This window comes from Brevibacterium jeotgali, from assembly GCF_900169175.1.
GTDB classification, from domain to species: Bacteria; Actinomycetota; Actinomycetes; order Actinomycetales; family Brevibacteriaceae; genus Brevibacterium; species Brevibacterium jeotgali.
Genome location: NZ_FXZM01000002.1, coordinates 1 through 57413, shown reverse-complemented (window position 1 = coordinate 57413; position 57413 = coordinate 1). Strand labels below are relative to the sequence as shown.

Sequence of the window (57413 nt, the reverse complement as noted above, 5' to 3'; positions counted from 1 at the left end):
ACGGCGACATCATCAATGAAGCGCTCGTCCGTGTGGCGCGCTGGGGCGTGCAGCGCCGCGGTCGCCAGCTGCGCGGCCTCGCCCGCCGCTGAACACGGTTGCGCGCAGGCCGGGACCGGTCCCGGAGACGACACGAGGCCCGCACGAAGGCGGGCCTCGTCGCCTCACTGAAGAGGCGGATTCTCACATCGTCCGAGCCGATCGCTCAGTTCGCGGCGGGAAGATCCCCGCGGCGGTAGGCGAGCCTCTCGTCCAGGAGCACCTGGAGCTCTTCGAAGGAGCGGCGCTCGAGAAGCATGTCCCAGTGCGTGCGCACGGGCTTCACGTCCGATTCCTCCGTGGCACCCCCGTCGACGCGGAGACCCACGCCGTGGGTACCGGAGTCCCACTGTGCAGGGATGTCCGCCTCGACGGAGAAGGGCACGCTGAACCTGTGCCCGTCCTCACAGCGGTACTCGACGAGCTGGCGCGGCGCCGGCTCGACGCCCGCTTCCGATTCGAGGCTCCGGGATCCCAGCTGTGTCCCTCGCAGGCTGCGTTCGCTCATATGACTCTCACTTCTCCGCGTCTACTCTGCGTCGTCCGACTCGGTCGTCTGACTCGTCCACTGACAATTGTCTGCACCGAACACAACAGCCTACCCTCCCTGGACATTCCCGTGCCGACAGGGGGATCATGGTCGTATGACCAGCACGCGTGAGCCCATCGAACCCGACGACGTCTACGAATCCGGCGAATGGACCGCGGGCAGGCGGCTCCGCCACGCCGCCGACACGGTCGCCCGGGGCGCCGGCACGGCATCCCGCACTGCCGTGGACGCCACGCGCACGGCGAGGCACTACGCGGGGAGCGCCGCCCGGTATGCCCGCGAGGGCGCCACCCGCGCGGCGGCTCCCGGCGGCGCGGTCGACTGGACCGAAGAGCGCCTGACCCGCGTGCTCGACGATGTCTCCGGTCGTGTGCCGACCAGCGGTGAACGCACGGATCGCGCCTTCGACACCGCCCGATCGACCGTCGTCGTCGGTGCACGCCGCGCACGCAGGCTGCTGCGCGGCTGATGAGCCCCCGGCACTGATCGATCGGGCCCGTCGTGGATCGTCGCACCCTCGCAGGACTGCGCATCACCGCGCAGGGGCTCCCCACAGCCGCCGCCTGGACCTCGGTCCACGCGGCGGCGAGTGCGTTCGGCGCCCATCAGGGACAGGACCTCGCCGGCGTCGTCGCCTCGCTCGCGCTGCGGACCTCCGGCGCAGTCGATCCGGTCCTCGACGCCTTCTCCACCGGCCGCATCGTCCGCGGCTACCCCATGCGGGGGACGGTCTTCGCCGTCGCTGCGGAGGACCTCTCCTGGATGACCCAGCTGTGCGCTGACGGCCCGATCCGGGCAGCGGTGAAGCGCCGGCCCCAGCTGGGACTCGAGGATTGGCACGTCTCACGCGCGGCTGACGTCCTCCTCGGCCTCGCCCACGACCGCTCCGCACCGGGACGGGGGACCGGGGTGCCGCGCGCCGAACTCTTCGACGCATGGCGCATGGCGGGCATCGACCCGACGGGCGGGCGCGGCTACCATCTGCTCGTCCACCTCATCTCGACCGGTGTCGCCGCCTACGGGCCGTGGACGGGGGAGGACACAGCCGTCGTCGATGCCGCACGGTGGCTGCCTGCGGGGTCGACTCTGAGCGATCGGTTCGACGATGATCGGGTCGCCGCGACCGCGGAGCTGCTGAGTCGCTATCTCCAGTCGCACGGACCTGCGACCCTGCGGGACTTCGCATGGTGGACGAAGCTGCCGCTGCGCACGATCCGCTCTGCGCTGCCGCTCATCGAGGACACCGTGGAGTCCGGACCGATTCCGGGCACGGAGGAGACCGCGTACTGGAGACCCGGGCTCACAGAGGAGTATGCCGCGGGGGAGAAGGACGCGATGCGCGAGCTGCTGCTGCCGGGCTTCGACGAACTGGTGCTGGGCTACCCCGATCGGCTGACATTCATGGACGCCGCGGACCACGCAGCGCTCGTCCCCGGCAACAACGGCGTGTTCAAGAGGGCTGCGATCCGCCGCGGCCGGGTCGTCGGCACCTGGACGAGGAAGGGCGCGGCCGGGCGCAGAAGCCTGTCGCTGACCCCGCTCGCAGCCGTATCCGACGCCCAGCGCGCGCGCTTCGAGCGCCTCTTCGCGGCATTCCCCTACACTGCGCTCTGACGCAATCACTGAGGAGCTCCATCGTGACAGAAGCGACCGCGCGTGCGGATTCCCACCATCGCATCCGTGTGCACGGCGCACGTGAGAACAATCTCCGCGACGTGAGCCTCACCCTCCCCAAGCGACGGCTCACGGTCTTCACCGGAGTGTCGGGGTCGGGGAAGAGCTCGCTCGTGTTCGGAACGATCGCCGCGGAGTCGCAGAGACTCATCAACGAGACGTATCCGGCATTCGTCCAGGGCTTCATGCCCTCACCGGGTCGACCGGACGTCGATGTCCTCGAAGGGCTCACGACTGCGATCATCGTCGACCAGGAGCGACTGGGGTCGAACCCCCGGTCCACGGTCGGGACCGCGACCGATGCGAATGCGATGCTGCGGATCCTCTTCTCCCGCATCGCGCGACCGCACATCGGCGGAGCACAGGCGTACTCCTTCAACGTCGCGTCGATATCCGGCGCGGGCGCCGTGACCTTCGAGCAGCCGGACGGCACGACGAAGAGGGAGCGTCGCGACTTCGCGGTGGTCGGCGGCATGTGCCCCCACTGCGAGGGCACCGGCACGGTCCACGACGTCGATCTCGCAGAGCTGTTCGATGACTCCCTGTCCCTGCACGACGGTGCGATCACCGTGCCCGGCTACAAGGCCGGGGGCTGGATGGTGAAGTACTACGCGGAGTCCGGGCTGGTTCCCGCGGACCTGCCGATCCGCGAGTTCGACGCGCAGCAGATGAGCGACTTCCTTTGGAAAGAGCCCACGAAGATGAAGTTCCGGGGCATCAACTCGACGTACGAGGGCCTGGTCCCTCGAATCCGGAAGTCGATGCTCACGAAGGACCGGGAATCGATGCAGCCCCACATCAGGGAGTTCGTCGATCGTGCCTTCACGTATGTGTCCTGCCCCGAGTGCGACGGGACGAGGCTCAGCGCGGCGACCCGCTCCTCGCACATCGCCGGGCTGTCGATCGCGGATGCGTGCGCACTGGAGATCGCGGATCTCGCGGAGTGGGTCCGGGGACTCGAGGAGCCGGCCGTCGCTCCGCTGCTCTCGGGCCTCGCGGAGCTGCTCGACTCACTCGTGCGCCTGGGACTGGGATACCTCTCACTCGAGCGTCCGTCCGGCTCGCTGTCCGGCGGTGAGGCGCAGAGGATCAAGATGGTCCGTCAGCTGGGGTCGCCCCTCACCGATGTGACGTACGTCTTCGACGAGCCGACGACGGGACTCCACCCCCATGACATCTCCCGGATGAACGACCTCCTCCTGCAGCTGCGGGACAAGGGGAACACCGTGCTCGTCGTCGAGCACAAGCCGGAGACGATCACGATCGCCGACCACGTCGTCGACCTCGGCCCGGGCCCGGGCACCGACGGCGGTGAGATCGTGTACGAGGGGACAGTCGCGGGTCTCGCCGGTGCTGACACGCCCACCGGCAGGCACCTGCACGATCGGGTTCGGATCAAGGACGAGGTGCGGACGGCCTCGGGCACGTGGGAGATCCGTGGCGCCGACCTCCACAACCTCGTCGACGTCGACGTCGACGTGCCGGGCGGCGTGCTCACGGTCGTGACCGGGGTCGCCGGTTCGGGGAAGAGCTCGCTCATCCACGGTTCCCTCACAGGCCGCGACGGGGTGGTCGTCGTCGACCAGACGGCCATCCGGGGTTCGCGGCGCAGCAACCCGGCGACGTACACGGGGATGCTCGAACCCATCCGCAAGGCGTTCGCGAAGGCGAATGGGGTGAAGCCCGCGCTCTTCAGCCCCAATTCCGAGGGCGCGTGCCCGACCTGCAAGGGTGCCGGGGTCATCTACTCCGACATTCCGACGATGGCAGGAGTGGCTGTCACGTGCGAGGCGTGCCAGGGCCGCCGGTTCCAGGAGGAGGTGCTCGAGTACCGGCTGGGGGAGAAGTCCATCGCCGAGGTCCTCCTGCTGTCGGCCGCCGAGGCCCACGCATTCTTCTCCGAGGGCGAGGCGAAGGTGCCGGCAGCAGCCAGGATCCTTGGCCGGCTCGTCGACGTGGGCCTCGGGTACGTGACCATCGGACAGCCGCTCACGACCCTTTCCGGCGGAGAGCGCCAGCGGCTGAAGCTGGCCGTGCGGATGGCGGGCGACGGCGAGGTCTACGTGCTCGACGAGCCGACGACGGGCCTGCATCTCCAGGACGTCGAGGCGATGCTGGCCATGCTCGACTGCCTCGTGGACTCCGGGAAGACGGTCATCGTGATCGAGCATCACCAGGCGGTCATGGCCCACGCCGATTGGCTCATCGACATGGGTCCCGGAGCAGGTCACGAAGGTGGACGCGTCGTCTTCGAGGGCACGCCGGCAGCCCTCATCGCACACGCACGCGCGGGGGAGAGGACCCTCACCGGCGAGCACCTCGCGGCGTATGTGGCGGAGTGACGCGAGGCCTGGTGCACGTGTGCACGACCCAGCAGGCCATCACGGTCAGGTGGCACTGAGGCGACTCTGGGTGAATGCGCACCGCTGATCAGCGGTGCGGGCTGTCATGAGCGCCCGTGGGCTCGCTACCGTGTAACAGCCCGGTAACGAACCGGGCGCTGACATGCACGCCGTGCGCACGCACGACGTCGGACGACACCGAGGCGCGCATCGGCAGGGGAGCACCCCGGCCCTGCGCTCCGAAGGAGAACGACACCGTGAAGACCACCATGAGGAACAACCTTCGCAGGATCGCACTGCTCGGCGGCGCCGGAGCGGTCGCAGCCGTCGGCTTCGTGGGGGCGGCCGGCCCTGCACAGGCGGACTCGGGATCCGTCTGGGACCGCGTCGCGGAATGCGAGTCCGGCGGGGACTGGGACATCAACACCGGCAACGGCTACTACGGGGGACTGCAGTTCTCCCAGCAGACCTGGGAGGCGTTCGGCGGTGAGGGCATGCCGCACGAAGCGAGCAGGTCCGAGCAGATCGACATCGCCCAGGAGACTCTCAAGGAGCAGGGACCGGGCGCATGGCCGGTGTGCAGTGAGGAAGCAGGGCTCACGAAGGAGAACGGGCTGGCGGACGACGGCTCGGGATCCGACGACTCGGATGAAGGACGCTCCGATGACGACGGCGAGTCCGACGGCGACTCAGGCAAGCCGCAGCTCGGCGGCGCCTGAGCCGCAGGGCAACGAGTCACGCTCCGTGACCGCGGGAGATCTCCCGCGGTCACGTCCTGCGTAGAGCGCCGATAATCTACATTATGTTAAGTAGATTCCTGAGGGCACCCCACCGGTCGTCATACGAAGACCTCACACGAGCACCGCAGAACCGACGAGCAGCACGAACGGCAGTGTCACGAACGATGCCACCGTCTGGAACGCGATGAGTGCGGCCATGAGCGATGAGTCGCCGCCCAGCTGGCGCGCGAGCACGTAGGCCGTGCTCGCCGTGCCGATCGATTGGAAGATCAGTGCGACGAGAGCCACCGGGCCGCTCACACCCACCAGGACGAGCCCTCCCAGCGTGAGCGCCGGCAGGACGAGCAGCTTCGCCGACGACGCCACGACGACCCCCACCGCATGTGTCCGCAGCTCGATCCGCCGCAGCCCGGCGCCGACGCACAGCAGGCCCACCGGCAGCGCAGCGGCCGCGAGCGGATTCAAGACTCCGACGACCACCTCGGGCATCTCGAACGGCAGCGCTCCCGCCGCCGCGCCCAGCACACATGCGAGCACCAGCGGGTTCAGCACGACTTTGCCGGCGAGTGAGAGCAGCGAGCTCCTCTCGACGAGGAACACCTCGAAGCCCAGCGTCGCGATCACGTTCACCAGCGGCACCAGCACCGCGCCCACGATCCCCGCGAGTGCGGCGCCCTCCCCCGGCACCAGGCTGACCGCCAGCGATACTCCGACATACGTATTGAAGCGGACCGAGCCCTGCAGCACGGAGGTGAACGCAGCGGCGTTCGGTGCGACCACTCTGCTGAGTGCGAACAGGATTCCGGTGACGAGGAGCGTCGGAGCGACGACGGCCACCGCCACCCTCCCCACCGGAATGCCCGCGAGGTCGACCGTCGAGATGCTCGTGAACAGGAGCGTCGGGAGCAGGAGGAAATATGCGAGCCTCTCCGCCCCTGCCCAGAACTCAGGACTCGAGAACCCTCGCAGTCGGCGCAGTGCAGCACCCAGCGCGAGCAGTGCCGCGATCGGCACCAGCGCTGCCGCGATCGCTCCCACAGACATGCCGCTCCCCCGTTGTGACCTGCACGAGCAGACCTGCTCCGCCCGCGCCCCCTCCCCGTCATATCACGTCCCCGCGGCGTCATGGCGCGGCCGTTCGCGCGACTTCCGCGGATCACTGAAAGCGACTAGATTCGAGTGTGTCGGACTCGACGCAGCGAGCCTTCGAGCACGAGCCACGCCGAACGAAAGGACCACCCTCATGGCCGGATCCACTTTCAACCCGATTCGCGACATCGATCGCTTCTTCTCAGAGGTCACGAGGACGCCCAATGCCGTGGGCCTGCCGATGGACCTCTTCCGCGACGGCGAGATGTTCGTCGCCCGTATCGACATGCCCGGCGTCGACCCGTCCAGCATCGACGTGGACGTCGAGGACCGCACACTCACCGTTCGCGCCGAGCGGACCACCCCCGATCCGGAGCCGGAGGTCACGTGGCTCACCCGCGAGCGTCCGACGGGGACATTCGCCCGGCAGCTCACACTTGGGAATCGTGTCGCCGTCGACCAGATCTCAGCTGAGTACTCCGACGGCGTCCTCTCACTGACGATCCCAGTCGCAGACGACGCGAAGCCACGGAAGATCTCCGTCGCGCACGCAGACAGCGCGCGATCGGGCACAGTCATCTCCTCGGAGCAGCCGTCGGCCGACCGGTCGGCGCCCGGAGACCCCGCACAGGGGCTCTGAGCCACGAACTCGGAGCCACTCAGCCCTCATGAGCGTCGTTGCGTCAGATACGCGAGGCACAGATAGGGCAGCTCGAACATATCCGGCTCCCCCGCTGCGGTGAGGAGGCTGCCGGACTCGGCCGCGAGCCCGCGCCCCTCGTCTGAGAGGAACGAGCGGATGTTCGCCTCCACGCGCTCTCGGACCCTCGGCCCGTTGCGCAGCCAGTACGATCGCGTCGCCGCCAATTCGACCACATCGTCCGCACTCACACCTGTGGTGAACGTGAACTCGGCCGCGGTCGGATCCGCGAATCCTGCGAGTGCGGGCCTCCACGCCGGCCGGTAGACATCACCCGCATGCATGATGCGTGCGAGCCTGAGCACCCACTCCACTCGCACATCCAGCTGGTTCAGGACGATCGCCACCGCACCGGTCCGCGTGAGGACGCGACGGAACTCTGCAGCAGCGGGGATCGGGTCGATCCAGTGCCATGCCTGCGCGACCGTCACCAGATCGACGGACTCGTCGTCCAGAGGGAGCGCCTCCGCGGTCCCGCCGCGGGCGGGCTCCGGGTGGAGGGCGAGCAGGTCCTGATCCGGGTCGATGCCGACCACCGACCAGCCGCGATCACGCAGTCCAGCCCCGAAGATGCCCGTTCCTGCGCCCACGTCCGCACAGCGCACGGGGGCCATGACCTCTTCCGCGAGCCAGTCGTAGACGGCGTCCGGATACCTGGGCCGCACGCGGTCGTAGACGGCGGCCGCCTCTCCGAACCGTGTGCCCACCGCCTCGCGGGTCGCCTGCGCCACCGCAGGGCGCACAGCCCGCTGGCCCGTCCTCCCCCACGAACCGTCGTCGGGCGGGGACGGGGAGGTCGGCTGTCGGCTCATGCCCTCTCGACGAGTGCGAAGTCGCTGTCCAGCTCCGTGCTCAGTGCGCGCAGCTGGTCGACGAGCGCCTCCGCGAGTGGGACTCCGTGCTCCAACCGGTCGGCGCGGGTGAGGAAGTCGCGGTCCCCTGTCGCCTGCACCGGCTCGGCCGCCTCGAGCGGTTCCATCCCGCGAAGGGTGTCGCGCAGTTCGCGCACGTAGTCCCCTGCATCGGTTGGAGCGCCGAAGGCCGCCGGATCGATGGCGAGGAAGAAGTACCCGATGTCCTGGTAGCCGTCGACGTTGCCCGGCTGGCCCGCACCCGGCAGGGCTGCGGAGAGGATCTGCACCATCGTCGCAAGGGCGGAGCCCTTGTGCCCGCCGGTGAAGAATCCTCGGCCGCCCAGGGGCAGGAGCCCCACTCCCCCGTCCTTGCCGTACTCCAGGCGGGAATAGATCTCCTGCGCGTCATGGAGGGGCGCTCCCTCACCGTCGACCGCCCACTCCTCCGGGAGATCCTCGCCGCGCAGCCCGTAGAGCTTGACCTTGTTGAGGGGGACCGTCGTCGTCGACATGTCGACCAGGACGGGCTCCTCACCCGGCACGGGCGCGGCGAACGCGATCGGGTTCGTGCCCATCAGGGCACTCTTGGCCCGGTGCGGCACCTGCAGTGCGTTCGCAGTCGAGCACAGCGAGATCCCCATGAGCCCCGCGTCCGCAGCCATACGCGCGTAGTAGCCTGCTGCGCCGTAGTGATTCGTCTGTCCCACGACGCCGATGCCCACGCCGAACGAGCGCGCAGCCTCGATCGCCTTCGTCATCGCGAGGTGCGCGCCGGTGTGCCCGAAGCCCCTCTTCCCGTCGACGCGGACGACCGCCCCGAACGAGTGCGCGACCGCGGGCTCCGCCGTGGGGTCGATGTGTCCCTTCGCGATCTCGGAGGCGTAGTACGGAAGCATCGAGATCCCGTGGGAATCGACCCCCATGAGATCCGTGTCGTACATGACGTCCGTGCACACGGTGCGCGTGTGGTCATCAGCACCGAACCCGCGGAGGGTCGAATCGATCTGGGCACGAACGGAAGCGGGGTCGAATCGTCTCATGTGCGCGAGACTACACAATCGGAGAGGCCGGGACGCCGGCGCCTCTCCGTGCGGAGGGAGGCCTCACCCCGGCGCAGGACACCGGCGACTAGGATTGGGGTGTCCCGGCCCACCCGCACTCCCCCATATGAAAGGGACCCGCGCATGTCGCTCAGTTCGCTCACCCCACAAGAGATCGCGTCGCGCCTCGAGACCGCCACCGCGGACTACGAGCGGTTCGCCGCGCGCGGACTCAGCCTGGACATCACGCGGGGCAAGCCGTCCGCAGCTCAGCTGGACCTCGCCGACGAACTCCTCACCGCTGTCACGGGCGCCGACGCCGCGTCGGCGGACGGGACGGACACGCGCAACTACGGCGGCCTGCACGGGCTTCCGGAGCTGCGCGAGATCTTCTCACCGCTCCTCGGAGTGCCGACCGAGCAGCTGCTCGCCCAGGGCAACTCGTCGCTGACCCTCATGCGCGATGCGCTCGCCTTCGCGATGCTCCACGGCCGTCCGGATTCGGCCGCCCCGTGGGCAGGCACGCCCGTGCGGATGCTGTGCCCGGTGCCGGGGTATGACCGGCACTTCGGTCTCGCCGAGTCACTGGGCTTCGAGCTGGTGCCGGTGGCCACGGATGCAGAGGGTCCCGACGTGGACCAGGTCGCGTCGCTCGTCGCGGGAGATCCCTCGATCAAGGGCATCTGGATCGTGCCGGTCCATTCGAATCCGATCGGTGTCTCCATCTCGGAGCGCCGCACCCGTGAGCTGATGGCTCTCCCGGCCGCGGCCGGCGATTTCACCGTGCTCTGGGACAACGCGTACGCGCTCCACCATCTGCGGGAGCCGCACCCTGAACCGATCGATGTCCTGGGGATCGCGGCGGAGGCCGGCAACGCGGATCGCCCACTCGTCTTCGCCTCGACGTCGAAGATCACGCACGCCGGCGCCGGCGTCGCGTTCTTCGGGGCATCCCCCACCCTCGTCGACTGGTTCGCGCGCCACACGGCAGCCGGTGCGATCGGTCCGGACAAGGTCAACCACCTCCGCCACGCCCGCTTCTTCGGTTCCCCGGAAGGCGTCCGCGCGCACATGCGGAAGCACGCGGAACTGCTCAACCCCAAGTTCGCCGCAGTCGACGAGGTCTTCTCCCGCGAATTGGGACCCGAGGACCTCGCCGCGTGGACGAACCCGTCCGGCGGCTACTTCATCACGCTCGCAGTGCCGCCGGGCACCGCCTCGCACGTGGTGAAGCTGGCCGCCGAGGCCGGGGTCAAGCTGACTCCCGCAGGCGCCACGCATCCCCACGGAGTGGATCCGGATGATGCGATCATCCGGATCGCGCCGACCATGCCGCCTCTCGAGGAGGTCGAGGTCGCCGCCGAGGTCGTCGCCGCCTGCGTGCGGGTCGCCGCCTACGAGGCGGTCGCGTCACCGCGCGGCTGAGCCCAGCAGCATCCGCGCAGCACGGACGGGCATGAGGAAGGGTCCGGACCGATGGTCCGGACCCTTCCTCATGCCCTGCAGAAGCGGGTCTTCAGCGCGTCGGAGTACTCGTCACGTCGCGCTGTAGTCGTAGAAGCCGCGTCCGGTCTTCACACCGAGCAGCCCTGCGTCGACCATGCGAGACAGCAGCACGGGCGGCTTGGCCGCGGGGTCTCCGGTCTCCTCGTGGATGCTCTTCCCGACGAACAGGCAGGTGTCCAGTCCCACCCTGTCTGCCAGGGCGATCGGACCCATCGGATGGGCGCACCCGTTCACCATGCCGAGGTCGACGTCCTCCTTCGTCGCATGGCCCGCCTCGACCATGCGGATCGCGGAGAACAGGAAGGGGATCAGCAGTGCGTTGACGACGAAGCCGGGGCGATCCGATGCGCGGATCGTCACCTTGCCCAGCACGTCTGTCGCGAAGGCGTCCATCGCGTCGACGACACCCGGGTCCGTGAGTTCGGAGACCACGAGCTCGACCAGCGGCTGCACGGGTGCCGGGTTGAAGAAGTGGATCCCCAGCACGCGATCGGGCCGGCCGGTGGCCTGCGCGAAGCGGATGATCGGCATCGACGAGGTGTTCGACGCGAGGATCGCGTCCTTCGCCGTCACCACCGTGTCGAGCTCTGCGAAGATCGCCTTCTTGACGTCCTCGTTCTCGCTGGCCGCCTCGATGACCAGCTGGCGGTCTGCGAAGTCTGCCATGTCGACGGTGAAGTGCAGGCGAGCCAGAGCAGCGTCGCGATCGTCTGACGACAGCTTGCCGCGCTGCACGCCCTTCTCGAGGCTCTTCTCGATGCTGGCGCGGCCGGAGGCGATGGCCTCCGCGCTGATGTCACGGACGACGACGTCGAGCCCCGCACGTGCGAGCACTTCTGCGATGCCGGATCCCATCAGTCCGGAGCCCACGACTCCGGCGCGTTCAATAGCCATATCTCCTCATTTCTTCACGTCTGCCGGTCCGTCTGTGCCGTCCGGACCCTGTGCTTCGTCAGTGAGTTCCCTCTGCGGGTGTCCTCGATGTCAGAGCGTCAGAACCAGTCCGCCCGACGGACCGCCGCCAGTGCTTCCCGCTTCCGCTCCTTGGGGAGCGTCTCGATGTAGACGGTCCCGTCGAGATGGTCGGTCTCATGCTGCAGCATCTGAGCGAACACCCCTTCGCCCTCGACGCGAACCTGCTCGCCGTCCACGTCGAGACCTTCGACGGCGGCGAACTCCCACCGCGGAGTGGGGAACCATAGCCCCGGCACCGACAGGCAGCCTTCATCGATGTCACGAAGCCGCCCTCCGGTCTCCACCACCACCGGATTCACGATATGTCCCACCCTGCCGTCGAGGTGGAAGGCGAAGATCCGCCTGTCCACCCCGATCTGCGGGGCGGCGACCGCCGCGCGGCCGTCCGGTGCCGCAGTGTCTGCGAGATCCCGGACGAGCGCACGCAGCGAATCGTCGAACGCGGAGACCGGTGTGCATACCGTGCGCAGAACCGGATCTCCGAAGTGCCGTATGGGACGGTCAGTCATCGATCACGACGACGAGGTCGCCGCCCTCGAGCTGCTGGACCGGACCGATGGCCAGCCGCGACACGGTGCCGTCCACGTGCGAGGTGATCGATGCCTCCATCTTCATGGCCTCGATCGTTGCGACCGTCTGTCCCGCCTTCACCTGGTCGCCCGCCTCGACCTGGAGGGTCACGACTCCGGCGAACGGGCTGGCGACGTGTCCCTGCTTGTCCGGATCGGCCTTCTCCGCGGCAGCGACATTCACATCGACGCTGCGGTCGCGCACCGAGATCGGGCGCAGCTGACCATTCAGGGTGCACATGATCGTCCGCATGCCGCGTTCGTCCGCGGGACCGACCGCCTGGATGCCGACCAGGAGCGCCTTGCCCTTGCCGATGACGACGCTGTACTCCGATCCCTCCTCGAGTCCGTAGAGGTACAGCGACGTCTCCAGGACGGACAGATCGCCGTACTGATCGCGCATCCGGTCGAATTCCTTGTGGGGCTGTGGGAACAGGAGCCTGTTGAGAGTGTCCTGACGCGTGCGGCCCGGCTCGTTCAGGAGCGCGGAGTCCTCGGCGTCGAGGTGCGAGACGGGGACCCTGTGGGTGCGTCCCTCGAGCGCCTTGCTGCGGAACGGCTCCGGCCATCCGCCCGGAGGATCGCCCAGATCGCCGTTGAGGAAGCCGATGACGGAATCCGGCACGTCGAACTTCTGCGGGTTCTGCTCGAACTCGTCCGGATCCGCGCCGACCGCCACGAGGTGGAGGGCGAGGTCGCCCACGACCTTCGAGGACGGCGTGACCTTCACCAGGTGGCCGAGGATCCGGTCCGCCGCCTCGTACATCGCCTCGATCTCCTCGAACTTCTCCCCCAGACCCAGCGCGACGGCCTGCTGACGGAGATTGGAGAGCTGCCCGCCCGGGATCTCATGGCGGTACACGCGTCCCGTGGGACCCGGGAGGCCGGATTCGAACGGCTTGTAGACATTGCGCACTGCTTCCCAATACGGCTCCAGGTCTCCGACAGCACTCAGGCTGAGACCCGTGTCACGCTCAGTGTTCTCCAGTGCCGCCACGAGTGCCGACAGGGACGGCTGGCTCGTCGTACCGGCCATCGACGCGCTGGCGGCGTCGACGGCGTCTGCGCCTGCGGCGGAGGCGGCGAGAAGGGTCGCGAGCTGTCCGCCTGCCGTGTCGTGGGTGTGGACGTGGACCGGGAGGTCGAAGTTCTCGCGCAGTGCGGTGACGAGCGTGGTGGCTGCCGCGGGACGCAGCAGTCCGGCCATGTCCTTCACTGCCAGCACATGCGCTCCGGCCTCGACGATCTGCTCCGCGAGACGCATGTAGTAGTCGAGCGTATAGAGCGACTCGTCAGGGTTGGAGAGGTCCGACGTGTAGCAGAGCGCGACTTCGGCGACGGTCGTCCCGGTGGCCCGCACTGCGTCGATGGCAGGCCGCATCTGCGACACGTCGTTGAGCGCGTCGAAGATGCGGAAGACGTCCACACCCACGTCTGCAGCCTCTGCGACGAAGGCGTCGGTGACCTCCGTGGGGTACGGCGTGTAGCCGACGGTGTTGCGTCCGCGCAGGAGCATCTGGAGGTTGATGTTCGGCACGGCCTCCCGCAGCTTCGCGAGCCTCTCCCACGGATCCTCCGCGAGGAAGCGCAGTGCGACGTCGTACGTCGCACCGCCCCAGGCCTCGATGCTCAGGAGGTCCGACGTCATCTTCGAGACGTACTCCGCCGGAGTGACGAGGTCCTTCGTCCGCACGCGCGTGGCGAGCAGCGACTGGTGGGCGTCGCGGAACGTCGTGTCCGTGACCGCCAGCGCCGTCTGCTCGCGCAGTGCCCTGGCCCAGCCGTCCGGTCCCAGCTCCTGGAGCTTCTGGCGGGATCCGGCGGGAGCGGCTGCTCCGCTGAGCGAATCGGGCAGGGCCGGCAGCTTGTCCACCGGGTCGAGTGTGACCGGAGCGTCGCCGTTCGGACGGTTGACCGTCACATCGGCGAGGAACTCCAGGATCTTCGATCCCCGGTCCGCTCCCACGCGCGCGTCGAGCAGGTGAGGATGGTCGTCGATGAACGACGTCGCGAGGTCGCCGTCGCGGAACTTCTCCTCTGCGAGCACTGCGCGCAGGAAGCCGATGTTCGATGCGACGCCGCGGATCCGGAACTCCGCGAGCGCACGGCGTGCACGGTCGACCGCCTGCTCGAAGCTGCGTCCGCGCGTGGTGCACTTCACGAGCATGGAGTCGAAGTGCGCGGAGACCTCGGCACCCGCGTACGCGGTGCCGCCGTCCAGGCGCACACCCGCCCCACCGGCGGATCGATAGGCTGTGATCACGCCGGTGTCGGGGCGGAAGGAGTTGGTGGGATCCTCCGTCGTGATGCGGCACTGCAGCGCCGCACCCTTGATCCGGATCATGTCCTGGGAGAGGCCCAGGTCATCCAGAGTGCCGCCTGCGGCGACGAGCATCTGGGACTGGACGAGATCGATGTCTGTGATCTCCTCCGTCACCGTGTGCTCGACCTGGATGCGGGGGTTCATCTCGATGAACGCATGCTTGCCCGCGCGAGGTCCCGCCGTCTCGAGGAGGAACTCGACGGTGCCCGCGTTCTGATAGTCGATCTCACGTGCGAACTGGAGCGCATCGCTCCGCAGCGCGTCCGCGACCTCCGGGTCGAGGTTGGGCGCGGGCGCGATCTCGACGACCTTCTGATGGCGACGCTGGATGGAGCAGTCGCGCTCGAAGAGGTGGACCGCGTTCGAGTCGTTGTCGGCCAGCACCTGGACTTCGATGTGGCGCGGCCGCTGCACGGCCTGCTCGATGAAGACGGTGGGGTCGCCGAAGGCGCCTTCCGCTTCGCGCATCGCCGCTTTGAGCGACTCGAGCAGCCCGTCGCTGCTGTCGACGCGGCGCATGCCGCGTCCGCCGCCGCCGGCGACCGCCTTCACGAAGAGGGGGTACTCCATGTCCGCGGCCTGCTCGAGCAGTTCGTCGATGTCTGCCGACGGCGACGTCGAATCGAGCGTCGGAACTCCTGCTCGACGCGCCGCCTCCAGGGCGTGGACCTTGTTGCCGGCCATCTCGAGCACGTCGGCGCGAGGACCGACGAAAGTGATCCCCGCTTCCTCGCATGCACGGGCCAGTTCAGGGTTCTCGGAGAGGAAGCCGTAGCCGGGGTACACGGCGTCGGCTCCCGATTCGGTCGCCACGCGCATGATCTCGGAGACATCGAGGTACGCGCGGACCGGGTGCCCCTCCTCTCCGATCTGGTACGCCTCATCGGCCTTCAGCCGATGCTCGGAGTTGCGGTCCTCATAGGGGAACACGGCCACGGTCTCCGCGCCGAGCTCGTAAGCAGCGCGGAAAGCACGGACGGCGATCTCGCCACGGTTGGCGACAAGCACCTTTCGGAACATTCGAACTCGTTTCTTCCGGCGCCGGTTCACGACGCGTCCTGCGGAACAGCCCCACTGTACAAGTGGTCGGGGACACAGCGGTCAGGGGGTGCGCGTGCCGGGGCACCCCCGTGTCCGTGCCCTTGGCTACTGTGAAGCGCATGCGGATCCTCCACACTTCCGACTGGCACCTGGGCAGACGGCTGCACGGCGTCGACCTCACGGACGAGCACCGCGCGTTCCTCGACTGGCTGCACGCGCTCGTCGAAGAGCGCGCCATCGACGTCATCGCCATCGCCGGGGATGTCTACGACCGTGCGATCCCCCATCCGGATGCGCTGGGACTCTGGGAGCACGGCGTCGCAGGCCTCCTGGACCGGGGCGTGCGGGTGGTCGCGTCGAGCGGCAACCACGACTCGTTCGTCCGGCTGGGTCTCAACCGGCACCACCTCGAGCGCGCCGGGGTGCATCTCCGCACCCACCTGTCGGACATCCGGCGGCCCGTGCGGATCGGCTTCGACGGAGCGCTGCTCCCGGATGCAGATCCGACCCCGGGGGTCTCCCTCCACGGGGTCCCCTACCTCGAACCGTCGCTCGTCTGGGAGCGCATGGGCGCCGTTCGTCGCACGCACGCGTCAGTCCTGAGCACGGCGATGGAGCGCATCAGGGCTCGCAGGGACTCACATTCCCCCGAGGATCGGCTCGTCGTCCTGGCCCACGCGTTCGTCGCGGGATCGACGTCGAGCGAATCCGAGCGCGATGTGTCACTGGGCGGGGTCGGCGTCACTCCTGCGTCCGTATTCGAGGATGCGGACTATGCGGCGCTCGGTCACCTCCATCGACCCCAGGCGATCTCGGACCGCGTCCGGTACAGCGGGTCTCCCGTGCCGTTCTCGTTCGGCGAGGCCCGCTTCTCGAAGGAGGTCGTCGAAGTCGAGTTCAGCGAGCGGGACGCGAGCGGAGTGCCGAGGGTGACATCGCACCCGGTCCCCGAATTCCGACCCGTGCGCACGCTGCGCGGCACCCTCGACGATGTCGTGTCGCAGTCCTCTGACCATGAGGAGGCGCTCATCGCAGCAGAGCTCACCGACGCACAGCGCGTCCCCGGTGCGGTCGACCGGCTGCGAGCCGCCTTCCCAGGCTTCATCAGGATGTCGTGGACCGGGCTCGACGAGCCGACCGGCACCTCGGCGACGGGGTCCGCCTCCACGACGGCCGTCCGCACGGACGAAGAGGTCTTCGCGGACTTCCACCGTGCGCAGCGCGGTGGCCCGCCCCCGCCGAACATTCGCCGCCGGTTCGGCGATGCACTGGCACGGGTCCACGCTGCCGCCGGTCCTGCAGAAGGGTCGGTGTGACACATGCGTCCCCACCGGCTGGTCATCGAGGGCTTCGGCCCCTTCCGCGACAGGCAGACCGTCGACTTCGACGCGGTGTCCCACGACGGGCTGTTCCTCATATCCGGCCCCACGGGTGCCGGCAAGACGAGCATCCTCGACGCGCTCTGCTTCGCGCTGTTCAACACGGTCCCCGGCCCGCGCGGTTCCGCATCGGACCTGCGTTCCCACCTCGCCGCGCCCCACGATCCGACGCGGGTCGAACTCGTCTTCAGCGCGGGGACCCGGCGCTTCCGCATCGAGCGGGTCCCCCAGCACCTGCGCCCCCGCAAGCGCGGTTCGGGGATGACGACGCAGCAGCACACCGTCGCGTTGGCGGAACGGGTCGACGGCGAATGGGCCGGCATCTCCCGCACAGCGCAGGAGACGCAGTCGTTCCTCGACGGCATCCTCGGCCTGAACGCGGCTCAGTTCACCAAGCTGGTGGTCCTGCCCCAGGGTGATTTCGCGGCCTTCCTCCACGCCGATCCGTCCGAACGCGAATCGATCCTGGAGAAGCTCTTCGCCACGGAGCACTTCCAGGCGGTGGAACGCGTGCTCGCCGATCGGGCGACGGAGGCACGGCGTCGCACGGAGCAGGATTCGCAGCGGCGTCGGTTCGCGGTGGAGACGGCGGCAGAGGCCTCGTGGGAGGCTCTGCCCCTCCCCGATGCGGCACCCGGCGTTCTCGACACTCTCGCGTTCCTCGGCGCCGCAGCAGTCGTCGCCGACGAACGCGCGGCGGTCGCGGACGTCACCGCCCGGCTCGCGCTCGGACAGGCGGAGAGTGCGACGGACACGGCCCAGTCGTGGAGGCGGCGTGCTGAGGATCGCGAGGCGCTCTCCGCCCTGCGCCAGGACGAAGCCGCGTGGAACGACGAGGCCGAAGGACGCGAATCCCGGCGCAGAGAGCTGGAGCGCGCACGTGCAGCACAGGCACTCGGGGCTCGCCTGACCGCACTGCGACGCGCAGGCTCTGAAGCCGAGCGGCTCGAGGCCGGAGCGCAGCGTGCTCAGCGCTCCGCGGTCGCTGCGCTGCCGGCGCACGCCCGTGTCCGCCTGGAGGACCTGACTGACTCCGATGTCGCTGCAGCGCAGGCTCACCTCGACAGCGCAGATGACCGGCTGCGCCGTCATGTGCAGCTCGAGGAGCGGAGTGCCTCCGCCGGTTCAGCCGCGGTGACCGCGCAGAAGGAGCTGGAAGGTGCGAAGAACAGACTCGCGGCGCTGCGGACGGAGGAGGAGGGACTGCGGTCCCGGTCAGATGACCTCCGCGGCACCTATGACTCGCTCGAGGCGGCGGCATCGTCACGGGATCGGCTCCGCGAGCAGGAGCGCCTCGCAGCCGCCGTGCGCACCGCCCTCGCTCAGCGCGATGCGGCGCACGAACAGGACGTCAACACGATGCATCGGGCGGAGGAGACCGCTCATGTCCTCGCAGCGACCCGTCGTGCGATGCGCAGGGACAGTGCCGGGACCCTCGCGGAGCTCCTCCAGACCGATCAGCCGTGCCCCGTCTGCGGGTCCTGCGACCACCCTGACCCCGCTGTGCCGACCGACGGCGGGCCCACCTCTGACGACGAAGCGCGCGAGGAAGCCGCGGACGCGGCGGCACGATCCGCCCGCGCTGCTGCCCGGGCCTCGCTCGCGGCAGCGGAATCGACGCTCGAGCGGACACGCGCAGAGGCGGAGGGGATCGACGAGGACGCTCTGGCATCGCGCCTGGCGGCGGCGGAAGAGGCGGCTGCCGAACGCACACGGCTGAAGACCCGACTCGACTCGGCCACCGCAGAGCTGCGCGCCCTGCGACCCCGCCTCGAAGAGGCGCAGGGCCTGCTGACCACGGCAGAGGCGACCAGCAGCCGCGCCGCGACAGCCCATGCGGAAGCGCGCAGCAGGCTGGAGGAGGTCGCCGTCGCAGACACGACAGCGGTGCCCGCATCGTGGCAGCGCTTCGGCATCGATGCGCCTGCTGATCTCCGCGCCGCAGCCCGCACGCGGAAGGAGCTGGAGGGCTTCGCCCGCGCACGCACTGCATGGGCGACAGCCCGGCAGGAGGCCGACGCCGCTCGCCGCGACGCTCGCGTGCGCGGTGAAGAGCTCTCGGCTGCGCTCCGGGACTCCCCGTTCGCAGACGTCGGAGCACTCGAAACAGCTGCCGCTCTCCCCCTGGACCGGCTGGAGGCGCAGGTCGAAGAGCAGCGGGCCCATGCCTCGCGACTCGCCCTGCGCAGGGAGTCTGATCTCATACGTCGTGCACTCGCCGATCCGGCTCAGGATGCGGAGCTCGCCGAGTCCTCGGCACGCACCGCGGCACGTGCCGAAGACGCGCAGGCGCGCTCCGATGCGGCGTCGCAGCGCAGTGCCGTCGTACGGGCAGCAGCGGCGCGGGCCCACGAGGCCCACCAGCAGGCGGCTTCCGACCGCGCGCAGAATGAAGCGCAGGTCGCAGAGCTGCTGCGGGATATCGACCTCGCAGAGCTCGTCCTGGGCACCAGCTCTGACGCCGCGAGCCGCATGTCGCTGTCATCCTTCGCCCTCGCCTCGCTGTTCGAGGACGTCGCCGCACACGCCTCCGACAGACTCGTCGACATGACCGCAGGACGATATCGCCTCGCCCACGACCTGGAGCGGCGTCGGGGAGAGCGCCGCTCGGGGCTCGGCCTCAAGATCATCGACACCTTCACGGAGGAGTCGCGCGACCCGCGCACGCTGTCAGGCGGTGAGGGCTTCATGGCCTCCTTGGCACTCGCGCTGGGGATGGCTGACACGGTCCGCGGAGCGGCGGGCGGCATCGACCTCGATGCCCTGTTCCTCGATGAGGGGTTCGGCACACTCGACCCGGACGCGCTGAGCGACGTCCTGGCAGTACTGGACCGTCTGCGCACGGGTGGCCGGACGATCGGCATCATCTCCCACGTCGCGGAACTCCAGCAGGCGATCACCACCCGGATCATGGTCGAACCGAGCCCCACCGGCGCGAGCGTCCGCCTCGAGTCCCCGCACGAAGGATCAGATGAATGACACGCCAGGTCGGGCGGGTTGCCCACAGGAAATGCCACCGCGATCGGTTACGGTAGATCACGTGCTCGTCATCAGTGTCTCAAGCCTCAAAGGCGGCGTCGGGAAGACTTCGGTCGCCCTCGGCCTGGCCTCCGCCGCCCACAACCGCGGCCTGCCCACGCTCGTCGTGGACATGGACCCGCAGGCGGACGCGTCCACGGGCCTCGATGTTCCGGTGACCACACCGCTCGACATCGCGGACGTCCTCGCCGCTCCGAAAGCGAAGATCATGTCGCAGGCGATCGTGCCCTCGGGATGGTCGGGCGGAGCCAAGGGCGCACTCGATGTGATCCCGGGCAGTCCCCGGTCGGCGGAGTTCGACCGCCCCACGATGTCAGAGCGGTTCCTCCGCCGACTCAAGGACGCTCTTGCGACCGTGAGCGACGACTACCGACTCGTCATCATCGACTGCCCGCCCTCGATGAACGGCCTCACACGCGCGGCGTGGATGGCGAGCCAGCGCGTCGCCGTCGTCACCGAGCCGGGGCTCTTCTCTGTCGCAGCCGCTGATCGCGCACTCCGCGCAGTCGCAGAGCTGCGCCGCCGGGGTGCGCCGGACCTGCAGCCACTCGGCATCATCGCGAACCGCGTGCGGACGAAGTCCCGCGAGCATTCCTTCCGCGTCGATGAGATGCGGGAGATGTTCGGCCCCCTCCTGCTCACTCCCCCGCTGTCGGAGAGAACAGTGCTCCAGCAGGCCCAGGGATCCGCACGGCCGATCCACTCGTGGCCGGGACAGGCAGCCAGTGAACTCGCCGGCTCCTTCGATGCGCTCCTGGACCGGGGGCTGCGCACATCGACCATGCGGTCGCGCGGGAATCCCCGCGATGTGCAGGCCGCGGATGCACCGGCAGCCGGTGCGCACGCCGGCGACGCGCAGGCCGGTGATGTGCAGACCCCACCGAAGCCCACCACGGAAGCGCCTGAGCAGAACCTCACGGACTCCTCCGTGCCTGGAGCCGGGGACCAGGACAGCACGACTCCATTCACCGGCGACTCCGCCGCCAGCGCGGACACCCCCATCACGGAGGATGCCGAGGGGACGCTGCGCCGACCGCGCAACCGCCCCTGATACTCAGGTCAGCTTCACCGGGCCCTCATCCACCGTCGCAGGACGGAGAGTGAGGGCCCGACTCGTCTGAGGCACGACTGCGGGCACGACCGATCCGATCCGTACGACACTCGAGCCTGCGTCCGCACACGACTGAGGGCGCCCGCCGCTTCCCGGCCAGGCGCCCTCAGTTCTGCTCTTCTCCGCGTCGCCTCGAACTCAGCCGAGAGGACGGGCGTTCATCAGCCCGCTGACTTCTGTGCCCTGCGCGCGGCGAGTTCGTCCACCTCGACGATCTCGTCTTCGGGCCGCTCGCTCGGAAGCTCCGAGAGCGTGCCCTGGACTTCGCGCCAGACGTGGCCCACCGCGATGCCGAAGACGCCCTGGCCGCCCTGCACGAGGTCGATGACCTCATTGGCCGACGTGCAGGCGAACACGGACGAACCGTCGCTCATGAGTGTGATCTGGGAGAGGTCGTCGACGCCCTGCCCCTGCAGGTGGCTGACTGCGACGCGGATCTGCTGGAGGGAGACCCCGGCGTCCAGGAGCCTCTTGACGATCTTGACGACCAGTACGTCCCGGAAGCTGTAGAGGCGCTGCGACCCGGAACCGGTGGCGGCCCTGATCGACGGGACGATGAGCGAGGTGCGAGCCCAGTAGTCGAGCTGGCGGTACGTGATGCCGACGACGCTGCAGACAGTCGGTCCGCGGTATCCGGCCTCATCATCGAGAGCCGGGATGTCGTCGTCGAAGAGGAGCCCCTGCGCGTCGCGCGGCAATGACTCCATCTGCATCGATTCCTGTTCAGAGCGGTTCACACCGACTCCTCCTTTTCACCCCAGGGGGAAGCGGGGCGCAAGCGGCGGTGAGCTGGTGCAGACGATTCTACACCTCTCGACCACTGCGCCGGGGTTGTGGGCACATCACGAAGGTATGGGGTGGGGCAGCGCGGGTCACGCACGCAGGCTGTAACGATTCCGCGTGTCGCCGTTACAGGAGTAATCGAACACGGATACGACCGCCCGTCACTCTGCGCCGGCGGGTCTGCCACCGGTGCTCTCGTCCTGCTGGGCGGACCCCTCAGTCGGCGTCGACGTCAGCAGGGTCGCCGCATGCGCCGTCGCATAGGTGTCGCTGTACTCCTGGCCCGACAGCCGCATGATCTCGTACATGATCTCGTCCGTGGCCGCTCGGAGCACATGCCTGTCGTCGGACCGGCCCTCATACCGCGAGAAGTCCAACGGCTCACCGAAGACCACGCCCACCCGACGGATCCGGGGGATGTTCTTCCCCTTGGGCTGCACCGCATCCGTGCCGATGAGCGCTGCCGGGACGACCGGGACGCCTGCCGCGATCGCCAGTCGGGCGACGCCGGTCCTGCCGCGGTGGAGCCGACCGTCCGGACTCCTGGTGCCCTCGGGGTAGATGCCCAGGAGGGAACCGGACTTCAGGACGTCCAGTCCGGCACGGAGCGAGTTCTCCGAGCCGGAGCCGCCGCCTCGGTCCATCGGGAGCTGGTTCGTCAGCTGGAAGAACCAGCGCTGGAGACGGCCGCGGATGCCCGGCCTGGTGAAGTAGTCGTTCTTCGCCAGGTAGACCACGGGACGGGGCGCAGCGATGGGCACGAAGATGGAGTCGATGAAGGACAGATGGTTCGCTGCGATGATCGCCCCGCCGTCTGCCGGGAGATGCTCGAGGCCTCGAGTCCACGGTCGGAAGAGGATGCGCAGGATCGGGCCCACGACGATGCGCTTGAGCAACCAGTAGAACAACTCCCGACCTGCTTCCGTTCAGTGGACTGCGATTCGGATCTGCGGCTCACCACCACTATATGGGGACGAACAGCCGGTTCACCGCTCTGCCGACTCGATGCCCGTATGGGATGCTGGGGCCATGGCCCCGCACGATTCGACCCGCCAGCCGCAGACCGCTTCGGATGATGAGATCTCGTTCCCCCCGGACTCTCCGCACACGGCGTGGCACCAGCTCGGCAGCGCGGACCTCCCCGCGGTCCTGCTGCTCCACGGGTTCACCGGCAGCCCTTCCTCCATGCGCCCGCTCGCGGAATCGTTGCAGGACACCTCCGCGACTCTGAGTGTTCCGCGCCTCCCGGGCCACGGCGGAACATGGCAGCAGCTTCGCAGGACGGGCTGGGATCACTGGCGTGGGGCCGCGATCGCGGCGTATGACGAACTGGCCGACGAGCACCCGGGAGTCATCGTCGTCGGGCAGTCCATGGGCGGGGCGCTCGCGCTGGCACTCGGCATCGACAGGAGGCCCGAGGCGATCATCACGGTCAACCCTGCACTGCACGTCGACTCTCCCCTCGCCCCCGCGCTGCCGCTCCTGTGGCCGTTCGTCGCGACCGTCCCATCCATCGGAGGGGACATCGAGAAGGCCGGAGTCGTCGAAGGCGCCAACGATCGGACTCCGGTGCGCGCCGTGGCGAGCATGCACCGCGGTCTGGCGGGGCTCCGCGACGAGCTCTGGATGATCGACTGCCCGGTCACGGTCTGCCTGTCGGGTCGAGACGGCGTGGTCTCCCCGCGCTCCTTCCGGACGCTGCGCAGTCGACTCGGCACTCCCCCGCGCACGGTCGCACTGCGTCGCAGCCGCCACGTGGCGACCCTCGATCACGACGCGGACGTCATCGCCGGGGAGATCCGCAGAGCACTGCAGACGCCCATCGGAGGTGCTGCGTGACCTCAGATCCGAACGATCGCGGCGGATCCGACGACGACAGGGACCCGGACGACGACCTCACTCCGGACACGGAGTCGCTGCCGGAGGACGAGCGCGTCGATGATTCCACGTGGTCATCGTTCGTGGACAACATCACCTGGCACACGTCCCCCTCGCCGGACATACCGCCCGATGAGATGCGCGAAGCACTCGACGATGAAGAGGAGTGGGTCGCTCCCGAACCGGAGCCGATCGGATGGCGCACGACGTCCCCGTCTCTCGTCCTCGGGCTCTTCGGCGCCCTGGGCGGGGCCTTCGCACTGTTCGTCATCGCCATCTTCCTGCGCCCCGTACCGGGATGGGTCCTGCTGGTCACCATCGCCGTGACCGTAGGATCCGCGGCAGTGCTCTTCACCCATCTGCCGCAGCGGCGCGACCCCTTCTCCGACGGTCGTGAGGTGTGAGGCGGCGACGACCTCGACGGACGTAGGTCCCCTCCGGGAGGGGCGAGCCCCGTGTCCGTGCCCCGTGCGACCATGGACGCCATGCCGTCCTTCGATCGCAGCCACACGCACACTCGCGGCGGCCAACTGTCCCTCGCCGACCTCGGCACACCCCTGCACGACGTCGACTTCGTCATCGTCGACCTCGAGACCACCGGTGCGCATTCGGCGGACAACGCGATCACGGAGATCGGTGCCGTGCGGGTCCGCGGCGGCGAAGTGCTCGGCGAGTTCCAGTCGCTCGTACGTCCGGTCGGTTCCGTCATCTCCCCCTTCGTCGCGCGACTGACCGGGATCACCAACGGCATGGTCGCGGATGCTCCCCGCATCGAAGCCGTCCTGCCCAGCTTCCTCGAGTTCATGCGGGGCGCCGTCCTCGTCGCCCACAACGCGCCGTTCGACGTCGGCTTCCTGCGCGCGGCCTGCGCACGGCTCGACTACACATGGCCCGCGCCGAAGGTCCTCGACACCGTCGCCCTCGCGCGCAAGGCGCTGCCACGCACCGAGGTCCGCAATCACAAGCTCGCCACACTCGCCGCTTTCTTCGGCACCGACACGGAACCGGACCACCGGGCGCTGTCGGACGCACGCGCCACGGTCGGAGTCCTGCACGCGCTGTTCGAGATCTACGGCTCGCACGGCATCGTGACGCTCGAAGACCTCTCGACGGTTCGGACCACCGGCTGGTCCCGGCGACGGCGGAAGACCCACCTCGCGGACGGCCTCCCCCACGGGCCCGGTGTGTACACATTCCTCGACGGCTCACGGAGGGTGCTCTACATCGGTTCGAGCGGGGACATGCGCGCACGCGTGCGCTCGTACTTCACTGAGTCGGAGACCCGCGGACGCATGACGGAGATGGTCACCGCCGCTCAGGAGGTCTCGCCCCTGCTGTGTGCGACCGTGCTCGAAGCACGTGTGCGGGAAGTGCGGCTGATCGGTGAGCTGGAGCCTCCGTACAACAGGCGGTCCAAACGACCGGAGAAGCGTCACTGGCTCGTCGAGACGCAGGAGGAGTTCCCGCGCCTTTCCGCCGTGCGCTCGCTCACCCGCGAACGTGTCGACGCAGGACGCACCCTGGGCCCCTTCCGATCCGCAGCCTCCGCTCGCGCCGCCAAGCAGCTCCTCGAAACGGTCTTCCCGCTCAAGTCCTGCACCGGATCGCCCGGTTCTGCTCGGTTCGCACCCTGCGCCGCGGCCCAGGTGGATCGTTGCCACGGTCCGTGTGCGGGGCTGCTGGATCCTGCCGAGTACGCGCAGTCCCTCGCAGGGCTCAGAGGTCTCTTCGCCGGGGACCCCGGTCAGTTCCTCGCCGGAGCCCGTCAGAGGATCTCCGACCTCGCATCGCAGGAGAGGTTCGAGACTGCAGCGGAGGTCCGCGATGCCGTCGGCGGGGCCCTCCACTCGACAGCGGGACACAGCACCAGATCCTCACTCCGGTCGATCGAGGAGGTCGTCGCCGCCGAACGGAGGGAGGACGGGGGCTGGGATCTTGCCGTGATCCGACACGGCCGGCTGGCCGCCGCCGGCTCCAGTCATCGGGGAGTCAGCCCCTACCCCGCGATCGACGCGCTCCGGCTATCAGCCGAATTCGTCGCCCCTCACGACCCGGTCACCCCGCAGACCACTGACGAAGAGACGGATCTCCTGGTCTCCTGGCTCTCGAGCGGAACGACACGGCTGGTGCGGAGCAGCACCGCGTGGTCACAGGCTGCACACGGCATCGAAGCCGCTCGCCTCGCATGGACGCAGCTCATCCGGCCGGGGAGCTGACCGCTCAGGTCCCCGCGGAGGGCCCATCACCCCGCCGCGAGGCGAGTGGACGCTTCGATCATCGCGTCCAGCTTGCCTGCGGCGGCTCCGGAGTCCAGCGCCTCCTTCGAGACCGCGAACGACGCTGCGAGCCGATCGATCAGCGACCCTTCGACTTCTGATGACGCCGCGACGAGCGCAGCAGCAGCGTTGAGAAGAACGATGTCCCGCACGGGGCCGTGCTCACCCTCAAGGGTCCGGCGCATCACGTCAGCGTTGAATGACGGGTCCCCGCCGCGCAGGTCAGCCTTGGTGGCACGCGGCAGACCCAGATCCCGCGCATCGATCGCCTGCTCGACGACCTCACCGTTCCGCACTTCCCAGACGTCCGTCACCGCAGTCGTGCTGAACTCATCGAGACCGTCACGGGATCGGAAGACGAGGGCCGAGTCCCCACGCGCTGCGAGCACGCCGGCGACCAGGGGTGCCATCGCAGAGTCGGCGACACCGATCGCGGTCGCGCGCGTGCGTGCGGGATTGGTGAGGGGGCCGAGTACGTTGAAGGCGGACGGAACTGCGATCTGCCTCCGCACAGGCGCGATGAACCGCATCGCAGGGTGGTAGACGTTCGCGAAGGCGAACGCCATACCGACCTCCTGGGCCAGTGTCACGGACTGAGCAGGGGTGAGATCGAGAGCGAGTCCGAGCACCTCCAGGACGTCAGCCGATCCCGACGCCGAGGATGTCGCTCGGTTCCCGTGCTTCACGAGGCGCTGGCCCGTTCCCGCGATCACGAAGGAGGCGGTCGATGACACGTTCACCGTCTTCGCGCGGTCACCGCCGGTCCCGACGATGTCGACGGCGTCGGAGAGCCCCGGAAGGTCCACGGCGTGGGCGTACATCGCGCGGACGAGACCCGAGATCTCGTCAACGGTCTCACCCTTGCCGTGATGCGCCACGAGGAACGCCGCCATGGTCACATCCGGGACGCTGCCCTCCATGATCTGATCCATCGCCCACGCCGCGGTGTCCGCGTCCATGTGCTTGCCGTCCATCAGACCCACCAGAAGATCCGGCCATTCCCTCACACCTGTGATGTCGTCGACTGCTCCATCGGCGACTGGTTGCTGGGGATGGGGCGCGGCGGTCGTGGACACGGAGGTCTCCTCGCGAAGTGATCGGTGGACTCCGTCATCGTAACGGCGCAGGAGCGTACAACCACGGGTGGGTCCACTCCCCGGAACCACCGGTGAGGGACACTGTTGCACGACCCACGGAGCACGTCGACCGCGTCCCGACGCAGAGAGGCGCGCCACACGGAGGACATTTTTCTCATCGATCTCACAGGCTCCGATCCGCGCCAACATGCGGTTCTTGCTACACGCTGTAGAAGTACAGGACCGCGCAACCTGTGTACAAGGTGAATTCCGCCTGCAAAACGGGTAATAATGGGGGCGTGTCAACCGTAGCTGCATCTCCCTCAGCGCCAGTTCGTCCCGCTGTGAACAGGCCAGACTCGACAACCGTCGGGATGATTGTCTGGCTGGCCAGCGAGCTGATGTTCTTCGCCGCGCTCTTCGCCATGTACTTCACGCTGCGCTCCGTCGTGCCCGAAATGTGGGAGGTGGAGACCGCAAAACTCGACGTGCCGTACGCGACGGTGAATACCCTCATCCTCGTGTCATCGTCCTTCACCTGCCAGATCGGCGTGTGGAAGGCCGAGCACAGCTTCAAGCCGTACCGCACGGGTGGGCTGCTCAACATCAAGTCCTGGGGCATGGTGGAGTGGTTCTTCCTCACCTTCATCCTGGGCTCGGTGTTCGTCGCCGGTCAGGTCATGGAGTACGCGACGCTCGTCTCGCACGGCATCGCCATCAACTCCAACGGGTACGGTTCAGCCTTCTACCTCACCACCGGATTCCACGGACTCCACGTTCTGGGCGGGCTGATCGCCTTCCTGTTCGTGATCGGTCGTGCTTACGGGGCCAAGCGGTTCGGTCACCGCGAGGCGACCTTCGCCACGTGCGTCTCGTACTACTGGCACTTCGTGGACATCGTGTGGGTCGCGCTGTTCCTGATCATCTACGCGATCCAGTGATCAGCACCTCAGCCTGCGCCCACGTCAGATCAGAAAAGGACTCTCAGTGAAGCTACTCGCCGCTCGCCGTCGGCATCCGATGGCCCTCGTCGTCCTTCTGCTGGTGGGCATGCTGCTCACCGGCGGCGCGTACTCGCTCTTCACCGGCAACACGACCGCGAAGGCGGAGGAGTACAGCACCGCTCAGGTCGAAGACGGAGAAAAGCTCTTCGTGACAAACTGTGCGACATGCCACGGCATGAACGCCGAAGGCTCCGAGAACGGCCCGAGCCTCATCGGCGTCGGCGCCGCCGCTGTCGACTTCCAGGTGAGCACCGGGCGCATGCCGCTGCAGATGCACGGTCCGCAGGCGCAGGTGAAGGAGCCGCAGTTCTCCGAGGAGGAGATCGCAGCGATGGCGGGCTACGTCGCCTCGCTGGGCCCCGGACCCGCCGTGCCGGATGAGGAATGGCTCAATACCGCAGAGGGCGACTCCGCATCTGGTGGCGGTCTCTTCCGCACGAACTGCGCGATGTGCCACAATGTCGTCGGCTCCGGCGGTGCACTGACACGCGGCAAGTACGCGCCCAATCTCTCCGAGGTCTCCGAGAAGCATCTCTACGAGGCGATGCAGACCGGGCCGCAGAACATGCCGATCTTCAATGACGCGAACCTGACCCCCGAAGAGAAGCGGGACGTCATCACGTACGTCCGCGAGGTTTCCGAGACCCCGTCCGCGGGTGGCTTCAAGCTCGGCTCGCTGGGACCTGTCGCCGAAGGCCTGTTCATCTGGTTCTTCGGATTGGCCGGTGTCATCGGCATCACGGTCTGGCTCACAGCCCGCTCCAAGTGAGCACCAAGTCTCTATCCGCAACGAGTACTAGACGAGGAAGCGAATGACCTCGATTGAGAGCAGCGGCGGCCAGGGCGGCCAGCTCGCGGAGATGAACGGGTTCGAGAACCCGGGCCTTCCCGAGCACAAGCCGCGCATCACCGACAGCAGCCCGACCGCAGAGCGCCTCGCTGAGCGCCAGATCGCCGCCTGGTTCATCGTCTCGATGATCGGCACCATCTGGTTCATCGTGGCCTACTTCCTGTTCCCCGTCGGGGACTCGGGAGCGCTGGTCCGTATCCACACCATGGCCGTGGGCCTGGGTGCCACAGCAGCACTCGCCGGCATCGGCATCGGCATCATCCTCTGGGCGAAGACCCTTGTCACAGATGCCGAGATCGTCGAAGAGCGCCACGACATGGGCGGGACCGAAGAGGACCAGGCCATCGCGCTGGAGATCCTCAACCAGGCGAAGGACGAGTCCGGCATCGCACGCCGGTCCCTCATCCGGAACACCCTCATCGCGGCTGTGGCCATCGCGCCGCTTCCTGCGATCCTCGTGTTCCGCGACCTGGGCCCTCTCCCCGGCGACAAGCTCTTCCAGACGCTGTGGGGACCGGGAATCCGTCTCTGCAAGGACATCGGGATGATCCCGGAGCAGAGCCAGATCATGCCCATCAGGGCCGCGGACGTCACGATCGGCTCCGCGTTCCACGTGATTCCGGAGAACCTCCGCGATTCCGGTCACCCGCTCGACGAGAAGGCGAAGGCAGCCGTGCTGCTCATGCGCGCCGACCCGAATGAGCTGAATACCGATCCGGACCGTGAGTCGTGGGGCGTCGATGGAATCGTCGCCTATTCGAAGGTCTGCACCCACGTCGGCTGCCCGGTCGCACTGTACGAGCACCAGACGCACCATCTGCTCTGCCCGTGCCACCAGTCGACCTTCGACGTCACGAACCACTGCAAGGTGATCTTCGGACCCGCCAAGCGGCCGTTGCCTCAGCTGCCCATCGCAGTGGACGACGAAGGCTACCTCGTCGCCCAGTCCGACTTCACGGAGCCTGTGGGACCGACCTTCTGGGAGATCAACACTCGGGAGACGAACGCATGAGCACCACACAGCAGACCAACAAGACCACCGCGCTCGTGGGCAATGTCGCGCAGTGGACAGAGGACCGCACGAGCGCCTCAACCGCCGTGCGGGTCTTCGCTCGGAAGATCTTCCCATCGCACTGGTCGTTCATGCTCGGTGAGGTGGCGCTCTACAGCTTCGTCATCCTCGTGCTCACCGGTACATTCCTCACGTTCTGGTTCAAGCCGGCGATGGCCGAAGTCATCTACAACGGCCCGTGGACACCGCTGCGCGGCGTGACGATCTCCGAGGCCTACCAGTCCACACTCGAGATCTCGTTCGAGGTCCGCGGCGGTCTCTTCATCCGTCAGATGCACCACTGGGCAGCTCTGCTGTTCATGGCCGGTCTGAGCATCCACGCTCTGCGCGTCTTCTTCACCGGGGCGTTCCGCAAGCCGCGTGAGCTCAACTGGGTCATCGGCATCGTCCTGTCGATGGTCGGCCTCGGCGCCGGCTTCACCGGCTACTCCCTGCCCGACGATCTGCTCTCCGGCAACGGCCTGCGGATCATCGACGGCCTCCTGAAGTCGATCCCGCTCGTCGGCACCTATATCTCGTTCTTCCTGTTCGGTGGCGAGTTCCCTGGTATCGACATCGTGTCGCGGCTCTATTCGCTGCACATCATGATCCTCCCGGCGGTGCTCATCGCACTCATCGGCGTGCACATGATGTTCCTCGTGATCCACAAGCACACTCACTGGGCCGGCCCGGGGCACACGCAGAAGAACGTCGTGGGTGAACCGGTTCTGCCGTCGTTCGCGGCGAAGGCCGGCGGGTTCTTCTTCATGATCTTCGCGGTCATAGCGTTCATATCCGCGCTGTTCACGACGAACCCGATCTGGAACTACGGTCCGTACGACCCCTCCCCCGTCTCCGCTGGCACCCAGCCGGACTGGTACGTCGGATGGGCAGACGGCATCCTCCGCATCATGCCGGGATGGATGGAGTTCTACATCTTCGGCTACCCCATCAGCTTGAATATCAATATCGCGATCATCATCATGATGGCCTTCTGGGGCATCGCGGCGGTGTGGCCGTGGATCGAATCATGGCTGCTGAAGGACAAGCGCGAGCACCACATCCTGGACCGTCCGCGCAATGCGCCGACGCGTACAGCACTCGGTGTCGCAGCCGTCGTCTGGTATGCGGTGATGTGGGCAGGCGCTTCGGGTGACCTCGTGGCGGTCTTCTTCCACATGTCCCTGAACGATATGATCTACATCTTCCGAGTGCTCTTCATCGTCGGACCGTTCATCGCCTTCTATCTCACGCGCCGCATCTGCATCAGCCTGCAGCGCAAGGATCGCGAGCTCGTTCTGCACGGCCATGAGTCGGGACACATCATCCGTCTTCCCCACGGTGAGTTCCAGGAGCGCCACATTCCGCTCACACCTCACGAGAGCTGGAAGCTGACTGCGTTCGAGGCACCGCCGGCCATCCCGGCACAGCCTGGAGCCGACGGCAAGGTGTCCGGTCTCGAGCGAGTGCGCGCCTCGATGGCGAAGTACTTCTACGAGGAGCGCGTCACCCCGGTGACCAAGGCTGAGCTCGACGCCGCCCATGGGGAGCACCACGGTGCGATCGAGGGTGACGGCCACGGAGACAGCGCAGGCCTCGAGAAGTAAGGTCTGCTGACTCTGGCGAGTCACTCAGAAGAGTGCCGGAACAGGTATTGCACCTGTTCCGGCCCTTCTCTGCATCCGTCCCCTTGGTAGGACGCCTGAGCATTCCTTCGCCTGCACACGGGCCCCATGCCGCACTGCGGGAACTCGGCTCCTGCATCTTGCGCGTTTCCTGCCACCCGCCGTGCCGAGATCGGAGGCCGAGATGCTGTCACGGCAGACGGAGGTCCGGTTTTCCGCCGGTCACGCTGCGGAGCGCGAGCTTTTTGCAGCGCTCTCTAGAACCAGTGCTCGCCCTCACCGCACCGGTCAGACGAGGGCAACGCACGAACCTGCCCACCGACCACCACCTTTCATCAGACCGACCACCTTCCTGGGCCTGTTGCTCTTTGCCGTGTCGGTCTCGTTACTGGCGGCGCTTGGTGGCAGGGTCGGGCTATGGCGAAGTCGTATCGTGAGATAGAATGTGATCAGGAGTTCTTGTTGCCTCCGGACATGCAGGAATGGCTGGCCGAGGGCCACGTGGTGGGGTTCCTCATCGAGGCGACCGAGCAGATGGACACGACGCTTGCGGTGAAGACGATGGGCAGGAGTCTCATAGAGGCTCATATGTGTCCCTAGGGCGTGTCTGACAAAGATTCGGGACGCTCGCTGAGAGCGTGTTCCTATGTCGCGTTTCCAGTTGCTCTCGGATGCCCAGTGGTCGCTGATCAAGGACATGCTCCCACGTCCGACCGGACGCAGAGGCAGACCGTTCTCCGATGCCCGCAGGATGGTCGAAGCGATCATCTACCGGTACCGATCCGGCATCGCATGGCGCGATCTCCCAGAGGTCTTCGGACCGTGGCAGACGGTCTGGACCTGGCACCGCAGGATGGCAGCCGAAGGGACCTGGGACGAAGTCCTCGACACCCTCACCGCCGCCGCTGACGCGGAAGGGCTGGTCGACTGGTCGGTATCGGTGGACGCGACCATCGTTCGCGCTCATCAGCACGCGACGAACGCCACTCGTGTCACAGGGGGCTTCATCGAGTTACAAGAATCCGGGCATCGAGCCGCCTGATCACGGCATCGGCCGCTCCCGCGGCGGCTTGTCCACGAAGATCCATCAACTCGTCGACGGCCACGGACTGCCACTGGTCACGCTGTTGAGTCCAGGTGTAAGCGGACAGTAGAAGATCCCTGTAGGCGGACAGGGACTTCCTCGTAGACGGACAGCTGATCTCCCTGTCGCAGCTGAGTCCCGGGGCCGTGTCGGTCCTAGAGAAGTAGCCCCTTCCCGGTTCTGATCGTGAGTGTCTCACCACACACGAAGCAGTTCCCGGCGAAGGGGCCACATGAAGAAGTCTGACAGGGAAGTCATGGAAATTCTTGAAGCATTCGACACGACAGGCAACGCGCATTCCGCAGCAGAGCTTGCGGGTGTCGATCCGAAGACTGTTCGCAGATACGTCGCGCAACGAGACGCTGGTCGCCCGGTAACAGGACCGGGCAGACGAGAGAGGATCACGGACCCGTACGGTCCGAAGATCGAGGAATGGGTGGAGCGTTCCCACGGCAGTGTGCGTGCTGATGTGATCCACGCGCGGTTGGTTGATCTGGGGTTCACAGGCACGGAACGCTCCACGCGTCGAGCCGTGGCCGAGGCGAAGAAGGTCTGGCGGGCCGGTCGGCGGCGGGCGTATCGTCCGTGGATCGCGGAGCCGGGGCTGTGGCTGCAGTTCGATTGGGGACAAGGGCCGAAGGTGCCGGGCCCCGACGGGGTGCTGCGGCAGACATGGCTGTTCTGTGCATGGCTGGCGTTTTCACGCTTCCGGGTGGTGATCCCGGTGTGGGACCTGACGCTGGCGGGGCTGGTGGCGTGCTTGGACCAGACGCTGCGCACGATCGGTGGGGTGCCGTCGTTCCTGCTGACGGACAACCCGAAGACCGTCACGATCGAGCACGTGGCCGGGGTCGCGGTGCGGCATCCGGACATCGTGGCCGCGGGTCGTCACTATGGCACGCAGGTCCATACGTGCGTGCCGTATGACCCCGAATCGAAGGGCGGGGCGGAGGCGACGGTGAGGATCGCGAAAGCGGATCTGGTGCCCACGAGCGCGAACCTGGCCGGTCAGTACGCGTCGTTTGCGCAGTTGGAGGAGGCGTGCGCCGGGTTCTGCGCACGGGTGAATGCGCGGAAGCATCGGGAGTCCCACAGGGTGCCGAACGAGGCCCTCGTCGAGGAGCGGCGTCGTTTGCACAGGCTGCCGCAGCAGCCGCACACGCTGGCACTGGGAGTCACGAGGCACGTGGGGGTGGATCAGACGATCCGGTTCAATTCGGTGCGCTACTCGACTCCTGCCGGTTTGGTCGATGCCGAGGTGTGGGTGCGTGTCGCGGGATCCGAACTGGTCATCGTGGCGAATCTAGACGCCCTGCCAGTGACCCCGGAGTGGGCTGCGGGCAGATGCGGGCTGGTTGAAGTCGCTCGGCATCAGACATCGACGCCGGGCAGTCCGCGAATCGATCTTGCCCACTATCCGGATCATCCACAGGAGCCGGGTGGTGGTCCCAGGCCGCCGGTGGTCAAACCCCGGACCGTGGCGGAGGAGACGTTCCTGGCACTGGGGAAAGGCGCGAAGCTGTGGCTTGTCGAGGCATCCGCGGTCGGAGCCTCACGGATCCGGGCGAAGATGGCGTCCGCTGTCGAGCTGGCCGCACTGGTCGGTGTCAGTCGGGTCGATCATGGGTTGGGAGTCGCGGCCGCGGCAGGACGGTTCGGGGAGACGGATCTGGCGATGATCGTCGATCACCACACCGTGACCGGTGCTGTCGATCGTGTGATCGCGGATGACGCGTTTTCCGTCCAGCCGGGCACCAGCGCGTGGGCGGGATTCACCACCGAGACTGCTGCGCCGGTGCAGGAGGTGAGGAACGGATGAGTCTGTCAACGAGCGAGGCGCGTCGGGTGTCGTCGAGTCCGTCCCCGCCGCCGCTGCCGGACGAGCTTGTCGAGTTGTTGAAGAGGATGCGGATGCCGTATCTGAGAGCGATCGCAGCTGATGTTCTGGCTACGGCGAAGGCTCAGCGGTGGGATCCTGCGGAGGTGTTGCGGGTGCTGTTGGCGGAAGAGGCCCGGGGTCGGGACGAGGCGACGAAAGCCGGGGCTGACCCCCGGGTGGTGGACACGCTGAGCCTGGCCCATACTGGGCCGGAGAATGCGAGTCACCACCATGCCGACGAACATGTACTCCGATGAGTTCAAAGCCGATGCCGTGGCCCTGTACGAGTCGCGCCCGGAGCTGTCCTACTCGAAGACCGCAGCGGATCTGGGGATCTCTCGCGGCGCGCTGAAGACGTGGGTCCACAAGGCCCGCAAGGCAGCCGGAAAGGTCCCGACGCATCCAGACACTGCCACGAGGGACCCAGAGACGTCCGAAGAGGAGCTGGCACGCCTGCGCGTGGAGAACGAGGCGTTGCGGAACGAGAGAACGTCGCTGCGCGGTGACGTCGAACGGCTCGCGGAGGAGCGGGCGATCCTGCGGAAAGCCACGAAGTATTTCGCGGCAGAGACAACCTGGTGATCCGCTTCCAGTTCGTCGAGGACCACCGTCACACCCACCGGGTGAAGCGGATGTGCCAGCTGCTGGGCCTGCAGCGATCCTCGTTCTACAAGTGGCGTGAGTCCCGCCCGGCGCGGCAGCGTCGAGAGGGTGTGGACGCGCAGCTGGTCGCCCGGATGCACGAGGTCCATGAGGAGCGGGATCACACGTACGGGTACCGGAGGATGACTGCGGAGCTCGCGTGCGATCCGCGCGTTGATGGTCCGGTGAACCACAAGCGAGTCGCTCGACTGATGCGTGAGCACCAGCTGGTCGGTGTGCATCTGCGCAAGCCGTTCCGAACGACCGTCAGAGATCCCGGCGCCCGGGTGTTCCCTGACCTGCTCGAGCGGGACTTCACTACCTCCGAGTCGGGCACGAGGTTCGTCGGCGATATTACCTATCTGCCGTATGGGGCGGAGGGGAAGAATCTGTATCTGGCCACGGTCATCGATGTGTGCTCGAAGAGGATCGTGGGCTGGTCAATCGCGGAGCACATGCGCACGAGTCTCGTTGAGGACGCGCTCCATCACGCATCACACAACAGAGTAAGTATGTTCCGCTCTATTATGCATACGGACCACGGTCGCCAGTACACGTCTTCGGCTTTCCAGGCGACGTGCCGCCGGCTGGGGGTGATCCAGTCGATGGGCCGGATCGGGTCGAGCGCGGACAACGCGCTGGCCGAAGCTCTCAACGCCACGCTGAAGCGCGAGACGCTGCAGGGCGCGAAGCGGTGGTCCAGCGGGCCCGAATGCCGTCAGGACGTCTTTCGGTGGATCGTGCGCTACAACACCAGTCGGAGGCACTCCGCCCTCGCGTATCGATCCCCGCTTGACTACGAGGCCGCATGCGCCTCTACGCTGGACCTTGCCGCCTGAAATGACACACCGTCGTGTCCACTACTCAGGGGTCAGGCCCGCCAGTCGGCGTAAGCAGGCAGGGCTGCCGGCGGGTAAGACGTTCTCTTCGTGGCGGGAGGCTGATTCCTCGATACCGTTGCCGGCCCAGCAGGCCCTTGCCGGGTTGGAATGGGTCCACCGGTCAGAGAACCTCGCGTTGAGCGGACCATCGGGCACGGGTAAGACGCATTTCGTGGAAGCGCTTGCGCACAAGGCCATCGATGAGGGGCTGCGTGTGGCGTGGCACACGCTGGAGTCGTTGGAGCAGGCGGTATCGAGCGCGGCGGTCGATGGCAGTATCGCCAGAACGATCGGACGGATCACCCGATGCGACGTCATCGTCGTTGATGACATCGGGATGCTGCCGTCGGGACAGGCTGCTGGAGAGGCGTTCTACAGACTGTGTATGAGCGTCGCAGCCTGGTCGTGACGTCGAATCTTCATCCTTCGGGGTTTGATTCGATCATGCCGAAAACGATCGCGACCGCGGCGGTGGATCGGTTGTTGCATCACGCGCACGTCATCGAAACCGAGGGCCCGTCGATGCGGCTGTCCGAGGCTACCGGGGGTCGCGGGGTGATCGCGTTGAGCTGAGGAGGTGGAGCGGGGCAGAGGAGATCCGTTGTCCGTGGACAGGGAGATGAGCTGTCCGCCAGCAGGGAGATCTGGTGTCCGCCCACAGGGAGGTCCCACTGTCCCTTGACACCAGGGCAGGCAGGTGACTCACCGATGTTCCTGCCGCTGATGCAGCACCTGCGGGTGCCCAGGAACGTCGGGCGTCCACGTACCCGTCCCGACGCGGTCCGGGCGGACAAGGCGTACTCGTCTCGCGCGATCCGCAACCACCTGCGCGCTCGCGGGATCAAGGCGGTCATCCCCGAACCAGAGGGCCAGAAAGGCCATCGGAAGCGTCGTGGAGCTCGCGGTGGACGTCCAGTCGAGCTCGATGTTGCTGACTATAAGAACCGCAACGTCGTCGAGCGTCGCTACAGCCACATCAAGCAGTGGCGCGGACTCGCCACCCGCTACGACAAATACGCTGTGACCTACCGAGCTGCGGTCGTCCTCCACACCGTCATCGCCTGGACCAGACATTTATCAGACATGCCCTAGTCTGGCATGTCGAATTGGTGCGTGTGTGATGGTGAGGCGGTTTCTAGATGATGGTCTCGAAGCCGCCGATCATGCCTTGGAGGCTGTTGACCCAGTGCGTCCACACACCGCTGACGAGCAGCAGGCCGATGATGATGAGCATGCCGCCACCGATGCGTGTGATCAGGGTGTGATTGTCGCGTGCCCACTGCAGCTTCCCGGTCCCCTTCACGATCATGATGGCGAGGCCGAGGAATGGCACGCCGAGGCCGAGGCAGTACATGAGCGTCAAGATCGCTCCGCGCCAGATCCCGTCCGTCCCGGTCGTGCCGAAGCTGCTGGAGAGTGCCAGCACAGCGGCGAGGGTGGGGCCCATGCAGGGCGCCCAGCTCAGCGCGAATGTGGCCCCGAGCACAGGTGCGCCGGCGAGGCCGGCGCGGGGGCGGCGTTGGAGCTGCTTCTTCTGCTGGAACATGCCCATCCCGCCCATGAAGACGACGCCGGCGAGGATGACGATGACGCCCATGATGCGGTTGAGGAGGTCAGCCCATTCGCTCAGCAGTACGCCCGCGAGGCTGAACATCAGGCCCATGGCGACGAACACGATGGCGAAGCCGCTGATGAACAGCGAGACGCCGAGGATGACTCTGCCCATCTTCTGATCGGTCAGTGCACCCCCACCCAAGCCGGTGACGTATCCCATGTATCCGGGCACCAGGGGCAGGACGCAAGGAGAGAGGAACGAGACGACGCCGGCCAGGATCGCGACGGGGATCGCCAGCAGCATGGGGCCGGACAGTGCGGTCTGCGAGAAGATCTCTCCGATCGAGGCGGCCGCGATCATGAGTCTTCTGCCAGGACGTCGGAGATCAGGGCTTTGAGGGTGGAGTCTTCGATTGCTCCGACCGCGCGAGCAGCAGTCCGTCCCTGGTCGTCGAGGACGACGGTGGAGGGAACTGCTTGGGGCGGCAGGACGCCTGCGAGGGCCATGACAGCCTCGCCTCTGAGATCGAGCATAGAGGGGAATGTCAGCCCGAACGTCTTCGCGAATGCGTCGGCGGCTGGAGCCTGGTCGCGCACGTTGATGCCCAGGAATTCCACGTCATCGTCTTGGAAGCGTTCGTAGTTCGCTTGCAGCGCCGGTGCCTCCTCGCGGCAAGGCGGGCAGGCTGCGTACCAGAGGTTGAGCACGACCGGTGCGCCTCTCCACTCCGTCAGGTTGAAAGGTGTGCCATCGGTGTACTCGCCCGCAAGCTCGATGGGCTCCCCGCGTTCTGCGGTGGCCAGCTGGGTGATGACGCCTGCGCCGGAGACGTATCCCTGGTCGCCGCCATCGTTGCCCTGCACGGCATCATCGCTTGGGGCGCAGCCGAGCAGGGTGAGGGTCGAGGCGCCGGCGAGCAAGCTGCCAGCTCTGAGCAGCGCCCTGCGGGTCGTGTCGCTGGAAGTCATGGGCGTTGTTCGCCTCCTGCACGTCGAATGGGACCAGGCTGTGCTGGGCTCGGTGCGAGCCCGTGGATAGTTTCAAATGCAACTTGTTCTACGCCACATTTTCTACACAGCCGCGTAGGAGAAATGCGCAAAGCGTGGCCTTGGCGGTCACCATGCGATGGCCGAAGCGTTGGAATGCCGATGTCCCATAAGCATTGAACTCTCATCGTGTAGGTCCTCTTCGCGCACAGGAGGTGCAGCAATGTGGATCGTTGCGTAACAGTGCCTGAGTCATGATGACTCGGACGCGGGCGGTGCTTGCGCATTCGGCTATTCCCTCAGACTCCTGCGTATGAGTGGAGACCGCTGATGTACAGGTTCACGACGGAGAAGTTGAAGACCACCGTCCCGATGCCGATGAGGTTCAGCACCGCCACGCGAGTAGGCGTCCAGCCTCGTGTGGCACGTGCGTGGAGGTATGCCGCGTAGACGACCCACACGACGAACGTCCAGACCTCTTTTGGGTCCCAGCCCCAGTAGCGGCCCCAGGCGATCTCCGCCCAGAAGGCACCGGCCACGAGCGTGAACGTCCACGTCACGAAACCCACGGCCGCCAAGCGATAGGAGGTCTTCTCGAGGTCCTTGGACACCGGCAGCGCGTTGATGAAGCGCAGCGGTCCCCGCCACGGCTTCGACTCGCTGCGGGTACGCAGGATCTGGACGAGCGCAATGGTCGCGGACAGGTAGAGCAGTGCCGTCGACAGGATCGCGATCGGTACGTGGATCCAGATCCAGTAGTTGTCCAGAGCGGGGATGATCTGCGCCGCCGGGGTGCGGAATACCGTGATGCAGAGTCCCAGCACCAGCAGGACGGAGAAGGTCACGAACGTCCCCAGGTAGCGGAAGTCGCGGAACTTCAGCAGCACGAGGTATGTGACCGCGGTGAATGCGGAGGCGATGAGCGCGTACTCCATCATGTTCGACCACGGCACACGCATCACCGCGAGAGTCCGGGTGACGATCGCACCCAACAGGAACGCCGTGGCCAGCACGGTCAGCGCGGTGCCTGCCCTGGCCCAGCGCCGGAGGTCGAGCGTCCTTCCGCCGTCAGACTCCCCTCCAGCGGAGTCTCCACCGCCGTCCTCCAGGACTGCGATCGCGGTCGGCGCGGCCCCGTCGTGTGCCGTCGTCGAGCCGTGGCTGCTTTCGCTCTTGCGGCCGACACTCCGACCCGTACGATCTGACGTCCGAGCGGTCTTCGCGCCCGTCTTCTCATCAGCTGCTTGCGTGTCTCCGGCGAACGCAGGGCCGAACAGGTCGAACGCGTAGATGATGAACGCGAATGCGTAGACCGCCATCGCTGAATAGATCAGCAGGTTCGACCACTGTGCGAGTGCGACGTTGACGTCCATGACCTCTACTTTCCGGAACGATTCGGTGCGGAGCCCGCGCCTGGATCAGCAGATTCCGGCTCGAGCAATTCTAATGCGAGAACCTGTGTGAGTTCTTCGACGGCCTCATCGACGCGCGGGTCCTCACCGCGTGCCAGCCCCGCGATCTCCACCTCCCCGCCGCTCACACGCACCCAGACGCGCCTGCGAGCCACGAACAGCGTCAGGGACAGTCCGCCGAACAAGAGAACCATGAACGGCAGCATCCAGACCTGCACGGGGTCGCGGTGGACGTCGAGCGCCGCGTACTTGCGGATCTCCTCGAACGTCACGCTGCCGTGGCCGTCGGGCAGTTCGGCGGTGTCGCCTGGCTGCATGACCATCTGGTAGGTAGATCCGTCATCGGCGGTTAGCTGCTCCATGGAGTCGGACTCCAGCTGGTACACCGACTGCGGAACGCCCGAGTCCAGGCCTAGGTCGCCGCGGTAGGCGTCCATGACGAGCAGCGGGTTGCGCAGCTCCGCGAACGTCGAGATGAGCTCGCCGTCGTCGTTGCGACCGGTCGTCGGCAGGAGCACTCCCCCGAAGCCCAGCTGGTCGGGGCTGGCATCGGGGACCTTCACGACGCCGGTGGACGTGTACACGCCGTCTTGCGGCAGGAAGACCGCCGGACCAGAGTAGGTGACGTCCCCGTTCGCGTTGCGGGCCGTGATGACAGGGGCGTAGCCGTTGCCGATGAGGTAGACCCGTGAGCCGTCGACGCGCACCGGCTCGTTGGGCCGGAGCATAAAACTGCTCTCCCCCTCCGGGGTATTGAGCGTCACGTTCGCGTCGAACTGGCGCGGCTGGCCGAACTGGGCACCGCTCGCCTCATCATCGAAACGAGTCTCCAACTGGTTGAGCGTGAGCCGGAACTCCGCCAGAGAGTTCGCATCGAAGAACGTGCCAGGGTCGAACGAGTCGTAGGACACGAGCGAGTTAGAGAAGGTATCGCCCTCGACCAGCACACGCTGCCCGTAATATCCGAGCAACCCGCCCATCGCCATGACGATGACGGTCGCCAGGATCGAGACGTGGAAGACGAGGTTGCCCGTCTCCTTGAGGTAGCCGCGTTCGGCGGCGATGTGGTCATCGGCACGGACGGTGCGGTAGCCGGACTCCTTCAGCTGCGTCTGGGCCGCGTCCAGGAGCTCATCCGCCGTGCGCTGCTGCGACTCCCTCGACAGCGGCGTCGTACGGTAGGCGGACATGCGGGTGAGCCTGCGCGGGGCCTTGGGCGGGGCCTGGCGCATCGCCTGGAAGTGGTGCTTGGTTCGCGGGATGATGCAGCCCACGAGTGACACCATGAGGAGGATGTAGACCGCGGAGAACCAGACGGATTCGTAGACGTCGAACAGCTGGACGGTGTCGAGGAACTCGCCCCACGCACCGTTCTCCTCGATGAACGTCGAGACGGCACCGGGATCCTGGATGCGCTGGGGCAGCAACGATCCGGGAATTGCGGCGAGGGCGAGGACGAGCAGCAGGATGAGTGCCGCCCGCATGGTGGTCAGCTGTCGCCACGCCCACCGCAGCATGCCGACGAAGCCGATATCCGCTGCGGAGGCAGCCTTCTTCGCGTCGTTCTTCCGCGCGTTCACTAGATGACTACCTCGAATCCTGCGATCTGCTGATCCACCTCGTCCAGACCCACTTAGCAGAAGCACACCCAGGACGACGAGCATGACCCAATCGGCTCGCATGGTGGCGAGCTGATGGCACCCCCTCCATCCTGACGAATCCCTTATGGGTGAGGAGCATAATGCCGGTGGGCGGGATGACCTGTCTCAGACAGTAGACGAAGGCGCGCAGCAGGACTCCGCAGGCGAGTGCTTGCAACGCTCTGAATCCAACCGACAGGCGAGTACCGCAACATAGGTGAGACCCAACAAGGCGCCTGCTCAGCGCGATAACCACGCCCAGGCGGGGGCTTCGGCCAGACCCGGACCTCCGCTTCATTCGGTACTCGACTGCTGGTATGTTCATGGACGCCCGACCAGCGCCGCAGGGCGCGGTGTGCGGGTGCGCGCCGCGCGCAGCCCGTTGAGGATCACGACCACCTCGGCGAGCTCGTGGACGAGGACGACTGCCGCCAGGCCGAGCACTCCCGTGATGGCCAGCGGCAGCAGCACGATGATGATGAGCAGGGACAGGACGATGTTCTGGTTGATGATGCGCCGACCTTGCCGTGCGTGGGCGAGAGCCTGCGGGAGCAGGCGCAGGTCGTTGCCGGTGAATGCGATGTCAGCTGATTCGATCGCTGCGTCTGATCCGGTGGCACCCATCGCGATCCCCACGTCGGCGGCAGCGAGCGCGGGTGCGTCATTGATGCCGTCTCCGATCATCGCCGTGGGCCGTGTGCGGGACAGCGCAGCGACGGCGCCCGCTTTGTCCTCCGGCCGCAGCTCCGCCTGCACATCACTGATGCCGGCTTGGGCGGCCAGCGTGTGGGCCGTGCGCACATTGTCGCCGGTCAGCATCGTCACCCCCACAGCGCGTTCTGCGAGCGTGCTGATCACCTCAGGCACTTCGGGACGCAGTTCGTCTCGGACCCCGATCGCTCCGACCGGGGCCTGGTCGCGATGCACGACGACCACGGTCATCCCATCGCTCTCCAGTGCTTCGACCTCGTCTGCGAGTTCCCCGGATCTCAGCCACCGGGGACTGCCGACAGTGATGGTTCCGGTGCTGAGGCTTCCAGTGATGCCGTGTCCGGCGGTCTCGGTCACCCCCGCAGCCGGGGTCGCGTCCGGGACAGCTGCGACGATCGCAGCCGCCAGCGGATGGGTGCTGTGCTGTTCGAGACTCGCCGCCCAGGACAGCACATCCTCGGGTGCGGCCCGGGGGATCGTGATGACGCGAGCGACGGTCGGCTGGTTGCGGGTCAGCGTGCCCGTCTTGTCAACGGCGAGATGCCGGATCCCGCCGAATCGTTCGAAGGCGGCACCGGATTTGATGACGACGCCGAACCTGCTGGCAGAACCGATCGCTGAGACGACCGTGACCGGCACCGCGATCCCCAGCGCGCACGGGGAGGCAGCGACCAGCACGATCAATGCGCGTGTGATCCACAGTTCCGGGTCCCCGAACAGAGAGCCGACGAGTGCAACGACGACCGCGAGCACGATCACGCCCGGCACGAGTGGGCGTGCGATCCGATCTGCGAGGCGGGCGCGTTCGCCCTTCTCCGCCTGAGCCTGTTCGACCAGGTCGACGATGGTGGTCAGCGAGTTGTCAGTGCCTGCCGCGGTCGCTTCGACCTCCAGAGCTCCAGAGTTGTTGATCGACCCTGCCAGGACCTCGTCACCGGGTGCGACCTCGACCGGGATCGACTCGCCCGTGATGGTCGAGGTGTCCAGGCTGCTGCGCCCGCTTCGCACGGTCCCGTCCGTGGGCAGTCGTTCGCCGGGACGCACCAGCAGTGTCTGGCCTATCTGGAGGCTGCGGCCAGGGACCGTATGCGTCGTACCGTCCTCGATGACGGTCGCAGTCTCGGGCACGAGCTTCAGCAGCGCCCGCAGTCCTGCGTGTGCCCGATCCATCGCCTTGTCCTCCAGTGCTTCAGCGATGGAGTAGAGGAATGCCAGCGCGGCAGCTTCCGCGACATACCCGAGGATCACGGCCCCGACTGCGCTGATCGTCATCAGCAGTCCGATTCCGACCTTGCGCCGGGTGAACAGCTGACGCAGTGCACCCGGTGCGAATGTGGACGCGCCCAGCAGAAGCCCCGTCCAGAACAGCACCAGCGCCACGATGCCGACTCCGGTCCACTCACCGATCAGACCTGCCAGGAAGGCGACGCCGGAGGCCGCCGGAATCAGAACGGCACGGTCCTTCCACCACGGCACGTGGACGTCTTCGGCAACGGTCTGCTCGACCGCCGCGCAGCATACCGCGCTCATGATGAAGCCTCCGACGTCTCACAGCAGCCTGGGACGGGGCAGACCGGATCATTGCACGGCGCATCCTCATCGACCGCCAGCGTCACGTCGAACAGCGCGGTCAACGCCCTCGTCAGATGTGGGTCTGCGATCTCATAGCGCGTGTGCCGCCCCTCCATCTCCGCGACCACGATGCCGCAGTCCCGCAGACACGTGAGATGGTTCGACACGTTCGGGCGTGTGAGCTCGAGGTCTCGTGCAAGCTGAGCCGGGTATCCGGGTCGCTCCAAGAGCGTGAGAAGAATCCGCGACCGTGTGGGGTCGGCCATCGCACGGCCGAGGCGATTCACCACATCAAGACGATCGACAATGGTCAGCATGTGATGAACTGTACAGCATGGGGTGACCTATCTGACGACCGCCAGTGGTTCCGCTGGGTGGGGAGACGTTCCGCGAAGGCGGTGGAAAACGCCGGACATTTCTGGTAGGTCCGAGCGCACCCGTCGCTCCTCAACCGCATCGCGGAGCAAACCCCGTCACGATCAGACTGCCGCTCGTTAGCGGCCGGGTGTTCAGATCAGTTGAAGGAGACGTGCACGTGATCGAGGTGGTTGGCGGTAGCTGAGCCCCGGTCCTCCATCGGCCGCCCTTCCCAGCCTGTATAGGGGGCGTAGAGCTTCTGCTCGAAGATTACGTACTTCACACCGAGATCCGAGGCGTGCTCAATTCCGAACTCCTTGATCTGTTCGCCCGTCGAGCCCGCGATCATGACGTCGAGAGCCTTCCCGGTGTGGTGGTCCGAGCCCGGGTCGTTCCGGGGTCCCCCGAACGTGTCGACTTCAGGGAACTCGGCACAAATGGCCCGGTAGCCCTTCGTGGCATTGGGGCTGAGCTTGGACTCGATGGATTCCGACACTGAGCAGGGCTCGTTCGAGAGACCCCCGGGAGATTCACCGCCGTCTTCTGAGCCGGTCTCCGCGGAATCGGCAGATTCCTCGGATTCACCTGAACCGTCGGAGACACCAGATTCCTCGGAGGCGGCGGATGCTTCCTCCGCGGCCTCGGTGGTCTCGGGCGCTGACAGATCGGCATCCACTTCGGAGCTGTACTTGGGGTCGTCCTGGATGGACTTCTTGTACTCCTCGGCGGCCTGATCCTGCTCCTTCTGCAACGCCTTCTCATCCATTGTGGGTGACTCAGACGCGCCAGCTTCCGCGTTTGCCGTCGCTGACTGACTGTCGGCTGCCACCACACCCGCGTCTTGACCCGGCGCGAAGGCCAAGGATGATGCAACGACCGCGGTTGCCGCAGCCGCCGGCAGTGCGATCGCTGCAACCATGGGCCGCCGCCTCACGGTGCTGGGAACACCCAGGGTGGGATTCGATTCGTCCCTGTGGCGTCCGCTGGACTTGCGCCCCGTAGCGGAGATGCCCCGCACAGCATTTCGTGCGGTGGCACCCCATGAAGGCTTCTGGCCTGAGTGTCTACCCAATGCGACTATTCCTTAACATATCTGTATCCGATCCGAGACCCAACCAGGGTATCTTCGCACAAGCAGATAACACAAGGATAACGACGCTTCGGGCTCTCCACTTCACCGAACTGGACTCGGAGCGTGGCGGTCGGGAATATCTGGCGTGGCCGCGCTGGAGGAAGCGGGGCGATGCGCGAGGAGCTGCACGACTCCAACCAGAAGGTCTTTTCCGCCCTGTTCCTCGTCGGGATCAGCGCCACCAATCGTGACGCGCTCGACCAGTACGTGCAGCAGGCGCTCACGGGCCGCTGGGTCCGTGATCACGTCACAGGTCGGGGACGACTCGAGGAGAGGCGCTCCGGAGCCTTCAGGCTCCCTTGATGTCCTTGCGGGCGGGGACGTACTCCCAGTGCCAGGGCTCGTACTGGCTGCCCTTCGCCCAGTCAGGGTTCTCCCAGCCGTACTCCGCACCGTTCGCGACCAGCCAGTCGTACTGCTGGCCGGACGCGCTGCCGGTGCCGCCGCCGAAGTCGATCGCTATGCCCCAGCCGTGCAGGGACGTACCGGCACGTGCCGCGAGACCGGGCTTGCGGCCGGCGACGGACACCTGGGACTCGAGGGACCGGTAGGTATCGGTGAGCTCCATGTCCTCACCGGTGTCCTCCTTGTAGGCGGCGTTCATCTTCGAGAACGCGATCGCGGCGTCGGCGCGCAGCTTGTGCTCGCCGACGCCCAGGTCGCACATCCAGGATTCCGGCAGCTCCCCGTTGCCCGCGTCCCCGAAGTCCACATCCTCGGAGCAGCCCGGCAGGACGGTCTTCGTGATGGAGCGGCCGGCCGCCTGGACGTCGCCGTCTTTAGCGCTGGGGGCCGATCCCGAGGCGGTGCGCCCCGTGGCCGCATCCGCGTCGCCTCCGACATCGGTAGAGACGGCCTCCGAGCCGAGCGCGGTGAGGACTGGCGCGTCGTCGTTCGGCTCCGCAGCCTGCGCCTGCCCAGTTCCGTTGCCGGAGATCAGCACGACTGCAGCGGCGGCACCTGCGAGGGAGACGCCCGCGAGTGCGGTCGTCACCACGGCACGGCGGCGACGCATCCCACGGACGATCGAGCCATCGGACCCACGGAACGCGACTGCGCCCGCACCCACCTGGCCGCGCACGGCGGCAGGCGGGTACTGCGGTGCGGGAGACGATGTGCTGAGACTCTGAAGCCGGCGCGACGAACGGAGGCCGGTCTCTTCAGCCATGCGACGTTCGCGGCGGCTGGCAAAGACCGGCTCGGCGGACTGCTCGGACATGCATTACTCCGGAAAGATTCGGAACCGGACCCAGGTATGACCTCCAGGCCCCTTCGACGTGTCACAAGACTATAACGACAACGTTGCAACGGAGTCCACTCAAGATATACACGCAGCCCGGCTCCTCGCCACCGAGGTAGGTCTCATCCACTTCCACCCGTCCGGCTATGCCACCCACCTTCGGCACATCTCCAGGCCGGGCAACGAGGACCTTTTTCCTGCGCTCCTGACTGATCCGTGGGCTATCTCCGGCCGGGGAGGGCAGGTTGGTGGCCACCGAGGGTGAGCAGCGCGAGCGCGATGAGGGCCTCAGGCGATTTGAAGCCGAACGCCATCCGGGTGATCAATCGGATCTTGGTGTTGGTCGAGTCGATCAGCCCGTTGGAGAGGTTGTGCTCGATCGCAGCGAGGATCCGGGCGCGATGCTTGACGATGCTTCTTTGGAGCTTCACGAAGGCTGGGATCCGGCAGCGACGCGCCCAGCTGATCCACCGCTCCAGCGCTTCAGCAGCCGCGTCCAGAGGTAGCTGGAACACGGTTCGCAGGCCTTCTTTGAGGAGGTAGGCCCGATACAGCCGGGGGTCCGTATCGGCGATCCAGGCGAGCTTGACCTGCTGGTTCTCGGTGAGGTTCTCCGGGTTCTTCCACAGCGAGTAGCGGGCGCCCTTGAGGCCCTTGGCGCGCTCACTTCCCGGCCGTGGGGGCGCATCGGCACGCGGTCGGCCTCGGCCACGTTTAGGCTCGTTGCGGGCCAGCGCACGAGCATCGTTCCACGTTGCCCGGCGGACCTCGTCAAGCGCTTCGGTGGCCCATTTGACGATGTGGAACGGATCGGACACCCGCACCGCGCCCGGGCACTTCTGGGCGACGATCGTATCGATGAAATCCGCGCCATCAGCGGAAACATGGGTGATCTGACCACATCGCTCGGGACCCAGGAAATCGAAGAACTCCCGGACCGTGGCACTGTTGCGCCCCGGGGCGGTCCAGACAAGGCGGCGAGCGTCGTGGTCGACCACGACCATCAGATACTTGTGGCCCTTCTTGTAGCTGATCTCGTCGATCCCGATCCGTCGCAGCCCGGCGAATCGATCATGCTGGGCGTCGACGTCGGCCCAGACACGAGTTGAACCGTCCTGGGTTTCGTTCCGATCCGTTTGATCTAGGAGGATTGGAACATGGCCAAGACGTACACCCCGCAGTTCAAGGAGCGGGCTCTGCGGATGATGGACGACCACCGCCGCACGGAAGAGACCTCAGAATGGGGCGCAGCCACCGATGTCGGGCATAAGCTCGGCGTCTCCCCGCACACGCTGCGAGGATGGTCGAAGCAAGCCCGCCGCGACGCCGGCCTCGAGGAGGGGCCCACGAGTGCGGACCTCGAGGAGCTCAAGCGGCTCCGCCGTGAGGTCAAGGAGCTCAAACGGGCAAACGAGATCCTCAAGACCGCGTCGGCGTTTTTCGCCGCGGAGCTCGACCGGCCCACGACGAAATGATCCGGTTCATCGACACGTTCCGCGATCGCTTCGGGGTCGAGCTCATCTGTCGCATCTTGGGCGCGACAGCACGTGGGTTCATCACCTCACGCGGATACCGCGCGGCGAAGACCCGTACGCCGGCGGCGCGGACCGTGCGCGACGAGGTTCTCGTCGAGGAGGTCCGGCGGGTGCACGCGGCGAACTACGGCGTCTACGGGGCACGGAAGATGTGGCACGCGCTGCGCCGCGCCGGGTGGGACGTCGGACGGGATCAGACGGCCAGGCTCATGCGCCTGGCGGGGGTCACCGGTGTCGTGCGCGGTCGGAAGCCGCGCACGACGGTGCCAGGGTCGATACCGGATCATCGTCCGGATCTGGTGATGCGGGACTTCAAGGCACCGGCCCCGAACCAGCTCTGGGTCGCTGACATCACCTATGTGCGCACCTCGTGCGGATTCGTCTACACAGCGTTCGTCATCGATGCCTACAGTCGCCGGATTACCGGGTGGGCGACCCGGTCTTCGATGACGACTGAGGCGCTCTCGCTCGAGGCGCTCGAGCATGCGCTCAACACCGCCCAGGGCAGCACTGATCAGCTCGTCCACCACTCCGATTATGCCGAGGATTTCGTTATCCCGAGGAATCGTGCTCTGGCCCGTGCTGGCACCGATCGGTGAGGATTGTTCGGCTTAACGTTCCTGCTTATCGGAGGCTGTAGAGAGCCGCGAGGGTGTCCTCGGTGAGCCGATCGGCAGCCGGGTTATCTGCTCTGGGGGTGGCGGTGTTGATGGCGTCGCGCATCATGTCCAGCGTCGCGAACGCGTAGAACGCCTGCGTGGTCGAGGCGTTCTCGTGGCCGAGCAGTCGCATGATGATCGGCAGCGGAATGCCATTTTGGTAGAGATCCATGGCTTTGGTCTTGCGCAGCATGTGGCAATGGATACCCGCGGGCACCGAGGGACAGCGGCTCCGCGCGGCGTGGGCGGCTTTCTTCAACACGGTGGAGACCGTATCCGTGGACAGACGCGTCGGCTGTCCTCTGTGCAGGCTGTAGAAGACCGGCCGAGTCGCAGGTAGGCGAGCGGGGTTCGGGTGGAACTCTTCACGATAGACGCGCAGATGCTCGATCGTTTTCTCACTCAAGGGCACCACGCGGGTCTTGTTGCGTTTACCGGTCAGCGTCACATGTCCCGGCGCGGTCAGGGAGAGGTCTTGGAGTGTCAGAGCGGTGAGCTCGCCGACGCGGGCGGCGGTGTCGTAGAGCAGGATGAGCAGCATCCTGTTCCGCCGTGACTTGGCTGTTTGGCCGGTGTGCGCAGCGAGAACTGCCCGTGTTTCGTCTTCGGTGAGGTAGGCGATCGGTGCCCGTGGCAAGGGCGGCGCTTTCAGCGTCCTCGCTGCCTGGTGGAGGGCGACGAGGGTGATGTCTTCGGCGGCGGCGTAGGACAAGAACGCCTTGAGCGCGGAGAGCCTGAGTGTGATCGTTGCCGACGCGTAGCCACGTTCAGCGTTCATCCACGTCAACCATGCTTTCAGATGTGCACGGTCGAAGTGGTCGAAGGTGATGTCGGCGCGGTCGACGTGTTCGTGGTCGGTGAGGAAAGCGATGAAGCACTCCAGACTGATCCGATAGGCGGTGATCGTCTTCACTGACAGTCCCCGGACCGTGGGCATGTAGGCGTTCAGGAAGTCCCGGGCGAAGACGAAGACGTTTGCGGTGTCGGTGGCGGGGTCGCGTTTCATGCGAATCCGACCTCCGGCAGCAGCGACTGGCTCTCCTGAGTGATGTCGGCGTAGGAGTCCATGAAGTCCGGGCTGGTGTGGATGTAGTAGTAGGTGGAATCGAAGGTCGCGTGTCCCATGTAGCGGGCAAGATAGGGCAGCATCGCGGTGACGTCGGTGCCGCCTGCCATCCAGCGTTCGAGGTTGGCGTAGGCGAAGTGATGTCGGAAGTCATAGGGCCGTGGCTGCTTGCCGTCGGCCGGTCGCGGGAGTCTGGCTTGGTCCCAGATCCGGTTGAACATCACTCCCACACTTGCTGGGGCGACCGGTGCCCCGGTCGAGGAGACGAAGAACGTCCGTCGTGGGCCCAGATGCGTGTGTGAGGTCGTGTCGCAGGAGGCCAGGATGGCGATGACGTCGTCGGTCAGTGGCAGTCGTCGGCTGCGGTGGCCTTTGGCGTTGACGATATCGATGTGGCCATCGCCGAGATCGACTTGGCTGGTCAGGAGATTGCGGGCTTCACCGGTTCGGATTCCGGCTGAGTGCATGAGCGTGAAGAAGGCGACGGATTGCCAGGCCCACGGCGATTGGGCGTCCACGTGGGCTGCGGTGGTGAAGAAGCCTTCGATCTCTTCGTGTGTGAGTAGGTAGGGCCGCGGGCGGATGATCGGTGCTTTCCACTGGTCGGAGAGGATGTAGGCGTCCGGGTGTGCGTGGGCGTGGAGCCACCTGCCGAAGTCACGGATGTAGGACATCCACGATCGATACTTTCCTGAGCGTTGCAGCTGGTCGGTGACCCATCCTTCGACGGTGGCCCGATCGAAGGTGCTGAGATTGTGGGCGGTGGCGTAGGCGTCGAACCGTCGCAGATACACGGTGCGGGAGGCGCCGTAGAAGCCCATCTTCTTCTTGAACGCCAGGTACTCGTCCAGATCAGTGGCGAAGGTGCTGGTGAAATGGGTGGTGTTCATGATCGTGCTCCTGTCGGGACGGGCAGCACGCACGCGAGGAGATGGTCATGATCGACGTTCATGTAGACGTTGGTCGATTCCTGGCTGGCGTGGCCGAGCACGGCGGCGATCGTCGGTAGTGGAGTCGCTGCCCGCAGAAGCCGGGAGGCAGCGGTGTGCCGCAAGAAGCGCGTGCCGGCCTTCACATCGGTCACTCCGGCTTTCCTGAACGTTGCCGCCGTGATCACGTAAATGGACGCGTGATCGGCAAGCTGGGTGGGCGGAGCCACGCTGCGCAGGAAGACGTGATCATCATCCGAGTCGGGGCGGTCTTCCAGGACGTAGTCAGCCAGTCTGGTCGCCAGCAGTCCCGGCAGAGGCAGGAGCACAGGGTTGTGCGTCTTCTGCTGGATGAGTGAGATCGTCTGGGTCCGCCACTCAATGTCGTCCAGCCGGAGATTGATGATGTCGCAGGCCCGCAGTCCTGTTAGCAGTGCCAGCAGGGTGATCGCAGCGTCGCGGCTGCTGATCATCGGTGAGGAGGCGCACGCGTTGACGAGGCGTTCTGCATCGTCGTCGGTGAGGACGGGGATGATTGCGTGGGAGCGGCGTGCACCGATGAGAGCGATCGCGTCGACGAGATCGCAGCGTCCGGTGAATTTCATGAATGGGCGGAAGTTCGACACCTGCCAGGACAAGGACGACTGTGCCCAGCCGTGATCGAGCAGGTAGGTGAAGTAGCCGGTGATCGTGGCTGGTCCCGCGTCATCGAGGTCGGAGATGCCCTGGTCTTCGAGATACACGAGATAGCCGCGGGCGACGCGTCCGTAGGCTTCACGGGTCGCCGGGGCCAGTCCCCGTTCGTGCATGTCTTCTTCCCACTCCGCATTCAACGCAGTGAACTCGTCGCAGGTCGGCTGTCGTCCCCCGCCGCCCCGGCTGCGTATCGATAGGTCGACGTGACCGGTCCGCACGTAGGAGTCGATCACGTCGATGAGTCTGCCGAAATCAAACCGCCGCTGCACGCTGAACCGCCCTGTGCGCGGACTGATCGTCATCGAGGCGAACTCAGCACCCAACTCGGGGGTGTAGGCACTGCCGCGGTCGGCGGCGAATTCCGTCAGTGCTTTGATCGTCTTCTGATAGTTGCCGATCGTAGATTCCATGTAACCAGCCGCGCGTAGCGCTACGATGACGACCGTACCCAGATGTGTGACTGTCGTATCCATGACCGCGTCCCTTCCATAGACGGATGGATACGGCGGAGACTAGCGATCGACAGCAGGAACGTTAAGCCGAACAATCCTCACCGATCGGTGCCAGCACGGGCCAGAGCACGATTCCTCGGGATAACGAAATCCTCGGCATAATCGGCGTTAACCCGAATTCGTGTTAACTCCGACAGAGGATCCCAGTACGTTGCCGTGGCCTATACCGACCGGCTCATCGACGCGGGGATCTATCCCTCCGTGGGAACCGTCGGCGACAGCTATGACAACGCTCTGGCCGAGACGGTCAACGGGCTGTACAAGACCGAACTGATCTACTCGCAACCGGCGTGGGCGGGCCTGACCGAAGTGGAGTTCGCCACGATGAGCTGGGTGCATTGGTGGAACACCGGCAGGTTGCATGAAGGGCTCGGACATCGGACCCCGGCAGAGGTCGAGGCAGAGCACTTTGAAACAAGCACCCAGCAGGTCGATACTTTAACTGCCGTCTAGGAACGAAACCCAGGACGGTTCAAGTGATGATCGACCCGACAGTGCGCCAGGCGATCCGCATCAACTGAACCGCGGTGGACTTCGAAGCCTGGGTCGCCAGCCACGCCACCTGATCATCGAAGGCATAGGTATGGCCCGCGTCGTGACGCGCCCACGGCACCGAAGCGACGACCACCCCATGCTCGGGGCACCTCACCCGCGGCGACTCCGCCTCTATCACCGCCTGGACGGTGCCCAGATCCAGCGTCCGCCAACGACGCCGACCCTCACCGGAGTCGTAACCCGGGCACCGGCGCCGGCACCTCCCGCACCGCCTCCGCTGTCGACTCTTCGGACGGACGTGAGCGACCAACAGCTCCGCATCCGACCCGCTCGATGACCGTCTTGTCGACGCCCAACAGGACACGCCATAGGCTGGTATCGCGCACGCCGCTCTCCGCTTCACTGGTTCTGGATCCTTAGACAGTTCAAGAACCTACGTGGGAGCGGCGTGTCGCGCATCGGCAGGTCAAGAAACCACCCACGGATGCGTCAGGAGAGCCCGTTTTTGACCAGCAGGATCGCTACGACGAGGACTGGCTCGCCGAGACCGAGTCGATACGTCAACGCCAAGATCGGCTCACGCCATATCCCACCGGTCCGAGGGCACCGAAGCAGACGCCTGAAACGCTTGTCGAAGCGCTTGGTGATGCAGCAGTTGCACTCTCTCCGGCCGTATTCTACAGTGGGTAGAATTGCGTGGTGGCCGAACGTACTAGTGGGTGACGTTCGGCACTGCGGGACACGGAACACAAGGAGTAGTTCTCATGCATGCTGCTGGGCAATTGAAGTTGTGGTTCAGCTCGGGAGTACTGGCCGCGGTGCTTCTCGGGTTGGGCCTGCTGCTGTCACCGCCAGCGGCTGCCCATGACCAGATGACCACTTCAAACCCTGAAGATGGAGCGGTTGTGGACGAAGTCCCGGAAGCGATCGAGTTGGATTTCAGCGGCGAGCTGCAGGAGTTGGGTTCGGAGATCCAGGTAACCGCCGGGGATCAAGCTGTCGCTGTCGACGAACCAGTCATCGCAGGACAGACCATCACCAGCGATTTGTCGGGTGAGATGCCGGCCGGCGAGTACGCCGTGGCATGGCGGGTCGTGTCCTCGGATGGCCATCCGATCAGCGGCGAATACTCCTTCACCGTCAACAGCGGCAGTGCAGGCGGGCAAGAGCCGGAGCCGACTGAAACTGAGCAGAATGCTCCCGCCAGCGACGATCCCGCCGCTGAAACTGCGCCTGTAAATGCGGATGGCGAGCTTGCCGATTCGGGGATGCCGCTGACACTCGTGGTCCTGTTGAGCGTGGGGATCGTCGCCGTCATCGCGATCGTTGCGATTATGCTGACCCGGAAGATGAAAGTTGAACGATCTGACGGGGAGCAGTGACCGCGAAGCGAGGGTCCGGGTTCACAATCGTCCGTAGTCTCGGGGAATGCCTCCCGGAAAATACGGGCATGATCTACTGCCTTGACACGAAAGAACGGTGTGGCGGTATGGGCCGCGGTGCCGTGAAAGCTCTGATTGGACATAGATGAGTACTGTTCTTGAACGACGCCTCAGAATCGGCCTGTGGGCCGCTATCGCCCTGGTCGTCGTAGCAGCAGTGATCGCGGTGCTGGTTGTCCGATCCTCCTCAACGGAGGAGCTTCCCGATGACGTGGGACAGGTGACTCGCAGCAACAGTCATGTGCTCTCTCAAGCGCCGAACGAACAAGCTGTCCTGGTGGAGTTCGTCGACTTCGAGTGTGAGGGGTGCCGGGCGGCGTTCCCCGTCGTGGAGGATCTGCGGTCGCAGCACGCCGACACCCTCACCGTCATCCAACGCTACTTCCCGCTGCCCGGTCACCAGAACGGGATGAACGCGGCCTTAGCGGTCGAGGCTGCCGCACAGCAGGGAGAGTACGACCAGATGCAGCAGACGATGTTCACCACCCAAGCCGAATGGGGAGAGTCAACAGAAGATAAATCCGATGTGTTTCGTGGTTTCGCCCAGGATCTCGGCCTGGACATGACTGCCTACGACGCTGCCGTAGCCGATCCTGCCACGCAACAGCGCGTTGAGCTCGATATCGCCGATGGTTTCACCCTTGGGGTGAGTGGGACGCCTACGTTCTTCCTCAATGGGCAGCCCCTTCCCCTGGAGTCGCTGGAGGAGTTTGAGTCGACGGTCGCCACCGCAGCTGAAGGGTGAGGCACGATGAGTGACCCTGTCTACAGATCCGTGGGTCCCACGACGTCCACCCGTCGGCTGATGCTGACCAGCCTGCCCCTCGCTGTGGTGGCGACAGCCGTGGTGTTGCTGGCCGCACTGGAGTTCGCTGGTGTCACTGCTCCCCGCCAACTGCTCGATCCCGGGCCCCTCGTGCGGTGGGCACTGCCGATCACGACCACCCTCCACCATTTCGCCATGTCGCTGACCTGGGCGGCGCTGGTGTTCGCCGTAGCAGTCGTCCCCCGCGGCAACGGCGAAGAGCCTGCATACAAACGAACCCTGGCCATCGCCTGGGGAGCAGCCATGGTGTGGACCTTTGCGGCGGTAGCTATCGTCATCCTCGGGTACGCCGACACCACCGGTCAGCCGCTGACGGGATCGGACGCGTTCGTTGCGCAGCTGTTTTACTACATCACTGACATCATTCTCGGACAGGCATGGGGCGCAACGGCCGTCATCGCGGCCCTGACAGCAACGCTGATCGCCTTGACCCGATCTCGCGCAGGAATTGCTATCACCGCAGTCATCTCGCTTGCCGCGGTCATCCCTCTCTCCCAGCTAGGCCACGTCGCCGGGGTCGAAGACCACGATGGGGCTGTCAACGCTTTAGCGCTTCACTACCTGGGTGCTGGACTCTGGACTGGTGGGATCATCGTCCTGGCTACGATCAGCACCGCTCTCTTCAAGAGCGGCTACCTGACGGCCGACCGTGTCCTTGCCCGGTTCTCTGGACTGGCAGTGGTCGCATTCGTCTTGGTAGTGATCTCCGGGATCATCAACACCGTCTACCGGCTGGATAGCTGGGAAGCGCTGGCATCGGTCTACGGAACACTCGTGATCGTTAAGACAGTGGCGACTTTGGCCTTGGGATTCGTCGGCTACCTCAATCGTCGCCTCATCATCGCCCGGAGTGGCGAGAGCGGGGTGCGTACCCGCGTGTGGCAGCTGATCGCCGGCGAAGTCATCGTGCTCTCGGCGGTGATGGCGCTTGGAGCCGTCCTGGCGCGCACCAACCCGGGCCTCGAAAGAGTCCGGGAACCTGACGTCACCCCGGCCGAAGTGCTGACTGACTACATCCTTCCGCCCCCTTTGGGCCTAGCGGAATGGGTGACACAGTGGCGGTTCGATTGGCTGTGGATCGCCGTGGCTGTCCTCGCTCTCACCGCTTATGCTGCCGGGGTACTGCGACTGCGGGCAACGGGGCGGTCATGGCCGTTCCTGCGGACGGCGGCCTTCGTCGCCGGACTGGTGGTTCTCGTCTACGCGACGAGTGGTGTGCCCAATATCTACGCTCCCATCCTGTTCAGCATCCACTCTCTGCGCCACCTGGTCTTGGTGTTCGTCGTGTCCACGCTGCTCATCGCAGGACACCCCCACAGGCTGACCAGTCTCCTGGCCCGGCCGCGGACCGACGGGACGACAGGATGGTACGAGTTCGTGCGCGCCTGGAAGACCTCAGCTCTCGGGCAGATGCTCTCGCGCCCGAGTGTGACGGCTGTGCTGGTCGTGGCCGTGGCGATTGGCTTCTACTACACGCCGTTGTTCCCCCTGGCCCTGCATACACTCGTCGGCCAAGAGCTGGCGAATACTGCCGCGCTGCTGGCCGGCCTGCTTTTCGCTGCCAGCGTTCTTCGCGTCCCGGGTGACAGTCGGCGGATTCTGACCGTGCTCTCGGTCGCGATCGCAGTAGGAGCATGGGCGGTGCTCATCGCGACCTCACCGGTCCTGTTGCAACCGGAGTGGTTCACCGGACTCGGCAGAGATTGGGGCGTTGCCCCGCTTGCCGATCAGCAACGCGCCGCCACCGGCCTCATACTGACCGGGACCATGCCACTGCTGAGCGCCGCTGCTTTCTTGCTGTTGAAGCCCCGCTCCCCCAAGGTTGCTTCCGCTTCAAATACTGCTTTGCCGGTAGCCGCTCGCGACTGACTAGGCGATCGCACTCCTGGACCCACAGGGCGTCGGCTACCCGCCCCCGCCTCGTAGCCAGGGTCGTTTCCCACTACAGCCGCCGGGATCAACCGGGCCAACAGTTGGGTCGCCCGCCGCACCGAAGCCGATGCAGACACCTTGTGGGTGATCGAAGGTGGGCCTGACCCCTGAGTGCTCTCCTACGCTGGACTATGCCGCCTGACAGTACACAAAGCCGTGTCCACCACTCAGGGGTCAGGCCTGTGGAAGAATGGAGCGGTTACTGTCGATGCATTGGTGACTATGGATGATCTCAGCATGAATGGACCGGTCTGGATCCCGACCCAGCCTGGAGACCTTCTTGGCTCCTACGGTGCAGCCCCTTCCCCTCCTCCCGGGTATCGCCGTGGTGATGGGGCTGCTGAATTTGGCCGGAGCAATCCGGTTGTGGAGTGGAGGCCGGCGGTGGCCGGTGTGGCGGGCCCTGTGCTTCCTGCTGGGGTGTGCTGCCCTCGCGGTGACCATGGGCGCTGGTGTCGAAGGCTACGGATTCCGGATGTTCTCCGTATTCATGTTCCAGCAGCTGACCTTAATGATGGCCATCCCCCCGCTGCTAGTGCTCGGCAGCCCGGGCACTCTGTTGTTGCGGGCCATGCCGCATCGCGGGCTTTGTCAAGCCCCGAGTTTTGTAGAGGGATTTCTATCTGGAAATTGATGCCAACGCCCGAGCAGGCAGCTGCGCGTGGACTACTTCGAACTCGACAGGAGGCACGTGCCCGATCTCGCCATGAAGACGG

48 protein-coding genes and 6 pseudogenes (1 of these 54 running past the window's edge) are annotated in these 57413 nt (G+C 66.2%); 31 read left to right on the top strand and 23 right to left on the bottom strand.

Annotated elements, in window-relative coordinates:
* On the top strand, positions 1 to 92 hold the 3' portion of the coding sequence (locus BJEO58_RS02110) for a polyprenol monophosphomannose synthase (protein ID WP_101587348.1). Its footprint begins 643 nt before the window's first position; 92 of the gene's 735 nt are visible here — the last part of the coding sequence; its start codon lies off the left edge, out of view; it ends in the stop codon at positions 90 to 92.
* Between the two features lie 113 nt (positions 93 to 205).
* Here the strand turns inward: BJEO58_RS02110 and BJEO58_RS02105 are convergent, their stop codons facing one another.
* On the bottom strand, positions 206 to 547 hold the full coding sequence (locus BJEO58_RS02105; protein WP_101587346.1) for an RNA polymerase-binding protein RbpA: 342 nt from the start codon (positions 545 to 547) through the stop codon (positions 206 to 208).
* Between the two features lie 136 nt (positions 548 to 683).
* Here BJEO58_RS02105 and BJEO58_RS02100 point away from each other — a divergent pair, with 136 nt between their 5' ends.
* The 4 genes from BJEO58_RS02100 (at position 684) to BJEO58_RS02080 (ending at position 5324) form a co-directional block, all read left to right on the top strand.
* Complete coding sequence (locus BJEO58_RS02100) at positions 684 to 1058, top strand: hypothetical protein (RefSeq protein WP_101587344.1); 375 nt, start codon at positions 684 to 686, stop codon at positions 1056 to 1058.
* Between the two features lie 32 nt (positions 1059 to 1090).
* A complete protein-coding gene (locus BJEO58_RS02095) occupies positions 1091 to 2203 on the top strand; it encodes a winged helix DNA-binding domain-containing protein (RefSeq protein WP_101587343.1) in 1113 nt (370 codons plus the stop codon).
* A gap of 23 nt (positions 2204 to 2226) precedes the next feature.
* The gene (locus BJEO58_RS02090) at positions 2227 to 4605 is read left to right on the top strand and encodes an ATP-binding cassette domain-containing protein (protein ID WP_101587341.1); all 2379 of its coding nucleotides are present in this window, start codon (positions 2227 to 2229) and stop codon (positions 4603 to 4605) included.
* A 257-nt stretch (positions 4606 to 4862) separates the two neighbouring features.
* The gene (locus BJEO58_RS02080; RefSeq protein WP_281284823.1) at positions 4863 to 5324 is read left to right on the top strand and encodes a transglycosylase family protein; all 462 of its coding nucleotides are present in this window, start codon (positions 4863 to 4865) and stop codon (positions 5322 to 5324) included.
* A 132-nt stretch (positions 5325 to 5456) separates the two neighbouring features.
* Here BJEO58_RS02080 and BJEO58_RS02075 read toward each other — a convergent pair whose 3' ends face one another.
* On the bottom strand, positions 5457 to 6389 hold the full coding sequence (locus BJEO58_RS02075) for an AEC family transporter (RefSeq protein ID WP_101587336.1): 933 nt from the start codon (positions 6387 to 6389) through the stop codon (positions 5457 to 5459).
* Between the two features lie 199 nt (positions 6390 to 6588).
* Here BJEO58_RS02075 and BJEO58_RS02070 point away from each other — a divergent pair, with 199 nt between their 5' ends.
* Positions 6589 to 7074, top strand: a complete 486-nt coding sequence (locus tag BJEO58_RS02070; protein WP_101587334.1) for an Hsp20/alpha crystallin family protein — start codon at positions 6589 to 6591, stop codon at positions 7072 to 7074.
* A 26-nt stretch (positions 7075 to 7100) separates the two neighbouring features.
* On the opposite strand, the gene BJEO58_RS02065 is transcribed toward BJEO58_RS02070, so the two are convergent.
* Entirely contained in the window at positions 7101 to 7946 is an 846-nt protein-coding gene (locus tag BJEO58_RS02065) for a class I SAM-dependent methyltransferase (protein ID WP_101587333.1), read from the bottom strand.
* Positions 7943 to 9028 (bottom strand): Ldh family oxidoreductase, encoded by a 1086-nt coding sequence (locus BJEO58_RS02060; RefSeq protein WP_101587331.1) that lies wholly within the window; start codon positions 9026 to 9028, stop codon positions 7943 to 7945. Before BJEO58_RS02060 ends, BJEO58_RS02065 begins: the two co-directional genes overlap by 4 nt.
* Before the next feature lie 144 nt (positions 9029 to 9172).
* Between BJEO58_RS02060 and BJEO58_RS02055 the strand changes: the two genes are divergently transcribed.
* Positions 9173 to 10453, top strand: a complete 1281-nt coding sequence (locus BJEO58_RS02055; RefSeq protein ID WP_101587329.1) for an aspartate aminotransferase type Ic — start codon at positions 9173 to 9175, stop codon at positions 10451 to 10453.
* A 111-nt stretch (positions 10454 to 10564) separates the two neighbouring features.
* Here the strand turns inward: BJEO58_RS02055 and BJEO58_RS02050 are convergent, their stop codons facing one another.
* From BJEO58_RS02050 to BJEO58_RS02040, 3 genes are all read right to left on the bottom strand, one after another.
* Positions 10565 to 11428, bottom strand: a complete 864-nt coding sequence (locus BJEO58_RS02050) for a 3-hydroxybutyryl-CoA dehydrogenase (RefSeq protein WP_101587327.1) — start codon at positions 11426 to 11428, stop codon at positions 10565 to 10567.
* 98 nt (positions 11429 to 11526) lie between these two features.
* The gene (locus tag BJEO58_RS02045) at positions 11527 to 12018 is read right to left on the bottom strand and encodes a peptide deformylase (RefSeq protein WP_101587326.1); all 492 of its coding nucleotides are present in this window, start codon (positions 12016 to 12018) and stop codon (positions 11527 to 11529) included.
* Positions 12011 to 15421, bottom strand: a complete 3411-nt coding sequence (locus tag BJEO58_RS02040) for a pyruvate carboxylase (RefSeq protein WP_101587324.1) — start codon at positions 15419 to 15421, stop codon at positions 12011 to 12013. The genes BJEO58_RS02045 and BJEO58_RS02040 overlap by 8 nt, the downstream gene beginning before the upstream one ends.
* Before the next feature lie 140 nt (positions 15422 to 15561).
* Between BJEO58_RS02040 and BJEO58_RS02035 the strand changes: the two genes are divergently transcribed.
* The 3 genes from BJEO58_RS02035 to BJEO58_RS02025 all read left to right on the top strand — a co-directional run bounded on the left by BJEO58_RS02035 (position 15562) and on the right by BJEO58_RS02025 (position 20911).
* Complete coding sequence (locus BJEO58_RS02035) at positions 15562 to 16758, top strand: exonuclease SbcCD subunit D (RefSeq protein ID WP_101587322.1); 1197 nt, start codon at positions 15562 to 15564, stop codon at positions 16756 to 16758.
* Positions 16759 to 16761: 3 nt separating this feature from the next.
* Entirely contained in the window at positions 16762 to 19800 is a 3039-nt protein-coding gene (locus tag BJEO58_RS02030; protein WP_101587320.1) for an AAA family ATPase, read from the top strand.
* A 61-nt stretch (positions 19801 to 19861) separates the two neighbouring features.
* Positions 19862 to 20911 carry a ParA family protein gene (locus BJEO58_RS02025; RefSeq protein WP_101587318.1) on the top strand — a complete coding sequence of 350 codons (1050 nt, stop codon included), beginning with the start codon at positions 19862 to 19864 and terminating at the stop codon, positions 20909 to 20911.
* A gap of 221 nt (positions 20912 to 21132) precedes the next feature.
* On the opposite strand, the gene BJEO58_RS02020 is transcribed toward BJEO58_RS02025, so the two are convergent.
* Together BJEO58_RS02020 and BJEO58_RS02015 are read right to left on the bottom strand one after the other, a co-directional pair.
* Positions 21133 to 21708: a MerR family transcriptional regulator gene (locus BJEO58_RS02020; protein WP_101587317.1), complete on the bottom strand. Its 576-nt coding sequence runs from the start codon at positions 21706 to 21708 to the stop codon at positions 21133 to 21135.
* A 207-nt stretch (positions 21709 to 21915) separates the two neighbouring features.
* Positions 21916 to 22662: a lysophospholipid acyltransferase family protein gene (locus BJEO58_RS02015; protein ID WP_101587315.1), complete on the bottom strand. Its 747-nt coding sequence runs from the start codon at positions 22660 to 22662 to the stop codon at positions 21916 to 21918.
* A gap of 121 nt (positions 22663 to 22783) precedes the next feature.
* On the opposite strand from BJEO58_RS02015, the gene BJEO58_RS02010 reads away from it, so the two are divergent.
* The 3 genes from BJEO58_RS02010 to BJEO58_RS02000 all read left to right on the top strand — a co-directional run bounded on the left by BJEO58_RS02010 (position 22784) and on the right by BJEO58_RS02000 (position 25848).
* Complete coding sequence (locus BJEO58_RS02010) at positions 22784 to 23593, top strand: alpha/beta hydrolase (protein ID WP_246076000.1); 810 nt, start codon at positions 22784 to 22786, stop codon at positions 23591 to 23593.
* Positions 23590 to 24036, top strand: coding sequence for a sulfite exporter TauE/SafE family protein (locus BJEO58_RS02005; protein ID WP_101587311.1), 447 nt, complete (start codon positions 23590 to 23592; stop codon positions 24034 to 24036). Before BJEO58_RS02010 ends, BJEO58_RS02005 begins: the two co-directional genes overlap by 4 nt.
* An 81-nt stretch (positions 24037 to 24117) precedes the next feature.
* Positions 24118 to 25848 (top strand): DEDD exonuclease domain-containing protein, encoded by a 1731-nt coding sequence (locus tag BJEO58_RS02000; protein ID WP_101587773.1) that lies wholly within the window; start codon positions 24118 to 24120, stop codon positions 25846 to 25848.
* Positions 25849 to 25874: 26 nt separating this feature from the next.
* Here BJEO58_RS02000 and trpD read toward each other — a convergent pair whose 3' ends face one another.
* Positions 25875 to 26924 carry an anthranilate phosphoribosyltransferase gene (gene trpD, locus BJEO58_RS01995; protein ID WP_257904198.1) on the bottom strand — a complete coding sequence of 350 codons (1050 nt, stop codon included), beginning with the start codon at positions 26922 to 26924 and terminating at the stop codon, positions 25875 to 25877.
* 359 nt (positions 26925 to 27283) lie between these two features.
* Here trpD and ctaE point away from each other — a divergent pair, with 359 nt between their 5' ends.
* From ctaE to BJEO58_RS01945, 10 genes and pseudogenes are all read left to right on the top strand, one after another.
* Entirely contained in the window at positions 27284 to 27925 is a 642-nt protein-coding gene (ctaE, locus tag BJEO58_RS01990; protein WP_180951793.1) for an aa3-type cytochrome oxidase subunit III, read from the top strand.
* A gap of 46 nt (positions 27926 to 27971) precedes the next feature.
* The gene (qcrC, locus tag BJEO58_RS01985; protein ID WP_101587305.1) at positions 27972 to 28757 is read left to right on the top strand and encodes a cytochrome bc1 complex diheme cytochrome c subunit; all 786 of its coding nucleotides are present in this window, start codon (positions 27972 to 27974) and stop codon (positions 28755 to 28757) included.
* 43 nt (positions 28758 to 28800) lie between these two features.
* Complete coding sequence (qcrA, locus tag BJEO58_RS01980; protein WP_101587304.1) at positions 28801 to 29850, top strand: cytochrome bc1 complex Rieske iron-sulfur subunit; 1050 nt, start codon at positions 28801 to 28803, stop codon at positions 29848 to 29850.
* Positions 29847 to 31496 carry a cytochrome bc1 complex cytochrome b subunit gene (qcrB, locus tag BJEO58_RS01975; RefSeq protein ID WP_101587302.1) on the top strand — a complete coding sequence of 550 codons (1650 nt, stop codon included), beginning with the start codon at positions 29847 to 29849 and terminating at the stop codon, positions 31494 to 31496. Before qcrA ends, qcrB begins: the two co-directional genes overlap by 4 nt.
* Before the next feature lie 435 nt (positions 31497 to 31931).
* Positions 31932 to 32114, top strand: a complete 183-nt coding sequence (locus BJEO58_RS14760) for a hypothetical protein (RefSeq protein WP_144573827.1) — start codon at positions 31932 to 31934, stop codon at positions 32112 to 32114.
* A 46-nt stretch (positions 32115 to 32160) separates the two neighbouring features.
* Positions 32161 to 32653: pseudogene (locus BJEO58_RS01970) on the top strand (IS5 family transposase); the annotation flags it as partial.
* Between the two features lie 177 nt (positions 32654 to 32830).
* Positions 32831 to 34417 carry an IS21 family transposase gene (istA, locus tag BJEO58_RS01965; RefSeq protein WP_180951792.1) on the top strand — a complete coding sequence of 529 codons (1587 nt, stop codon included), beginning with the start codon at positions 32831 to 32833 and terminating at the stop codon, positions 34415 to 34417.
* 291 nt (positions 34418 to 34708) lie between these two features.
* A protein-coding gene (locus tag BJEO58_RS01955; protein WP_246076093.1) for an IS3 family transposase occupies positions 34709 to 35958 on the top strand; the annotation gives its coding sequence in 2 pieces (ribosomal slippage) (positions 34709 to 35045 and positions 35045 to 35958; 1251 coding nt in all).
* Between the two features lies 1 nt (position 35959).
* A pseudogene (locus BJEO58_RS01950) lies at positions 35960 to 36573 on the top strand (ATP-binding protein).
* 105 nt (positions 36574 to 36678) lie between these two features.
* Positions 36679 to 37092: pseudogene (locus BJEO58_RS01945) on the top strand (transposase); the annotation flags it as partial.
* A 43-nt stretch (positions 37093 to 37135) separates the two neighbouring features.
* Here BJEO58_RS01945 and BJEO58_RS01940 read toward each other — a convergent pair.
* The 7 genes from BJEO58_RS01940 to BJEO58_RS01910 form a co-directional block, all read right to left on the bottom strand.
* Positions 37136 to 37915 carry a cytochrome c biogenesis CcdA family protein gene (locus BJEO58_RS01940; protein ID WP_101587298.1) on the bottom strand — a complete coding sequence of 260 codons (780 nt, stop codon included), beginning with the start codon at positions 37913 to 37915 and terminating at the stop codon, positions 37136 to 37138.
* Positions 37912 to 38523, bottom strand: coding sequence for a TlpA family protein disulfide reductase (locus BJEO58_RS01935; protein WP_101587297.1), 612 nt, complete (start codon positions 38521 to 38523; stop codon positions 37912 to 37914). Before BJEO58_RS01935 ends, BJEO58_RS01940 begins: the two co-directional genes overlap by 4 nt.
* Before the next feature lie 317 nt (positions 38524 to 38840).
* Positions 38841 to 39914 (bottom strand): c-type cytochrome biogenesis protein CcsB, encoded by a 1074-nt coding sequence (gene ccsB, locus BJEO58_RS01930; protein ID WP_101587295.1) that lies wholly within the window; start codon positions 39912 to 39914, stop codon positions 38841 to 38843.
* Positions 39915 to 39919: 5 nt separating this feature from the next.
* Positions 39920 to 41533: a cytochrome c biogenesis protein ResB gene (resB, locus tag BJEO58_RS01925; RefSeq protein ID WP_246075998.1), complete on the bottom strand. Its 1614-nt coding sequence runs from the start codon at positions 41531 to 41533 to the stop codon at positions 39920 to 39922.
* 381 nt (positions 41534 to 41914) lie between these two features.
* Positions 41915 to 43834 (bottom strand): heavy metal translocating P-type ATPase, encoded by a 1920-nt coding sequence (locus tag BJEO58_RS01920; RefSeq protein WP_101587293.1) that lies wholly within the window; start codon positions 43832 to 43834, stop codon positions 41915 to 41917.
* Positions 43831 to 44193 (bottom strand): Cd(II)/Pb(II)-sensing metalloregulatory transcriptional regulator CmtR, encoded by a 363-nt coding sequence (cmtR, locus tag BJEO58_RS01915; protein WP_101587291.1) that lies wholly within the window; start codon positions 44191 to 44193, stop codon positions 43831 to 43833. Before cmtR ends, BJEO58_RS01920 begins: the two co-directional genes overlap by 4 nt.
* A gap of 197 nt (positions 44194 to 44390) precedes the next feature.
* Positions 44391 to 45152, bottom strand: coding sequence for a VldE C-terminal domain-containing protein (locus BJEO58_RS01910; RefSeq protein WP_144573826.1), 762 nt, complete (start codon positions 45150 to 45152; stop codon positions 44391 to 44393).
* Positions 45153 to 45476: 324 nt separating this feature from the next.
* On the opposite strand from BJEO58_RS01910, the gene BJEO58_RS01905 reads away from it, so the two are divergent.
* A complete protein-coding gene (locus BJEO58_RS01905) occupies positions 45477 to 45668 on the top strand; it encodes a hypothetical protein (RefSeq protein ID WP_101587287.1) in 192 nt (63 codons plus the stop codon).
* On the opposite strand, the gene BJEO58_RS01900 is transcribed toward BJEO58_RS01905, so the two are convergent.
* Together BJEO58_RS01900 and BJEO58_RS01895 are read right to left on the bottom strand one after the other, a co-directional pair.
* Positions 45655 to 46584 (bottom strand): M15 family metallopeptidase, encoded by a 930-nt coding sequence (locus BJEO58_RS01900; RefSeq protein ID WP_246075997.1) that lies wholly within the window; start codon positions 46582 to 46584, stop codon positions 45655 to 45657. The two genes, BJEO58_RS01905 and BJEO58_RS01900, sit on opposite strands and share 14 nt — an antisense overlap.
* A 242-nt stretch (positions 46585 to 46826) precedes the next feature.
* Positions 46827 to 47711: pseudogene (locus tag BJEO58_RS01895) on the bottom strand (ISL3 family transposase); the annotation flags it as partial.
* A gap of 96 nt (positions 47712 to 47807) precedes the next feature.
* Between BJEO58_RS01895 and BJEO58_RS01890 the strand changes: the two are divergent.
* Both BJEO58_RS01890 and BJEO58_RS01885 read left to right on the top strand, forming a co-directional pair.
* Positions 47808 to 48080 carry a transposase gene (locus tag BJEO58_RS01890; RefSeq protein ID WP_180951791.1) on the top strand — a complete coding sequence of 91 codons (273 nt, stop codon included), beginning with the start codon at positions 47808 to 47810 and terminating at the stop codon, positions 48078 to 48080.
* Positions 48077 to 48739, top strand: coding sequence for an IS3 family transposase (locus tag BJEO58_RS01885; protein ID WP_101587284.1), 663 nt, complete (start codon positions 48077 to 48079; stop codon positions 48737 to 48739). Before BJEO58_RS01890 ends, BJEO58_RS01885 begins: the two co-directional genes overlap by 4 nt.
* Positions 48740 to 48764: 25 nt before the next feature.
* Here BJEO58_RS01885 and BJEO58_RS01880 read toward each other — a convergent pair whose 3' ends face one another.
* Genes BJEO58_RS01880 through BJEO58_RS01870 form a run of 3 tightly spaced genes read right to left on the bottom strand, consistent with a single transcriptional unit; the run spans position 48765 to position 51900 of the window.
* Positions 48765 to 49805, bottom strand: a complete 1041-nt coding sequence (locus BJEO58_RS01880) for a tyrosine-type recombinase/integrase (protein ID WP_101587282.1) — start codon at positions 49803 to 49805, stop codon at positions 48765 to 48767.
* On the bottom strand, positions 49802 to 50755 hold the full coding sequence (locus tag BJEO58_RS01875) for a tyrosine-type recombinase/integrase (protein WP_101587280.1): 954 nt from the start codon (positions 50753 to 50755) through the stop codon (positions 49802 to 49804). Before BJEO58_RS01875 ends, BJEO58_RS01880 begins: the two co-directional genes overlap by 4 nt.
* Positions 50752 to 51900 carry a tyrosine-type recombinase/integrase gene (locus BJEO58_RS01870; protein WP_246075996.1) on the bottom strand — a complete coding sequence of 383 codons (1149 nt, stop codon included), beginning with the start codon at positions 51898 to 51900 and terminating at the stop codon, positions 50752 to 50754. Before BJEO58_RS01870 ends, BJEO58_RS01875 begins: the two co-directional genes overlap by 4 nt.
* Before the next feature lie 228 nt (positions 51901 to 52128).
* Here BJEO58_RS01870 and BJEO58_RS01865 point away from each other — a divergent pair.
* Positions 52129 to 52455, top strand: a pseudogene (locus tag BJEO58_RS01865) (integrase core domain-containing protein); the annotation flags it as partial.
* A gap of 22 nt (positions 52456 to 52477) precedes the next feature.
* Here the strand turns inward: BJEO58_RS01865 and BJEO58_RS01860 are convergent.
* Positions 52478 to 52883: pseudogene (locus tag BJEO58_RS01860) on the bottom strand (helix-turn-helix domain-containing protein); the annotation flags it as partial.
* 378 nt (positions 52884 to 53261) lie between these two features.
* Here BJEO58_RS01860 and BJEO58_RS01855 point away from each other — a divergent pair.
* From BJEO58_RS01855 to BJEO58_RS01840, 4 genes are all read left to right on the top strand, one after another.
* Positions 53262 to 53879, top strand: a complete 618-nt coding sequence (locus tag BJEO58_RS01855; RefSeq protein ID WP_101587275.1) for a copper resistance CopC family protein — start codon at positions 53262 to 53264, stop codon at positions 53877 to 53879.
* A gap of 145 nt (positions 53880 to 54024) precedes the next feature.
* Entirely contained in the window at positions 54025 to 54684 is a 660-nt protein-coding gene (locus tag BJEO58_RS01850) for a DsbA family protein (RefSeq protein WP_101587273.1), read from the top strand.
* A 60-nt stretch (positions 54685 to 54744) separates the two neighbouring features.
* Positions 54745 to 56634: a bifunctional copper resistance protein CopD/cytochrome c oxidase assembly protein gene (locus tag BJEO58_RS01845; RefSeq protein ID WP_246075995.1), complete on the top strand. Its 1890-nt coding sequence runs from the start codon at positions 54745 to 54747 to the stop codon at positions 56632 to 56634.
* Positions 56635 to 56938: 304 nt separating this feature from the next.
* On the top strand, positions 56939 to 57331 hold the full coding sequence (locus BJEO58_RS01840) for a cytochrome c oxidase assembly protein (protein ID WP_308297851.1): 393 nt from the start codon (positions 56939 to 56941) through the stop codon (positions 57329 to 57331).
* Positions 57332 to 57413: the final 82 nt, after the last annotated feature.

Coding starts and splice junctions, on each gene's coding strand:
- BJEO58_RS02105 (WP_101587346.1), bottom strand. CDS start 547: ATGAGCGAACGCAGCCTGCGAGGGACACAGCTGGGATCCCGGAGCCTC.
- BJEO58_RS02100 (WP_101587344.1), top strand. CDS start 684: ATGACCAGCACGCGTGAGCCCATCGAACCCGACGACGTCTACGAATCC.
- BJEO58_RS02075 (WP_101587336.1), bottom strand. CDS start 6,389: ATGTCTGTGGGAGCGATCGCGGCAGCGCTGGTGCCGATCGCGGCACTG.
- BJEO58_RS02070 (WP_101587334.1), top strand. CDS start 6,589: ATGGCCGGATCCACTTTCAACCCGATTCGCGACATCGATCGCTTCTTC.
- BJEO58_RS02065 (WP_101587333.1), bottom strand. CDS start 7,946: ATGAGCCGACAGCCGACCTCCCCGTCCCCGCCCGACGACGGTTCGTGG.
- BJEO58_RS02060 (WP_101587331.1), bottom strand. CDS start 9,028: ATGAGACGATTCGACCCCGCTTCCGTTCGTGCCCAGATCGATTCGACC.
- BJEO58_RS02055 (WP_101587329.1), top strand. CDS start 9,173: ATGTCGCTCAGTTCGCTCACCCCACAAGAGATCGCGTCGCGCCTCGAG.
- BJEO58_RS02050 (WP_101587327.1), bottom strand. CDS start 11,428: ATGGCTATTGAACGCGCCGGAGTCGTGGGCTCCGGACTGATGGGATCC.
- BJEO58_RS02045 (WP_101587326.1), bottom strand. CDS start 12,018: ATGACTGACCGTCCCATACGGCACTTCGGAGATCCGGTTCTGCGCACG.
- BJEO58_RS02040 (WP_101587324.1), bottom strand. CDS start 15,421: ATGTTCCGAAAGGTGCTTGTCGCCAACCGTGGCGAGATCGCCGTCCGT.
- BJEO58_RS02035 (WP_101587322.1), top strand. CDS start 15,562: ATGCGGATCCTCCACACTTCCGACTGGCACCTGGGCAGACGGCTGCAC.
- BJEO58_RS02030 (WP_101587320.1), top strand. CDS start 16,762: ATGCGTCCCCACCGGCTGGTCATCGAGGGCTTCGGCCCCTTCCGCGAC.
- BJEO58_RS02010 (WP_246076000.1), top strand. CDS start 22,784: ATGGCCCCGCACGATTCGACCCGCCAGCCGCAGACCGCTTCGGATGAT.
- BJEO58_RS02000 (WP_101587773.1), top strand. CDS start 24,118: ATGCCGTCCTTCGATCGCAGCCACACGCACACTCGCGGCGGCCAACTG.
- qcrA (WP_101587304.1), top strand. CDS start 28,801: ATGACCTCGATTGAGAGCAGCGGCGGCCAGGGCGGCCAGCTCGCGGAG.
- qcrB (WP_101587302.1), top strand. CDS start 29,847: ATGAGCACCACACAGCAGACCAACAAGACCACCGCGCTCGTGGGCAAT.
- BJEO58_RS14760 (WP_144573827.1), top strand. CDS start 31,932: ATGGCGAAGTCGTATCGTGAGATAGAATGTGATCAGGAGTTCTTGTTG.
- istA (WP_180951792.1), top strand. CDS start 32,831: ATGAAGAAGTCTGACAGGGAAGTCATGGAAATTCTTGAAGCATTCGAC.
- BJEO58_RS01940 (WP_101587298.1), bottom strand. CDS start 37,915: ATGATCGCGGCCGCCTCGATCGGAGAGATCTTCTCGCAGACCGCACTG.
- BJEO58_RS01935 (WP_101587297.1), bottom strand. CDS start 38,523: ATGACTTCCAGCGACACGACCCGCAGGGCGCTGCTCAGAGCTGGCAGC.
- ccsB (WP_101587295.1), bottom strand. CDS start 39,914: ATGGACGTCAACGTCGCACTCGCACAGTGGTCGAACCTGCTGATCTAT.
- BJEO58_RS01920 (WP_101587293.1), bottom strand. CDS start 43,834: ATGAGCGCGGTATGCTGCGCGGCGGTCGAGCAGACCGTTGCCGAAGAC.
- cmtR (WP_101587291.1), bottom strand. CDS start 44,193: ATGCTGACCATTGTCGATCGTCTTGATGTGGTGAATCGCCTCGGCCGT.
- BJEO58_RS01910 (WP_144573826.1), bottom strand. CDS start 45,152: ATGGTTGCAGCGATCGCACTGCCGGCGGCTGCGGCAACCGCGGTCGTT.
- BJEO58_RS01905 (WP_101587287.1), top strand. CDS start 45,477: ATGCGCGAGGAGCTGCACGACTCCAACCAGAAGGTCTTTTCCGCCCTG.
- BJEO58_RS01900 (WP_246075997.1), bottom strand. CDS start 46,584: ATGTCCGAGCAGTCCGCCGAGCCGGTCTTTGCCAGCCGCCGCGAACGT.
- BJEO58_RS01890 (WP_180951791.1), top strand. CDS start 47,808: ATGATGGACGACCACCGCCGCACGGAAGAGACCTCAGAATGGGGCGCA.
- BJEO58_RS01885 (WP_101587284.1), top strand. CDS start 48,077: ATGATCCGGTTCATCGACACGTTCCGCGATCGCTTCGGGGTCGAGCTC.
- BJEO58_RS01880 (WP_101587282.1), bottom strand. CDS start 49,805: ATGAAACGCGACCCCGCCACCGACACCGCAAACGTCTTCGTCTTCGCC.
- BJEO58_RS01875 (WP_101587280.1), bottom strand. CDS start 50,755: ATGAACACCACCCATTTCACCAGCACCTTCGCCACTGATCTGGACGAG.
- BJEO58_RS01870 (WP_246075996.1), bottom strand. CDS start 51,900: ATGGAATCTACGATCGGCAACTATCAGAAGACGATCAAAGCACTGACG.
- BJEO58_RS01855 (WP_101587275.1), top strand. CDS start 53,262: ATGCATGCTGCTGGGCAATTGAAGTTGTGGTTCAGCTCGGGAGTACTG.
- BJEO58_RS01850 (WP_101587273.1), top strand. CDS start 54,025: ATGAGTACTGTTCTTGAACGACGCCTCAGAATCGGCCTGTGGGCCGCT.
- BJEO58_RS01845 (WP_246075995.1), top strand. CDS start 54,745: ATGCTGACCAGCCTGCCCCTCGCTGTGGTGGCGACAGCCGTGGTGTTG.
- BJEO58_RS01840 (WP_308297851.1), top strand. CDS start 56,939: ATGGACCGGTCTGGATCCCGACCCAGCCTGGAGACCTTCTTGGCTCCT.